Here is a 55,052-nt window from a genome sequence, read left to right on the forward strand (position 1 = left end):
TAGTTGCCCAGGACGTCGAGTCCGACGCCGAGGTAGCCCCGGTCGACGCCGGGCAGGAACGTCAGGTTCGGATCGTCGTCGGGGAGCTTCTGCGCGTAGCCGAGACTGCCGCCGAACGCGCCCGGGTGGGTGAGCGAGACATCGCCGTTGACCAGGAAGAACGCGATCCCGTCGGCCGGGGTGGCGGGCGTGGTGCTCCCGTACTGCCACTGGTCGAAGGTCACGTCCAGCCCGTTGCCGGCGGGCAGGGCCTGGTCGAACAGGACCGCGCCGTTGCGGTCGTTGCCCGCGTCGGTCACCCGCAGGTAGCCGAACGGCGAGGCGTCCAACGGCGGCACCGGCCCGACCTCGGCCTCCGGGCAGCCGCCGAGCGGACGGCCGTCCGGCCCGAGAGCCGCACTCGGCGCGCCCGTCAGACAGGCGGACCCGACCGCGACGAACCTCGAATCCGCAGTGGCCCCCGTGAAGTCCTCCTCCAACAGCGACGCGGGGCCTGGCGGGTGCGGAAGCCTGGGCCGTCAGGGAGGCGGTCAGGCCCGCGCCGATCAGCCCGAGGGTCGCGACGGCGCCGAAGAAACGGGCTGTGCGGGACCAGTGCCGCAACGGCCCGCGGGAATGTCTCGTCATGGTGGTGACTATGCGCAACCACGCCGCAGGCTTATCGGTTTGTCATATCCGTGGCTCCATCGAACCGCCCGACGGTGCGAACGCACTCCACCGCGCTCACACGCCCGCGGCAGCGGCGAGCTGCTTCTCCAGGTCCGCCGGCGTCCGGTAACAGGGCATCACCTGGGCGATGGAGGCGTTCACCTCCCGGCCCTCGCGGACGGCGCCGACGAACTCGCGGTCCTGGAGTTCGACGCCGCTCACCTCGCCCGAGCCTGCAGGTGTTCGCGCCGCCCCCTGATCCTCAAGGAGAACGCCGCCCGCGTCCTCGGCCGCTGACCGGCCCTTTCGCCACCCGCGGCCGCCGCAGAACCGAACGGGTGAATGTTTCCACACGACTGGTTGAAGCCGAACGCTCACGGCTGGTATTCGACATGGCCGTCACTACGCTCATGACCAATGTGCCGTGCGGCATGTGCCGGAAATCTTCACCCCAAAGGTTGGAAGGTGGCGAAATGACGACAGTCCAGGTCGAGAATTTCGACGTGAAACTTGAGGTATTGGTGGCGGCGGAACTGGACCGGGTCGGAATCGACCGGGTCTCGCTCGCGATCTCCCGGACCCTGGCCTCCGCGCTGGAGCGGATCCGGGGCGGCGAAGAGGTCGCGGACCTGCTGGGCCTGCCGGCCCCCGTCCCGGCGGAGATCTCCGTGCAGGTGGTGCCGGCGGCGGCAACCGCGGCTTCCGCGGACCACGCGCTGCCCGTCCGGGTGACCATCGGCGGCGGGCCGGAGCTGTCGCGCCAGCGCCTGGACGCGGTGGCGGACGCGCTGGCCGACGTGCTGTACGAGTCCGTGCAGTCGCTGGAGGTGCCGGAGGAAGTGGTCCGCGTGCTCGGCGCTCCCGGCCGCGCCATGAAATTCGATCTCCGATTCGGTACGGGGGCCGATCCTTTGACCGGCCCGTCGGGCATGACGCAGCAGTACTGCGAGGCGGGCTATTACAGCTGGAGCAAGGGCTGTAGCAGCTGGCCCTGGTAAAAGCCGCCCGACATCCGACATCTCATGCGCACGAAAAAAGCCGCACATACAAAAGGAGACGCCCGATGCCCACGCTCGATGCGCCCGTCCTCGGCCCGATTCGGGTCGCCGACCGGCGTCGAGGCCGATTTCTGCTCGTCAATGCGGAATCCGGCGCATGGGGAGTGACGAATCGCCCCGGGCTGCTGGAGGTGACGGCGCCGGACTGCGCCCCCTCCGTCGCGGAGTTCCGCGACCGGCTCCTGGGCGAGCGGGCGGCGGCCGCGCAGGAGGAGTCGGATGCGCTCTTCGTCATCTACAAGTTGACGGACGCCTGCAACTTCCGCTGCGTCTACTGCTACGACCGTTCCTTCGCCCGGCCGAAGGAGTCGGCGAAGCGCAACGCGTCCGTGCGGGCGGTGCTCGACGAGGCGCTGGCGACACGTTCGGGCCGCATCCACGTCCTGTGCCACGGCGGTGAGCCGCTCCAGGAGTTCGACGAGATCAGAGCGCTGGTCGAGGAGTACTCGGCGTACGGGCCCGAGCGTGTCCAGTTCACCGTGCAGACCAACGGCAGCCTCCTCACCGAGGAGATCGTCGCCTTCCTCAACTCCCACGGGGTCGGGCTGTCGGTCAGCGTCGACGGGGTCGACCGCGAGGCCAACGCCCTGCGGATCGTGGGCGGCAGGCCGGAGCCGTACGCGCTGCTGCGGCAGCGGATCGACGAGATCGAGGGGCTGTCGGCGGACCGGCTCGGGCTCCTGGTGACCGTCGGCAGCCACAACGTGGCGACCCTGCCCAAGGCGCTGGTGCGCGCCCAGCAGGACGGGTTCCGCAGTCTCTCGCTGTCGTTCATGCAGGAGGTGGGGCCGGGAGCCCGCGGGGCCGGCCCCCAGCAGCTGGTCCGGATGCTGGCCGCGGTGGTGCGGGACATCGTGGCGGGCGAGTTGAACGACCTCGCGGTCTGGACGCTGATCGAGTGGGTGCACCAGGTGACGGCCCGGCAGGCGGAGCTCACCTGCATGACGTCGCCGTGCGGCGCCGGGCGCAGCGTGGTCACGGTCCTGCCCAGCGGCGAGGTGGGTCCGTGCGACTCGATCTTCGACCTGGGGTACTACGCGCCCGATCCGGCGGCGTACTCCGCCCAGTTGGCTTCTCCGCAGACCCGGCTCGGCGCGCTGGTCAGGCGCCCGCGGCATCCGGTCGAACCGTGCCGCTCGTGCGACGTGGGCGCGCACTGCAACGGGACCTGCCCGGGGAGCGCCATCCTCCAGTCCGGTGACCCGCTGGTGCCCGCCGGTGAGGAGTGCGCCTTCCACTACGCCTGGATCATCGAGTTGATGTGGGCCCTGAGCGATCCCGATCTCGGCCCCGGGTTGTTGCGGTACTGCGCCGCGCACACCGAGCGCCGCCAGGCGCTGCGCGCGGAGATGGCCGGTGCTCCCGTCCCGGCGGCCGCCAGGCGGTCGTCATGACGACTGTTTCCTTCCCCCGGTTCCGGGTCACCGAGACTTCGACGGCGCCGCGGCTGAGCCTGGACGGGGCCGACGGCGCCGAGCGGGACCTCCCGTTCGCCCCGGACCTGCTGCACGCCGCGCACCGCCTCGCGCAGGGCCCCGGCGAGGACGCGGGCGGGCGGCCGGACTTCCGCGAGGCCGCGTTCGGCCAGCTGGCCCGGTTCGCCCTGTGCGACGAGGGCAGGCTCAGCCGCTTCCTCGACTACGACTCGCTGCTCGCTCCGGACACCCCGCCGGTCCGGCCGCGCGAGGTGTCGCTGATCGTCACCAAGCTCTGCAACCTCCGCTGCCTGCACTGCTACAACGACTCCGCGCTGCGCGATCCGAACGAACTCGACGAGAGCGAGAAGGTCGCGCTGGTCGACTACCTGGGGCGCTGGGGGGTGACGATCCTCAACCTGACCGGCGGCGAGCCGACGATCGACCCGGTCTTCCCGACGATCCTCGACCTCGCGCGCAGGTACGGCATGGGCGTGAAGATCTCGACCAACGCCTGGCACGTCTCCGACGCCCTCGCCGAGGCGATCCGCAACGGCACGGTGCTCCAGCTGTCCGTCAGCCTCGACGGTGTGGACGCCGGCACCCACGACCACCTCCGCCAGCGCCGGGGCAGCTTCGAGCGGGTCGTCAAGTCCCTGCGGATGCTCAGGGACTGCCGCCCGAAGACCCTGGTGCTCAACGTGGGCATCCACCGCGGCTCCCTCGCCCAGATGGACGACCTGGCGCGGCTGGCGGCGGAACTGGGCGTCGACGTGCTGGCGTACAAGCCGGTGACGTTCAGCGGCCGGCCCGGTGCGGACGCCCCCTTCGTCCTCGGACACGCGGAGCTGGCCGAGTTCGCGAGCGCCCGGGACCGGCTGCGCGTCGAGTACGCGGGCAGGCTGGTCATCGACGGCAAGCTCACCGGGGACGAGGTGCAGCCCGAGCTCCAGGAGGACCTGCACTGCCAGGCGGCGCAGACCGCCATGGTCATCAAGGCGGACGGGACGATGCTGCCGTGCGACACGCTGTCGGGTGTGCCGGCGGCGCCGAACTTCCGTCGGACGGCCCCGATGACGGCGTGGCTGCGCGACCCGGTGTTCAGCTGGTTCCGGACGCTCCGCGACAGCAGTTCCGGCGGTGGCTGCGGCACGTCCGGCTGCCCCGGCACGGCGGCGAGCAAGCAGCTGGCCGCCGAGGGCGGCCGCGTCGCCTTCGTCCCGCTGCGCAGCCTGGGCACGCGGTAGCCGCGGGATGCTGCTCGGAGGCGATGCGCAGCACACCAGGATCCTGGCGGCGGCCCGCGCGACGGCCGCCCGCCTGGGCCTGCCCGGGGTGGACGCCGTCGTGTCGGCGTACCTGGACTGTCTGGGCGTGCCGGGGGTCGGCGGCGCCGCGGTCGTCAGTGCCGTCAGCGGCAGCGCCGTCCCCGCCGAGATCTCCTTCACCGGCCGCCCCGGGCGGCGGCCGGCGCTGCGTCTGCTGTCCGAGCCGCTGGAGCCCGGCGGCGGGGCGGTCGGGCGCTGCCATCTCGGGGCCCGGTCGCTGGCGCGCCTGCTGGCGCGGTTCGGCTGCTACCGGGAGCCGGAGCGGGCGGCGCAGGCGGTGGCCGGGGCGTTTCCGCCCGGCGGGGAGCTGACCCGGCTGCGGTGGAACGCCGCGGTGTGGCTCGCCCTGCGCACGGACGGCGAGCGGGTCGGTGTCCGGGCGTACGTCAATCTGCACAACCGGCCGGCCGGGGATCGTTACGGCCGGGCGATCGGCATCCTCGACGACCTCGGCCTTCCGGCGGACGCCGCGGCCGTCCGGGAGCTCGCCGACCTGATGGGGCTGTGGGCGACGCCCATCGGGCTGTCCCTGGACTTCGCGGAGGGAGCGGTCCGTACCGCGCGGCTGCACTTCAACGTGCGGTCGGTGGCGTCCCGCAGGCTCGCGCTGCTGCTGGACCGCACGGACCGGTCGTCGCACACCGCGGACGTGGTCGGGTTCCTCCGCGGGTTCGGGCTCGAACCGGGCGGTCCGGCGGAGCCGTTGCTGCTCTCCGTCGGCCTGGACGGGGGCGCGGTGGGGTCGGTGAAGTGCGATGTGTCGGTGCACGGCCACGGGCGGTTCACCACCCCGGACCTGGACGCCCTGGAGCGCCGCTTCGGGGCCGTCCCGGGGCGGCGGGAGACCGCGGACCTGTTCGCCGATCCGGGTCTGCTGCGCTATGTCGGCCTGACGGTGGACGCCCGGCACGGGCCGTACCTCAACGTCTACTACAGCGCGCCGGTGCTGCCGGTTCCGCAGGCGCGTCCTCGGCGGTCCGCCGCGAGCCGTGGTCCCGGGGCCGAGGTGCTGCCGGCCGAGGCCCGTTCGACGGCGGGGGTCTGCGAAGGCCGGAGCCACGTCGGGGCGGAGCTGCTGGTGGCGGCCCTGTCCGGGAAGGCGTCCGCCTCCGCCCGGTCCTCGGCCGTCGTGCCGGTCCGGGGCGGGGGCCTGGCGTGGGCGGGCGGGCAGTGGTCCGGGCGCGCCGATCCGACGGCCACCCTCAGCGCGGTCGGCGGCCTCGCGGCGGTGCCGTCGGTGGAGGCGGATCGGGGCGCGACCCGGGACTTCCTCCGGTCCTGGCTCTTCGACTCCGACCTGCCGGCCTGCGCGGCCGGCTGCCAGTCGGTGCTGCCGCTGTACCTGGCGTCGCGGGCGGCGGTCCTGCGGCAGTGGGACGGCCCGGCGGCGGCGCGGCGTCTGCGCTCCGCGGTCCTCGACCGGCGCCGGGACGACGGCATGTGGGGGGCGGCGGGCCCGGAGGCGCTGGAGACCGGGCTCGCCGTCCTCGCCCTGGGCGCACTGGGCGGAGCCGCCGCGGGGCCCGCCGACGCCCGCCGGGTCGCCCGTGCGCTGGCGGAGATGCGCTACCCGGACGGCGCCTGGTGCTGGGCCCCGCTGGTCTGCGACGGCCACCGCACCTGGTTCGGCCACCGTGCGGCCACCACCGCCGTGGTGCTACGCGCCCTGGACCGCCTCCGTCCGGGCCGGCGCGGAGAGGCCTGAGTCGCACTCGTCGGTCAGGCGCAGCTCGAAGATCTGGCTGCGCGGCACGGACACGCTGCCGATCCTCTTCCACGACCGGTCGAAGACGAGGACGCCGCCGTTGCCGGGGTCGCCGTCGGTGTGCCGGTTCGGTCCGCGCCGCTCGGAGGCGCCGACCAGCCGGACGTCGTGCCCGACGGCCAGGCCGCGCAGGAAGTGGCGGGAGCGGTGGGCGACCGTGCCGTTCACCACGACCTCGCCGGCGTCGCTGCGCAGGTACACCTCCTCCTCCGTGCCGCCGGACCGGTACCGGCAGTAGTTGTGGCAGCTGGTGCCGCCCAGCCGGCGGATCGAGCGGACGGTGAACTCCCGGTCCACTGTGTAGAGTTCGCTGTCCCGACCGGTGCGCCGGCCGTCGTTGTGGGCGACCAGGTGGAGTGAATCGCCGGTGCCGAACACGGAGTTGAAGTGCGCGTAGTTCAGCGAGGCCCGACCGTCGCGCAGCGGCCCGGCGGGCAGCGCCCGGGCGGCGGTCCGGCACCAGAGGCGGGGCGTTCGCAGCCCGGTCGTCGGGTAGGCGAGCAGCCGGTTGTGGTGGGTGTCGGTCACCAGGAGGTCTCCTGCCACCACGTCGATCTGGTGGACGCCGAAGTCCAGGCCCCACAGTGCGGTGCGGACGCCGGGGTGGTCGAGGCCGAACCGGACGATGCGGCCGTGGCGGCCGGTCCGCTCGAAGGCGTACCAGGTGTCCGCGTCCCGGGTCAGTCCGTAGTACCAACTGCCGTCCAGGAGGCGCTCGGCGCGGCCGTCGCGCACCAGCAGGAGACCGGCCGCGCTGGTGCCGATGAGGAAGCCGTCGGGGACTTCGCCGCTGAGCCGGACGTCCTGGGCGGGCGGCCGGGCCGCGAGACCGCGCAGCGGCCAGCGGTCGCGCACGCAGCCGACGTGCTCCGCCATCGACCGTAGCCAGCGCATGGAACGCACCGATCCTCTCATCGTCCTGGTCCGCTGCGGAGCAGCGCGGTCAGGGCCATCGCCGTACTGAAGATCCGACGGGTCTCCGCGTACACCGGGCCGGCGGCGGCCGCCAGTTCGGGCCGCCAGGGTTCGGCGCAGCCGGCGGCGACGACGCGCAGCGCGGGGGTGCTCTGCCAGCTTCCGTCCGCGCGCTGGGTCCGCAGCAGGCGGGCGGCGAACCGGGGGCGGGAGTCCAGGCCGAGGAGGGCGGCCACGGAGCAGCCGAGCGCGGTCTCCAGGGGATCGGACGTCCGCAGGTGGGCGGCGACGCGCTCGCGCGCGGCCGGGGGCAGCCGGGTGAGCAGGTCGAGGTCGGCGAGGCAGAGCAGGGTGACGTAGGCGCCGTACACCGTCGTGCGCCACCAGAACGCCGGCCAGGGCGGGTTCAGCTCCAGTCCGGCCGTCATGGTCGCCAGGCCGGCGGCGACGGAGCTGTCCGCGGGGCCGCGGACGGCGGCCAGGGCCCGCACGGCCGCGGGATGGACGTCGTGGTGGACGCGCCCCCAGGAGTGGCCGGGCGGGGCGTCTCGGTAGGTGAGGAATTCGCCGGTCGGGGACTGGAATCCGGTGAGTGCGGCGAGTGTCGCCGGGGCCACGCCGCCGCCGTGGGCGTGCAGGAACAGCACCGCGTGCGCGGTCGAGTCGCAGTCCGGGTCGAGGGCCTCGTTCCAGGCCCAGCCGCCGGGGAGTTCGACGCTGCGCAGGTAGTCGGCGCACCGTTCCAGGGCGCCGGGGAGGTCGGCCGGCGGGTCGACGAGCCCCGGTGGCACGGATCCGAGCGCCAGGCCGACGACCGCGCTCAGCCACGCCCCGGACGCCCCGGCCGACACGGCGAGGTCCCACCAGCCGCCTCCGCCGCACTGCGCGTCGAGCAGGTACCGGGCCGCCCGGCGGACCGCTGCCGACCAGGACGGCGCGTTGCCGGCGAAGCGCACGGGGCCGACGGCAGGGCGGGGAGGCGCGGGCCTGGCCTCGACGGTGACCGAGGTCCGGGCGTCGGTGGTGACGGACAGGCGGAGGGCGTCCGGCGGCCCCTCCAGGAGGTCCTCGCACAGCCGGAGGCCGACCGGGTGGAGCCGGAGGGCGTGCAGCAGGCGGTCGAGGGCGCCGAAGTCGGCCGGATCGCCCGTCGGGGGGCACTCGACGGCGGCGGTGAGCACGAACGGGCCGCCGGCCGCGGACGGGAGCTCGACCTCGTACGACACCCGGCGGAAGCGGGAGACGAAGTCGTCGAGCCGGTCCGCGGCCCAGCGGGTGCCGGTGTGCGCCGTCAGATCTTGGAGCGAGGCGCCGGCGAGGTGGAGCGCGGCCCGGTGGGCTCGGCCGGAGCCGAAGCGGACGGACATGCCCAGGAGTCGGCGGGAGTCGGCGGGCGCCGCCAGCAGGCGCGACAGGGCTTCGGTGTCCCGGTGTCCGCACCGGCGGGCGACCTGCTCGGCGAGGCGGTGCCCGGCCGGGGTGTCCCAGCGGGCGTGGCGGGTCGTCAGGCGCAGCGAGGCCCGTGCGTGCGCGGTGAAGCCGACTGCGACGGAGACCAGGGGCGCGGCGGAACCCGGCGCTTCGGCGGGGAGCAGCCGTTCGAGGACCGAGTCGTAGCACGACCACGGCGTGGCGAGGCCGCAGATCCGGTCGAGACGGCGGGTGAGCCCGGCCAGCGCGGAGGCCGCCGAGGCGTCGGCGGTCCGGTGGCGGCCGGCGAGTTCCACCTGTGGGGCGACGAGGCCGAGCGTCCCGGCCCGGTCGAGGGTGCTGAACGAGAGGCGCGGAGCCGAGAACGCACGGCTCCGCGCTCTGCTGGGCGGTGCCCCGGTGGGGACCTCACGGGTCAGCGCCTCGCGGCACGCCAGGAGCTGGAGTCCGACCGGGCCGGAATCCAGTCTGCGGAGGTACTCCGCAAGGGGGTCGTCGAGCGTCGGACCGGCCGCGTGGCCGCGGTGGGACCCGGTCATCGACGCGGCTACTTCTTGCGGCTCTCGACGGCGTGCACGTGCAGCCGAACAGGGGTGTCCGAGGGCAGGCCGAGGGTCTGGGCGAGGGTGTGCCGCTGGTCCGTGTATCCCTCGTCCCGCAGCAGCGCCTCACCGATCTGCTTGGTGATGAGGCCGACATTCTCTTTGATGATCGGGTGCGACTCGTCAAGCACGACTTGAATTGTCAGCTTGAATTCCTTTTCCTTGCCAGTCATCGGGATCTCCAAACGGAAGTGGAAAGCGCGGTGGCTCGACGATTGCACCGCGACGCCCCGGCCGTCAACCGATGGATTGCCGGATCGGCCCGGCTGAACCCGAATGGCTCACCCTGCGCCGCCGCGCCCGGGCGCAGGTGGGCCGGGGTGTCGCACCCGGTTCGATTCGTCGGCGCACGAATGGCACTGCCCCGGTCGCCCGTTCTCCGTGTTGCAGCTCCCTGGGCCGGAGGATGTACTCGTGCCCGGGTGCCCACAACGGGCCCAGGAGAGGATTCCAGCAATGACCGAGAAATCGACCGGTTCGGGCCGGTGGAAGTGTATCGACGACGTTTCGGACGATATCCGCGCCGAGCCGTGGAGCATGTACTGGCGCGAATGGAAGAGCGAGAGCGAGGAGTTCGGCCGTTTCCTGCGCGAGCCCGTCAAGGTGCTGGCGGACGAGGTCCCGGGCGTCGAGCGGGACTGGACCGTGACGTCGACGATCGCCAACCACCACGTGGGGATCGGGGCCAGCCCGATCTGCATCGTCGCCGTGTCCGTGCCGGAGGAGCGCCGGGTCTACCTGTGGATGTACAAGCACGCGCCGCAGTGACAGCCCCGGGGGGCGCCGGGTTCACAGCCGCAGCAGGTGGATGAAGAACGTGCCCGCGCGGTCCTCGATCAGGTGGACGGGCACGCAGCCGGCCTCCTCGTACACCGCCACCCAGCCCGCCCGGTCGCCCGGGGGGACGCCCTGGCCGGAGATCACCTGGACGACGTCGTGCAGGGCGTGCATCCGCGGCCAGGGCGGTTCGCGGCGGCCGACCTGGCCGTAGTAGTCCGCGACGAGCAGCGCGCGGCCCGGGAACAGCTCCCGCAGGGCGCGGAGCCAGGCCACCGCGGCCGCCTTGCCGTCCGCGAAGAACTCGTTCAGCAGGCTGGTCGCGGAGATCGCCCCGATCCGCTCCCGGAGCTCGGCCGGGAGCGTCCGCGCCAGCCGGGTGCAGTCGCCGTGGAGCACCGTCACCCGGGCGGCCAGGCCCGCTTCGGTGAGGCTGCGGCGGGCCCGTTCGCACATGGCGGCGTTGGCGTCGAGGCCCCAGCCGGTGAAGTCCGGGCTGCGTTCGGCGAGGTCCCGCAGCAGGGTGCCCGTCCCGCAGCCGAGGTCGAGCAGCCGGTCGAGGCCGAGCCGGTCGGCGAACTCGGCCAACAGCCCCAGGGCCGGGGAGCGGTCGAGCGCGGCGAACGCGGCGGCGTGCCGGGCCCGGTCGACGGCGTCCGGGGCCGGCCGCGGGTCGCGCAGAAGGGCGCGCAGCTGCCGGGCGTTCGGGCCGTAGGCGCCGATGTACTGGTCGAGCAGGCCGCGGGCCTGCGCGTCGTACCGCGCCGTGGCCCGGTAGCCGTCCGGGGTGTGTTCCAGCAGGTCGGTGCGGGCGGCGGTGTAGTCGAGCAGCGTGCGCAGCCAGGCCGGGTCGAGCCCCGTCCGGCCGGCCACCTGCTCGGCGGGCCCGGGGTGCTCCAGCGCGGCGAGCACGCCCTCCTCGTGCAGCGCGGCCACCGCGTGGGCCAGGTGGAAGCCCTCGACCAGGTCGAGGGCCGACAGTCGCTCAGCCATGGACGCCCGCCTCGACCGGGCGGCCGGCGGGAACGAGGAGGCCGGCGTCGGCGAGCCGCCGCAGGTGGTCCTCGTCCGGCTCCCAGCCGCCGGTGAGCTCGCCGATGGCGGCGCGGACCGTCTGCTGCGTGCTCGGGGTCCGGAACAGGCTGAGGACGGCGTGGGTGGCCGGGTCGATCGCGTAGTCGCGGCAGCCGGATCCGGCGGCGAGCAGGACGCGGCAGCCGAGCTCGCCGGCCTCCCGCTCGGTGAGCGGCGGGGCGTCGGCCGGCAGGGCGCGGATGCGGTCGAGCAGCGCCGCGCAGTCGTGGATGCCGTCGAGCAGGACGGCGCCCGGCGCCAGCGCGTACCTCGGTCCGCCGTCCTCGGCGCGGGCGGCCGGCGGTCCGGGCAGCGGCCGGGCGGCCCGCAGGCCGCGCGCGTAGCGGACGAGCGAGTGCGCGTGGTGCCGCTCGCCGAGCGCGTGGTCGACGAAGGCGCGGACGAATCCGGTGTCCACCGGGCCGTCCCACCCGGTCTCCTCCCGCCACCCGCGGGCCCGGGCGGCGAACACGCTCAGCCGCCCGTCGAAGTGCCGCAGCAGGTAGCGGGCGACGGTGTGCCCGAGCTCGGTGAGGGCCTGGTGCAGGTCGACGGCGAAGACGTGGTGGCCGCGCGGCATCGCGCCCGGGTAGTAGTGGTAGGTGGGGAAGAGGTCCGGGTGTTCGCGGACCCGGGTCTCGTCCTGCGGGTCGAGCAGCCAGCCGTTGAACTCGGTGCGGTAGCCGTCGTACCGCAGGGTGTCGCCGCGCGCCGCGTACTGGGCGGTGCCCGGTTCGGGCAGCAGGACGTGCAGTTGGGTGGTGCAGGCCCGGCGGGGGCGGCGCAGGCAGTCGCCGAGGAGGTCGAGGGTGGCGTCCTGGTCGGCGGGTTCCTCCTCGGGGTGGCCGGTGATGAAGGAGACGGTGGCGGCGATGCCGAGGCGTTCGGTGCGGTCGAGCGCCGCGTCGAGGAGGCCGAGGTCGAGCCGCTTCTTGATGACGTGCTGCAGGCGCGGCGAGCCGGTCTCGATGCCGAAGTAGAGAGAAACGCAGCCGGCTTCGGCCATCCGCTCCAGCAGTTCGGCGTCCACGCAGTCCACCCGGGCGGAGACCCGCCAGGTGTAGCCGCGGCCGCGCACGGCGTCGCAGAAGTCCACGACCTTGCGGCGGTTGACCGTGAAGAGGTCGTGCTCCAGCTTGAAGTCCCTTGCACCGTAACGGTCGTGGAGCCGGTCGAGGTCGGTGACCAGTCGGCCGGGCGTCTTCAGCCGGTAGGAGCGCTGGAAGAAGGTGGCGGTCGAGCAGAAGGTGCAGCTGAACGGGCAGCCCCGGCCGGCTTCCACCCTCAGGTAGTCGAGCGGGAGTTCGTCGACCGGGTACAGGTCGTAGGCGGGCTCGGGGAGGGTGTCGAGGTCGGAGACCAGCGGGCGGCCCTCGGTGGAGCGCAGCTCGGCGGCGAACGGCGCGGTCCGCCAGGAGATGCCGGGGACGTGCTCGAAGCCGCGCCGCGGCAGGCTCTCCAGGACGGCCGGGAGGGTCTCCTCGGCCTCGTGGCGCACGACGACGTCGAAGCAGGGGAAGCGTTCCAGGATCTGCCGGTGCAGCATGGTCGCGTGCGGCCCGCCCAGCAGGACGGGCAGCTCGGGCGCAGTGCGTTTGAGCTGTTCGGCGACCCGCAGCGCGAAGATGAAGCTGCAGCCGAGCGTGGTGAAGCCGATCGCGTCCGGCCGGTCGGCGAGCAGGGCGTCGGCGGCGCGCCGGTACAGGGTGGCGTCGTAGTCGAGTCGGCCGGTGCGGACGAGGCGTTTGGGGTCGTACACGGTGACGTCGTGGCCGGCCCGGCGGGCGACCGCGGCGAGCGAGATCAGCCCGAGGTGGGGGTGGACGTCGAGGGCTCCGAGGTCGTGGTGGCCGGGCAGGACCATGTTGTCGGCGAGGGTCAGCCGCACCGGTGCTCTCCGATCGGGGACGGGGCCGCACCGCCGAGGGTCAGCAGGTGCAGGTCGGTGAATTCCTGGAGTGCGACGGCCAGTTGGTCGGCGTCGCAGGGTTCGCCGGTGGCGGCGGTCAGTCGGCGGGCGAGGCCGCCGACGGTGGTGCGGCCGTCGACCAGCGCGAGCAGGTGCGCGGCGAGCGGCGTGACCTCGGTGACGCGGACCTGCCGGGTGGGTTCGTCGCGCCAGTACAGCAGGGTGGGGCGGTCCGGGCGCGGCGGGCGTCCGGTGGCGAGGCCGCCGGATTCGATCAACTCGGCCAGCGCGCGGGGGTGGTGGCGCGCCGTGCGGATCGCCTGCGCGCCGGTCCGCCGCGGGACGGCGCCGCGGTGCGGCGCGGAGGGGGCGGCGGCGGGCCCGCCCTCGGCGTGACGGAGGCGTTCGACGGTGAGTTCGTGGCCCAGGGCGTCCCGGATCACCGCGTGCACCGGGTCGTCGTCGACGAGCCACCCGTCCAGGAAGTCGGCGAAGGCGGTCAGCCGGCCGCGCAGGTCCGGGCCGGCGGTTCGGGACAGCCGGGCGAAGTGGGGCGCGTAGGCGGCGAAGGCCTCGATTTCGAGGTCGGCCTCGGCGAGCGCCCGCAGGGTGAGGGGGAGGATCCGGCGCAGCGGGTTCTGGCGCACCATGGTGACGAAGCCGGCGAAGCGGCGCAGCGCGGCCAGGTCGATGGCGTCGATGACCGCCGCGTCCTGTTCCGTCCCGCCGCCGCCGTTCCGGGCCGTCCAGCTGTCGATGAGGCCGGGGTCGGCGAGGCCTGCGGCGATGTGGGCGTGGACCCGGGGGCCGGTGAGCGGGCCGGTGCGCTCGCTCATGTGCCCACCAGGTCGCGCACGCGTCGCAACTGCTGTTGCAGCGGGCCGAGTTCGGGGAGGTGCGGGGCCCAGTTGTACTCGAAGGTCACCGCCCGGGGCCGGGACCGGCGCAGGGCCTGGGCCAGCAGGTCGAAGACGGGTTCGGGGGCGGGCTGCGCGTGGTCGTCCCAGGCCGTCCCGGACTGGGACTTCAGGCCGGAGAGGTGCACCTCCACCACCCGCTCCAGCGGGAGCCGTTCCAGTTCGCGGGAGGCGTCGAAGCCGAGGTTGATCGCCGAGATCAGGAAGTGCGTGAGGTCGAGCAGCAGGTCCAGCCGGTCGTTGCGGTCGCACAGCCGTGCGGTGAACTCGACCAGTGACATGGTGCTGCCCGGCACCGGGAAGTACTGGGGCGGGTTCTCCAGGATGATCGGCACGGGGTAGCGGTCCTGGAGCGGCTTCAGGTTGTCGAGGACCTGCTCCAGGCTCTGCTCGCTCAACTGCGGGCAGACCGTGTAGGTCAGGGACGTGGGGTCGGCGGCCGCCCCGCGGCCTGCGGCGTCCGGCTCCGTGGCCTCGGCCCTGATGTAGGCGAGGTGTTCGCCGATCCAGGGGGTGCGGGTGCGCTGCCGCCAGTGCTCGACGGCGGCCAGGGTGCTCTCCTCCGGCGGGACGAAGCCGCCGACCGACATGCTCGCGCAGTGCAGGACGAGCGGGATGTGCTGCTGGATGTCGGCGGTGGCGGGGGCGTGCCGCAACTGCTCGAACGGGATCTCCACGTAGTCGAGGGCGCCGGGCAGCCGCTCGACGAGCTCCGAGACGTACGGGCTGTGGGCCATCCCGACGGCGGTTTCGGTGCGGCCCGGGTCGAAGTACTCCACTCGTCTCCTCAGCTCTCCTGCTGTCGGCCGGCGGCCTCCCCGGACACCCGCCGGGGAGGCCGTCGGCATCACGGTCAGTCCCAGAGGTAGCCGTCCTCGGCACGGATGTTGCCGCCGAGGATGTCGATGCTGGCGTTGTGCGCGGTCATCTTGAGATTGCCGTTGCGCAGGCAGGCCGCGATGGCCTCCTTCTTCTCGTCGGTGAGCTCGAAGCCGAGCTCGACCTTCGGAGAGCGGAGTTCGATGCGGTGTTCCGCCGCGACTCCCCGCACCGTCGGACCGCGCGCCGAGGACGGCTCGCCGCCGTTCTTCTGACTCATACAGATCACCCCTTTCGGGTAGGAACCTCACTGGATGACCCATATGCCCGCAAATCCGGACGTATTGTCAAGGACCGGGCACAGATGGCGAGTTAGCGTCGCTCGGATGGGCCGACGGCGGCGGGCCGGGCGGATCAGGGCAGTCGGACCAGCGCGCGCAGCGGCCCGCCGACCCGCCCGCCCGCGGCGGGGCCGCGGCCGGGCTCGTGGACCAGCACGCGCACCTCGCCCGCGGGGACGAGCGTCGCGCGCAGCCGCCAGTCGATCTCCTGGTCTCCGGCCAGGGTCAGGTCCCAGCGGCGGAGGATCGCCGCCAGGGTGCCGGTCAGCGCCTCCATGGCCGGCCTGCGGCCCAGGCAGGAGCGGGCCCCGGCGCCGAACGGCAGGTACTCGAAGGCCGAGGGGCGCGCCGATCGCCAGCGGCCGGGGTCGAAGCCCGCGGCCCGGGCCTCGCCCGCGAAGGCCCGGTGGGAGGCGAACGGGGAGATCAGCAGCTCGCACCGCCGCGGCAGCGGGCGTCCGCCGAGGACGGTGGCCCGGGTGGTCACCCGCACCATGACGGCGTTCGGCGGCAGCACGCGAAGGCTCTCCCGCACGACCGCGTCCAGCAGGCCCGGGGCATCCCCCGCCGAGCGCAGCCGCGTGCACAACTGCGCTCGTGCGGCGGGCAGTTGGGTCAGCAGCAGCACGGTCCAGACCAGTGTCGCGGCGAGCGGCTCGCTGCCGGCGAGGAAGAGCGCGCTGCCGTGGGCGGCGAGTTCGTCCTCCGGCAGCGGGCGCCCGGCCTGGTCGCGGACGCGGCTCAACCGGGCCAGCAGGCCGTCGTCGTCGCCCGAGGTGCGGTGGTGGTGGATCCGCGCCCGGAGGCCCTGGTGCAACTCTTCGCCGGCGGCGCCGAGTTCGGTGTACAGCCGGGCCCGGAGTCCGCCGTCCGACGCGCCGGTTGCCGCGTACTGGCGGCGCAGGGCGAACACCCGGTGGCAGGCGTCGCCGAGGACGGGGGCCGCTCCCCCGGCGCCGAACAGCAGGCGGGCGACGATCGCCCGGGCCAGCCGGTTCATCTCCGCCACCAGGCCGATGGCCTCGCCCGGCCGCCAACTCCCGGCCACGGCCTCGGCTTCGGGGCAGCGCCCGGCCGACCGGAGGGAGAACAGCGGTCCGAACGCCCGGCGGCGGTGGCGGTGGACGGCGCCGCTCATGCTGAACACCCCCGAGCTCAGCGCGCCGATCACCGGCGGCAGTCCGTCCCGCTCGGCCATGGTGGCCGGCGGGCCGAACGTCGAGGAGTCCAGCAGGACTTGGCGCACGACATCGGCGCCGAAGGCCGCGACGCACCCCGCGGTGCCGAGGTTCCGGGAGAACACCGGCACCCCGTCCGTCAGCACCGCCGGATCGCCCTGCGACTGCCGGGCCGCCAGCAGCGTCGCCAGCGGATCGGCGAGCAGCGCCCCGAACTGGCCCGCGCCGACGGGTCGGCCGCTGTGGTGGGAGAGCACGCGCCCAGCTTGGCAGCCGCCGGTGGCGCACGCTGCGGCAACGCGCCGTGGGCGGCCGCCACGACCCCGGGTCGCGAACTCGCGCAGCGGTGACGGCCGGCGGTCGGGCCTGGCATATCCTCTGGCACAGGCAAGCAGTAGGGCGATCGGGCGGTGATCCAGTGGCGGCAGTCGACCATCGGCGTGCCCGGACGGCCGTCGTCGGCGGCCCGGGCGGCGCGGTGAGGTGCCGGTGAAGCGCGGGGGTGTGGCGCGGATGCCGGTGGTGCGGGTCTGGGTCGTCCGCGAGCGCCGGAGGCTGGTGCGGGCCTCCTTCCGGCCGTCGCTCGCGGCCGAGCGGCGGGACGTGCCGCTGCCGACGGACGCCGAACTGCTGGAGTTCCTCAGCAGTTTGGCGGCCGGCCGGACCAGGGAGGCCGTGCATATGGTCGGGACGCCGCAGGGCCTGGCCTTCTGCCGCAGGGGCACCGAGGGCTCGGTGCCGGTGTCGGGCTCGGTGGCGGCCTACGCGGAGACCTTCCACGCGATGGTGCGCAGGGCGAACCGGAAGCTCGCCAAGGCGGCCGCCCCGGCGGACGCCGAGGCGGTGCGGGCCCGGGCCATGCGGATCGGCAACGACCGCAACGCCGCGATCGGGCGCGAACCGGTCCGGCCGCCGCTGCCGGGGACGTCCAGCGTCGACGCGGTCTCCGGCGGCCTCCCCGGCCAGGGGCGCCGGTCCGGCTGAACGCGCGGCGCGTCGGCCGGCGCTCAGGCCTCGGCGGCGGCCGCCTCGGCCCTGCGGGTCGCCGCGCGGGACATGGCCCCGAGGACGCCGCGCAGGTCGGTGCGGAGGCTCTCGTCGGTGACCCGGCCGTCCTTGATCCGGGTGCCGGCGGAGGGGATGGACATCGATTCGGGCAGGACGTCGGCGTCCATCATGCGCAGGGTCTCGGTGGTCCAGGCCCGGGCCCGGGCGCCGCCGCGGGGGGACGGGGAGGCGGTGACGACGGCGACGGGCTTGCCGACCAGTTGGCCGCCGCCGACGATCCATTCGAGGGCGTTCTTGAGGACGCCCGACATGCCGGCGGCGTACTCGGGGGGTGGTGATCAGCACCGCGTCCGCGGCGGCGAGTCGGGCGCGGAAGGCGAGGACGGGGGCGGGCGGCCCGGCCAGCTCGACCTCGTGTTCGAAGTAGGGCAGCGCCGCCAGGTCCTCGATCAGGGTCATCGAGCAGCCGGGCTCGCAGAGTTCGGCGGCGGCGCGGGCGACCGCGCGGTTGAGGGAGCCCGGGCGCAGGCTCCCGACGATCGCGACGAACCTCATGACGAACCCCCGACTCCGGTGCGGACGACGCCCATGGTGACGCGTGACGGGGTCCGCCGCAGCGGAGCGGTTCAGGTGGCCAGGAACCGCTCGTGGAACACCTGGCAGCCCGGGGCGGCCCGCCGGACCGCGTCGACCATCGGCGGGGGGCCGCAGACGTACAGGTCGGGGGCGGGTCCGGTGTGCTCGGACAGCGCCGCCGCGAGCAGGTCGGCGGGGGTGCCGACCGGGCCGGTCCAGCCGGCGTCCGGCTCGCGCACGCAGCACTCGTGGGCGAAGCCGGGGAGTTCGGCGGCGACCGCCTTGAGCTCCTCGGCCCCGAACAGCTCCGCGGGCGTGTTGGCCCCGAGGAACAGCCGGACCGGCTGCGGGTCCTGCCACTCCGCCATCTGCCGGGCCATCGCCAGCAGCGGGGCCAGGCCGGTGCCGCCGCCCAGCAGCCAGCGCGGGCGCAGGCCGGTCTCGTGCAGGCCGAACGCGCCCTGCGGTCCGTGCACGGTGAGCGGGTCGCCGGGCCGGGCGTGTGCGGCGAGCGGGCCGGAGAACGCGCCGTCGGGCCGCAGCCGGAGGTAGAACTCCATCCGCCCTTCCCAGTTGCCGGTGTTGGCGAGCGAGTAGGCGCGGCGGACGCCGCTGCCCGGCCATTCGAGTTCGACGAACTGCCCGGCGTCGAACTGGCAGTCGGGGCTGTCGGTGAGGGCGACGACGAGGTGCAGGATGCCGTCGGCGACGGCGGTGAGCGAGACCACCTCCCCGGCGCGCTGCGGCACCCCGCCGTACAGGATCCGCGACTGCGGGTACGGCAGCGCGGCGGCCAGCGGCCCGCAGGGCACGGTGCGGCACAGCAGCACGCCGCCGTCCGCCGCTTCGTCCGGGCCCAGCGCCTGCGGGCTGTGCAGCCCGAGCTCGTAGCGGCCGGAGGTGACGGTGGCGTGGCACGACCCGCAGGTGCCCTGCCGGCAGGAGGCGGGCAGCGCGGCCCCGGCCTCCGCGGCGGCCTCCAGGACGGTGCTGCCGGGCGGGCAGCACACCTCCAGCCGCTTGCCGTCGGTGGTGGTCAGCACCACCTGGTGGCCGCTCACCGCCCGGCCGCTTCGAGGGCGGCGGCGAGGTCGGCGGCCGGGTCGCCGATCACCCGCAGGTCGAAGCGCCGCACCAGCGCGTCGACCAGGTCGGGGGTGAGGAAGGCGGGCAGCGTCGGCCCGAGGTGGATGTCGCGGATGCCGAGCGCGAGCAGCGCCAGCAGCACGGCGACGGCCTTCTGCTCCGTCCAGGACAGCACCAGCGTCAGCGGCAGGTCGTTGACCTCGCACTCGAACGCCTCGGCCAGGGCGGCGGCGATCCGGATCGCGGAGTGGGTGTCGTTGCACTGGCCGAGGTCGAGCAGCCGCGGGATGCCGTCGATGTCGCCGAACCGGTGCCCGTTGAAGCGGTACTTGGCGCAGCCGAGGGTGAGCACCACGGAGTCGGCGGGCGCGCCGGTGGCGAACTCGGTGTAGTAGTCGCGTCCGGGCGTGGGGCCGTCGCAGCCGCCGACCAGGAAGAAGTGCCGGATGGCGCCGCTGCGGACGGCGGCGGTGACGCGGTCGGCGACGGCGAGCACGGCGTCGGCGCCGAAGCCGACGGTGAGCAGCTGTTCGGGGGCGGCCGCGGCCTCGGGGGTGAATCCGGGCAGGGCGCGGGCGGCCTGCAGGACGGGGGTGAAGTCGCCCTGGGCGAGGTGGCGGACGCCCGGCCAGCCGACGGGGCCGGTGGTGAAGATCCGGCGGCGGTAGCTGATGTGCGGTTCGACGATGCAGTTGGAGGTCATCAGGATCGGGCCGGGGAACGCCGCGAACTCGCGCTGCTGGTCCTGCCAGGCGCCGCCCCAGTTGCCGACCAGGTGCGGGTGCGCCTTGAGCAGCGGGTAGGCGTGGGCGGGCAGCATCTCGCCGTGGGTGTAGACGTTGACGCCCTGGCCGGCGGTCTGCTCCAGCAGCTTCTCCAGGTCGTGCAGGTCGTGGCCGCTGACCAGGATCGCCTTGCCGGCGACCGGTGTGGTGCGGACGGCGGTGGGCTGCTGGGCGCCGTACGCGCCGGTGTTGGCGGCGTCCAGCAGCTCCATCGCCTTCAGGTTGAGCCGGCCGAGGCCGACCGCGCGTTCCAGCAGGTCGGCGGCGTCGGTGGGCTCGCCGGCGAGGTGGGCGAGGGCGTTCTCGACGCCGGCGAGGACCTCGGCGCTCTCCTTGCCGAGGACGTGCGCGTGGTGGGCGTACGCGCAGATGCCCTTGAGCGCGTACAGGTGCAGCGAGCGCAGGCCGACCACGTCGGGGCCGACCAGGGCCAGGCCGGCGTCCACCCGGACGTCGGCGGCCTGCCGGGCCAGCTCGTCGGGGTCGTCGGCGGGCTGCCAGGCGGCGGGGCCGGTGAGGTCGCGCGGCTCGTGCCCGGCGGCGCGGGCGGCCTCCCGGTAGCGGTTGCGGGCCCGGTCGCGGTGGGCGACGGCCTGCTGGAGGAGGGCGCCGAAACGGGACGGGTTGAAGTTGACGTTGGTGAGCGTGGTGAAGACGGAGAACAGCAGGAACCGGGCGGCGTCGTCGTCCGGGGCGCCGAGCGCGCGCGCCTCGGCGGCGTACTGGGCGACGCCCTTGGCCGCGTGGATCAGCAGGTCCTGCAGGTCGGAGGTGGCGGCGTCCTTGCCGCAGTTGCCGATCGCGCCGGCGCAGCCGGGCACCGTGCCGGTGCGGTCGGTCTGCTCGCACTGGTAACAGAACATGCGGTCCTCCTGGACTCGTCCACGCCCCGGGGCCGATGGGACCCCACGCACGGGCGTTCCTCCACGCTAGGGAGCCGCCGGCGGCGGCCGCTGGTCCCGGACGTCCCGCCGCCCGGGGCCGTCGGTCCCGTTCGACGGGGCCGCGGCCGGGCCGCAAGTCCCTTGCCGGGGCTGCCGGTTCGGCGGGTGTTCGTTACCGCTGGATGAACAGCGTTGTGCCCGGTCTCGGCGCGGGGTTACGGTGCGGGCGGAGCCGGTGGCGGAGGAGGTGGCGGCGGTGCGGTTCGAGTGCGTGCGCGCGGCCCTCCGCGGGCGGGTGTTGGCCGCCCGGCTGCACGTCGACCTGCTGCGGGTGTGTGCCGCGCTCTGTCCGGCGTCCCCGTTCGCCGTCTGATCCCGACGCTCTCGCCCCCTCTCCCCCGAACAGGAGCGGTTTCGCCATGCCCGATTCCACGTCCCTGCACCTGGCCGTCGCCCTGGACGGCGCCGGCTGGCACCCCGCCGCGTGGCGGGAGCCGGAGGCCCGGCCGGAGGAGCTGTTCACCGCCCGGTACTGGGCGGATCTGGCCGCCGAGGCCGAGCACGGGCTGCTCGACCTGCTGACCTTCGAGGACGGTCTGAGCCTGCAGTCCGAGCAGCCGTTCGCGCCGGACGCCCGCACCGACCGGGTGCGCGGGCGGCTGGACTCGGTGCTGGTCGCGGCCCGGATCGCCCCGCTGACCGGGCACATCGGGCTGCTGCCGACGGCGGTCGTCTCGCACACCGAGCCGTTCCACCTCTCCAAGGCGGTGGCCACCCTGGACTTCGTGAGCGGCGGCCGGGCGGGTCTGCGGGTGCGGGTCTCCGGACGCCCGGACGAGGCCGCGCACTTCGGCCGCCGCGCGGGCGCCGATCTGCGGCAACCGGCCGTAGTGGCCGAGGAGTTGGCGGAGGCCGCGGACTACGTGGAGGTGCTGCGCCGGCTCTGGGACAGCTGGGAGGACGACGCGGAGATCCGCGACGCCGCCACCGGCCGGTTCGTCGACCGGGACAAGCTGCACTACATCGACTTCGAGGGGCCGAGGTTCCGGGTACGCGGCCCGTCCATCACGCCGCGCCCGCCGCAGGGCCAGCCGCTGGTCGCGGCCCTGGCGCACGGCCCGGAGACCTTCCGGCTGGCGGGCGGGTCGGCCGACCTGGCGTTCATCACGCCGACCGACGGGGAGGCGGCCAGGGCCGCGTCCGCCGCGATCGCCGGGGCCGCGCGGAGCACGGGCGCCGACCGGCCGGTGCGCGTCTTCGCCGACCTGGTGGTGTTCCTGGACGACCGCCCGGGCGCGGCCGCCGACCGCCTCGCCCGGCTGGACGAACTGGCGGGCGCCGAGTACCGCTCGGACGCCCGGGTCTTCGCCGGTACGCCGACCGAACTCGCCGATCTGATTGAGGAGTTGACGGAAGGCGGCCCGAGCGGCGTCCGGTTGCGCCCGGGTGCGCTGCCGTACGACCTGGAGCGGATCACCCGGGCGCTGGTGCCGGAGCTCCAGCGGCGCGGCCGGTTCCGCACCGCCTACGGGGCGTCCACCCTGCGCGGCCTGCTCGGCCTGCCGCGTCCCGCCAACCGCTACGCGACCGCCTCCGCCTGACCACCCGGAAGGACCCTGATGACCAGCACCGGAAAGCCCGTCAAGCAGATCCACCTGGCCGCGCACTTCCCGGGCGTCAACAACACCACGGTGTGGAGCGACCCGGCGGCCGGCAGCCAGATCGAGTTCGCGTCCTTCGCCCATTTCGCGCGGACCGCCGAGCGCGCCAAGTTCGACTTCCTGTTCCTCGCGGAGGGCCTGCGGCTGCGCGAGCAGAACGGGCGGATCTACGAGCTGGACGTGGTCGGCCGGCCGGACACCTTCACCGTGCTGGCGGCCCTCGCGGCCGTCACCGACCGGCTGGGCCTGGCCGGCACCATCAACTCGACGTTCAACGAACCGTACGAGGTGGCACGGCAGTTCGCCTCGCTGGACCACCTGTCGGCGGGCCGCTCGGCGTGGAACGTGGTGACCTCCTGGGACGCGTTCACCGGCGAGAACTTCCGGCGCGGCGGCTTCCTGCGCGAGGAGGACCGGTACACCCGGGCCCGGCAGTTCCTGGAGGCGGCCTGGCAGCTGTTCGACTCCTGGCGCGGCAACGAGGTGCTCGCCGACCGCGCCTCCGGGCAGTTCCTGGGCGACCCGGACGCGGGCCGGTTCGCCCACCGCTCCTCGGAGTTCGACATCGCGGGGCGCTTCGACGTGCCGCGCGCCCCGCAGGGCCGGCCGGTGATCTTCCAGGCGGGCGACTCCGACCAGGGCCGCGAGTTCGCCGCCGCCTCCGCCGACGCGATCTTCTCCCGGCACGGCACGCTCGTCGCCGGCCAGGCGTTCTACGCGGACGTGAAGGGCCGGCTCGCCAAGTACGGGCGGCGGCCGGAGGAGTTGAAGATCCTCCCGGCGGTGACGTTCGCGCTCGGCGACACCGACGCGGAGGCGCACGAGCGGGCCGCGCTGATCCGCCGTCAGCAGGTCAGCGGGCAGAGCGCGATCCGACTGCTGGAGCAGGTCTGGAACCGCGACCTGTCCGACCTCGACCCGGACGGCCCGCTGCCGGTGCAGGACCCGGTGGTCGGCGAGCACCACGTCGCGCAGGGCCGCGCCTCGGTCCGGATGACCCGCGACCCGCTGGCCGTCGCCCGCGAGTGGCGGCAGATCGCCGAGGCCAAGCGCCTGTCGGTGCGCGAGCTGATCATCGAGGTGACGGGCCGCCAGTCGTTCATCGGCACCCCGGCCCGGGTCGCCGAGGAGATGAACCGTTTCGTCCAGCAGGACGCGAGCGACGGCTTCATCCTCGCCCCGCATCTCACCCCCACCGGCCTGGACGAGTTCGCCGACCGGGTCGTGCCGCTGCTCCAGGAGCGCGGCGTCTTCCGCACCGAGTACCGGGGGACCACCCTGCGCGACCATCTCGACCTGCCCGAACGCCGGGCGGCGGGGGCGTCCACGCCGCGTTGATCCGTTGTTGATCGGCGGGGGCCACCATGGCGGACGTGCCGGTCCCGGGGGTGGGTTCGAAGGGTGATCGGCCGTCAGTTTCGGCGCGGCCCGGGGGCCGCCGGGATCACGGGTGGAATCGATCATGCGCATCCGACAGCTGTCCGCCGCCGCCGTGGTGGCGGCCCTGGGCGTCTCCCTCACCGCGTGCGCCGAGGAGCGGCCCACCGCGCCGCTCGCCCCGGCCGCCCCGGTGGCGCCCGTCGCCGCGGAACTCCCCGTCTCCCCCGTCCTGGAGAGCACGCCCTCCGCGCCCGCGGCGGCCGGGACGCGCCGGTGCACCGCGGCCGACCTGCGGGCGACAGTGGCGGCGGCCCCCGTGGCGGCCGTCCCGGACGGGCCGGCGACGGCGCGGATCGAGCTGGCCAACCGGAGCTCGGCGACCTGCACCATGCAGGGCTTCCCGGGCGTCGACCTGGTCGGCGACGCGGCGACCTGGAGCCTGCCCCGCTCCCGCACGGCGCAGCCTCGACCGGTGACCCTGGTGCCCGGCGGCAGCGCCTACGTGCTGATCGACTACCTGCCGTACCGGGGGCGCGGGCAGCGCGGCCAGAGCGAGTTCAAGGTCAGCACGATGGTGCTGACCCCGCCGGACGACACCGGCCGGCTCACCGTCCACTGGGAGGGCGCCAACCCGCAGGACCGCCGCGCCGCCGACCGGCCGGGCACCCAGGTCCGACCGATCACCGCCACCCGCTGAGCCCCGTTCCCGGTCAGGGCGCGGACGGGGCCTGCGGGTCGGGGCGCAGCGCGCCGAGGATGGGCAGCATGGTGACGGGCGCGAGCTTGATCACGGTGCCGGTGTGCGGGGCGTGGACGACGGTGCCGCCGCCCAGGTAGAGCGAGACGTGGTCGGCGTCGTCGTGGTAGATCACCAGGTCGCCGGGGCGCAGGTCGCGCAGCGGGATCCGCCGGAGTCCGGCCCACTGCTCCTCGCTGGTGCGCGGGATGGCGACTCCGGCGGACTGCCAGGCCTGTTGGGTGAGGCCGGAGCAGTCGTAGGCGTCGGGGCCGGTGCCGCCCCACAGGTAGGGCTTGCCGAGCTGGTCGAGGGCGTAGGCGATGGCCTGCCGGCCGGCTTCGGAGGCGCTGCCGCCGGGGCCGAACGCGCCGGCGGCGAGCATCTCCTCGCGGGCCTTGTCGGCGCGCTCGCTCTCCAGTTGCTCCAGCAGGTCGAGCTGGTCGGCGGGGGTGGAGTCGAGCAGGCGTGCGGTGCGGTCGGCGGCGGTGCGGGCGCGGTCCAGGGCCCGTTGGGCGTCCTTGGCGGCGGTGGCCGCCGACTCCTCGGCCCGCCGGGCCTGGTCGGCGGCGAGCACCAGGCGGGCCCGGGCCTCGCGCAGTTCGTTCAGCACCTCGGCGGCGGTGCGGGTCTGTTCGGACGCCCGCTGCTGGCGTCCGAGGTACTCCTCCGGGCTGCCGGAGAGTAACAGCCGGGCGAGCGGCCCGAGGGAGCCGAGCGGGCCGCTGCGGTACAGCTCGCCGACCAGTCGGGCGGCCTGCGACTCGGCCTCGCCGACGCGTTGCCGTTCGCGTTCGGCTCCGGCCTCGGCCTGCTCCGACTCCTGCTTCTTCCGGGCGAGTTGGGCATCGGCGGCGATCGAGTGCTGCTCGGCCGCCTCGGCGCTGTGCCGGGCGTCGGCGAGGTCGCGGCCGAACTCCTCGAGTGCGCTGCCCGCCGTGGCGCTCTCCGGCGGCGGCGGTGGGTCGGCGGCGGCGGGTCCGGCGGCGGCGAGCAGCAGCGCGGCGGCGAGGGCGCGTGCCGCCGTCCGCCAGGACCGAAGGGTGCCACGGGCCATCGGAGTCCACCGTCCTCGTCCGTCCGGGCCGGGTGCGCCGCCCGGCTGTTCGAAACCCCCGCCACTGTGGCACCCGTCCCCGTGGCTGCCCCGCATCCCCGTCCCGCACGGCCCGCCCCTCACCCGCCCGGCCCAACACCGCCGGTCGGCCGCCCGGCCGGGTCCGGGGGCGAGGTGGCGCTTACGGTGGGTGGATGACCGTTCGTCGGCGTCTCGGGCACCTGGGGGCGGCGGGCGCGTTCGCCGTGTGCATGGCGGGGACGACGTTGCCGACGCCGCTGTACGGGCTGTACCAGGAGCAGATCGGGTTCTCCGAGCTGATGGTGACGGTGGTGTTCGCCGTCTACGCGTTCGGGGTGATCGGGGTGCTGCTGCTGGTCGGCGACGTGTCGGACGCGGTGGGACGGCGCCCGGTGCTGCTGTGCGGTCTCGGGTGCGCGGCGGCGGCCGCCGTCGCGTTCCTGGCCGAGCAGGGGCTGCCGCTGCTGTTCCTGGGCCGGCTGCTGTCCGGGTTCTCGGCGGGGCTGTTCACCGGCACCGCCACCGCGTACGTGCTGGAACTCGCGCCGCCCGGACGGCGGGCGCGCGCCGCCTTCGTCGCCACCGCCGCGAACATGGGCGGGCTCGGCCTCGGGCCGCTGCTGTCCGGGCTGCTCGCCGAGTACACCGACCACCCGCTGACGCTGCCGTACCTGGTCCACCTGGGGCTGCTGGCCGTCTCCTTCGCCGTCCTGCGGTCGCTGCCCGAGACGGTCGCCGGGGCCCGGCCGCTGCGCACCGCCCGGCCGCGCCGCCCGCGGCTGCCGGCCGGGGTGCGGGGCGTGTTCGTGCCGGCCGGGATCGCCGCGTTCGCCGGTTTCTCGCTGCTCGGCGTCTTCACCTCCGTCAGCCCGGCGTTCCTGGCGCAGAGCCTGGACGTGCGCAATCACGCGGCGGTCGGCGGCGTGGTGTGCCTGGCGTTCTTCGCCTCCACCGGCGGGCAGCTGCTGGTGCCGCGGCTGGGCGCGGCCCGGGCGATCCCGCTGGGGTGCCTGGTGCTGATCGCCGGCCTCGGACTGCTCGCCCTCTCGCTCGCCACCGGCACCCTGGCCCCGCTGGTGCTGGCTGCGCTGGTCGGCGGCACGGGGCAGGGCCTGGGCCTGCGCGGCGCGGTCGGCGAGGTCGCCGCGGCGGCGCCGCCCGGGGCGCGCGGCGGCGTGCTGTCGGCGCTGTTCGTGGTGGCCTACTTCGGCATCTCCGTGCCGGTGATCGGCATCGGCGTGCTGTCCGGCCCGCTCGGGCTCACCCGGGCCGGGATGGTCTTCGCGGCCTGCATGGCGCTGCTCGCCGCCGCGTCCGGCGGGTACCTGCTGCGCCGCCCGTCCTGAGCAACGGCCGGCGGGCGGACCGGGCGGGCGCGGCGGCCGGCGGGCGGCCCGGGCGGGCGCGGCGGGGGTTCAGGCGGCCCGGGCGGGCGCGGCGGGGGTTCAGGCGGCCCGGCCGAAGCCGCCGGGCGCGGCAGTGACGGACTGCGGGAAGGCGAAGACGCCGTCGGGGTCGTAGCGGCGGGCGGCCATCTGCAGGCGCGGCAGGTTGTCGCCCCAGTAGGCGCGGCCCCAGTCCGGCAGGGTGGCGTCGATGTAGTTGACGTACGCGCCGGTGGCGCCGAGCCGGGCGAGGCCGTCGCGCACCGAGTCGACGGCCGCCTTGACGCGGGCCTCGGTGTCGGGGGTGGCGCCCGCGTAGACCTGGGCGCTGGCGAGCGAGTGCCGGTGCGGGAAGGCGGTGGCGGTGGGGGCGAGGTCGGCGACGGCGCCGCCGAGGGAGTCGAGCAGCAGGTCGACGCCGCTGTGACCGGTCATCAGCTCGGTGACCTCGGCGGGGTCGATCGGGTGGGCTCCGAGCATCCGGGAGACGGCGACGAACCCGGTGCGGGTGAGCCGGCCGCCCTCCCAGGTGGGGTGGCACTGGGCGAGGGTGTCCCTGGCGCAGCCGGCCATGTACTTCATCGCCGCCAGGTAGTCCTTGGCGGCGACGGTGCGGCTGCCGGGTGTCGTCCCGGCGGCCTTCACCAGCCGGTCGACCTGCTGGTTCGCGCCGTCCGGGCCGCCGACCCAGCAGCCGACGACCCGGCAGCTCGGCGGGCTGCCGCCGGCGATCTGGCAGCTGGCCCACAGTTCGTCGGGCGCGGCGGCCACCCACTGCTGCCACGCGCCGAGCACCTGCGGCACCGACCCGGCGGGGAAGCCCAGCGAGATGACGGTCAGGCCGGGCGCGGGCGCGGTGTCGAAGGCGAAGCGGGTGACGACGCCGAAGTTTCCGCCTCCGCCGCCGCGCAGCGCCCAGTACAGGTCGGCGTCGTCCCCGGGCGAGGCGGTGTGCAGCGCGGAGTCGGCGGTGACGACCTGCGCGGCGGCGAGCCGGTCGCAGGTCAGGCCGTACTTGCGGGCCAGCACGCCGATGCCGCCGCCCAGCGTGAGCCCGCCGACGCCGACCGTCGGGCAGCTCCCGGCGGGCAGCAGCCGTCCGGCGGCCGCCAGGGCCGCGTACACCTCGATCAGCCGGGCGCCGGCGCCGACCCGGGCGGTGCCCCGGTCGTCGACCGTGACGTCGGCCATGCCGCGCAGGTCGATCACCAGGCCGCCGGCGGGGATGCTGTAGCCGAGGTAGCTGTGGCCGCCGCTGCGGGCCGCGATCGGGATGCCGTGGCCGCGGGCCACGTCCAGGCAGGCGCGGACGTCGTCCGGGGAGAGGCACTTGGCGACGGCGGCGGGCAGTTGACCGTCGTTCAGCTCGTTGAACCCGAGCCGCGCCGTGCCGTAGCCGGCGTCGGGCGGCAGCACCAGCCGGTCGCCCAGGCGTCGGCGCAGCGCCTGCCAGTCGGGCGGCGCCGCGCGCCATCCGCGCGGCCGGGCCGGGAACGCGCCCACCGCCCCCGCGCTCCCCGCTCCCGCGGCCACTCCCGCGACCGCGGCCGCTGCGGCGGTCAGGAACCGCCGACGATCCATTCCCATGGCGCACCTCTCCGCCCGCGCCCCGTCGGCCCGGGCCTCCTGTGCGCCGATCGTCGCCCGCCGCCGCCCGGCCCGGCCCGCCGCGCTGCACCCATCGGCCCATCGGCTCATCAACTCATCGGCTCATCGGCTCATCGGCCCGGCAGCGGGCCCGTCAGCCCGGCAGCGGCCCCAGGTGCTCGGCGACCCGCTGCCGCAGCAGCAGGTACTCCGCCCAGCGGCGCGGCGTCGGCCCCGGCGGGCGCTCGACCGTGCGCGGCGCCGTCACCTCCTGTCCGTCCCGGAACTGTTCGAGCGTCAGGTCCAGCTCCGTCCCACTGGGCAGCCGGTTCCACCAGTGGAATCCGCGCCGCTGCCCGCCGTGGTGCACCTCGCCGACCATCAGCACGCCGCCGAAGAGGTCGTGCACCAGCAGCGCCGTGATGTCGCAGTGGCCCCACGCGGGGTTGTCCGGGTGCCAGCCGCCGCGCTCCAGGTCGTCCGGCGAACAGGTGTCGGCGGCCCAACTGGCGCGCAGCGCCCGGTCGATGTCGCGCAGGTTCCACGGGGTCATCCCGGCAGCATGGCAGCCGCCGCCGACAGCACCCGCCCGGGGCCGGTCAGGTGGTTCCGGCGGTGACGGACTCGATCCGGCCGTCGGGGAACTCGACGTAGCCGTGGGCGAGGACCGGCTGGTTCATGCCGAAGACCATGGCGGTCCAGAACGGGGGCGTCTTGCCCTCCAGGGACTGGCAGTCGGCGGGGAAGCAGGCCTTGTCGGTCTGGCTGACGATCTCGGCGCGCCCGCGCCAGCCCGCCGGGAGGTGCAGGGTCGCCCAGTTGGTGCCGCACCTGGGGGCGTACCAGTTGACGAGCTTCCCGACCACCTGGCCCTGGTACTCGATCGAGGTGATGTGCCCCTGCTGCGCGCCCTGGCCCCAACAGGGCGTCTGCTCGGGGTCCTGGTGCGCGCAGCCGTAGCCGACGGCGTCTCCCCCGCAGGCCTCGGACGGGAGCGGGTCGCTGCCGGGCGGGAACCCGGTGGCGAGCGTGCCGCGGCCGTCGGTGCGGTCGGGGGCGAGCAGCAGCGTCAGGGTCGCGGTGAGCGCGCTGGACAGCAGCACGGCGAGCAGCAGCGGCCACCACCGGGTGCGGTACACGGTGACGGTCTCGGGCTCCGGCGGCGGGCCGGGCGCCTGCTCGGACGCCTCCTGCACCTCGGACGCTTCCTCGGCCGCTTCCCCGGCCGCGTCCCACCAGCCGCGCCAGCGGTCGACGTCCCTGCGGCCGCACGCCTGGACGAACGCCGCGACGACGTCCCAGGACGGCAGGCGCCGGCCGTTCTCGGCGAGCGAGAGGGTGCTGTGCGAGTAGCCGGAGACGGCGGCGAGTTGACGCAGCGTCAGGCCGGATTCGCGGCGGGCCTCGCGCAGGCGTTCGGCGAAGCGCGCGACGGCGCCGCCGTTCCCGTCCAGTGGAGTCTGCCTGCGCGCCATGCCGCACCCCCGGGGTCGTGGCCCTGCCAACGCTGTCCGATTGTTCAGCGTTGTTCGGCGCTGTCAAGGCCCACGCGGGCGCGGTGGAGGGCCTGTTCGGCCGTGTCCGGACCCCGGGTCCGGGGCCTTGGCGGGCCCGGCGGGCGCTGCTGCACTCCTCGTATCGACGCGGCGAACGTCGCGGCGGAGCAGAGGAGTTGACATGCGAGTGAGGAAAGCGGCGGCCGCCCTGGCCGCGACGGCGGCCCTGCTGGCCGGCGGGCTGGTGACCGGGGCCGGACCGGCGCAGGCGCAGGTGCAGGCTCAGGCGCAGGCGCAGGCGCAGGCAGCGACGGCGGCGGCGCCGTGCGGCGGGATCGGGGAGCCGATCGACGGACAGCCCGGCCGGACCTGGAACGGCTGCGTCTACGCGACCGACGGCCTGTACTTCCGGTGGCACAACGGCGGCGGCACGGTCAGCTGGTCCGACCCGCTGGGCATCGCCCTGCCCTACCGCACCAAGGTGTGGATCTACTGCTGGCTGCCGGGCCCGCAGGTGACGGGCGGCTACGGCCCCACCACGCTGTGGGACGCGGTCGGCTATTACCAGCGGCCGGGCGGGCCGGTGGAGTGGTTCGCCTCGGCCGACCACTCGATGGCCACCGACGCGTGGATCTACACCGGCACCGACCAGCCCATCGGCGAGGCCTGCCACTGGTCGTAGCCCGGGCACCGGCGGACCCTCCGCGCAGGCGCGGGGAGGGTCCGCCGGCCGAGCCCGGCGGGAGGGATCCGGTGTCAGGCCTGCCGGGTGATCAGCAGCACCGTGTACACCCCGCACTGCGAGCCGTTGACCTGCCCGCTCACCACCCAGCCGGCCGGGACGGGCGACGGCCCGCAGACCACCAGGCTGGTCTGGGTGGTGACCTTCAGCAGGGTGTACACGGTGTAGACCCCGCACTGCCCGGAGCCGCTGCCCGCCTGGGTGATCACCCACCCGGCCGGGACGGGCGACTGGCCGCAGACCACCAAGCCGGTCTGCGTGGTGACCTTCACCAGCGTGTTGACGTTGTACGTGCCGCACGCCGAGCCGCTGCTCTGCACCCCGGTGATCACCCAGCCGGCCGGGACGGCGGACTGTCCGCAGGCCTGGATCGACGCCTGGTCGGCGAGCTTGACGAGCGAGTACACCTGGTAGCTGCCGCAGCTGGAACTGTTCTGCATCGCGGTGATCACCCAGCCGTCCGGGACCCGCGAGTTCGCGCACACCTGGAGCGCGGTCTGGTTGGTCACCAGCAGCACGGTGAAGGTGCCGTACGCGCCGCAGGCGGGCGAGTTGGGCTGGATCGCGGTGACCACCCAGCCGGGCTGGATCGCGGACTGGCCGCAGTCCTGGAGCGTGGTCTGGGTGGTGACCTTCAGCAGCGAGTACAGCGGGTAGTTGCCGCAGCCGGCGCCGTTCTGGGAGCTGGTGATCACCCAGCCGTCCTGGATCGGCGAGATCGCGCAGGCCTGGTAGGAGGTCGCGGACGGGGGGATCAGCGTGACGGTGTACGTGCCGTACGTGCCGCACGCGGCGGAGACGGTCTCGATCGCGGTGATCACGAAGCCGGGCAGGATCGCCGACTGCGCGCAGTCCTTCAGCGTGGTCTGGGTGGTGACCTTCAGCAGCGAGTACAGCGGGTAGCTGCCGCAGGTCGGGCCGTTCTGCATCGCGGTGATCACCCAGCGGTCGGGGATCGGCGAGTTCGAGCAGGCCTGGACGGTGGTGGCGTCGCCCAGTTCGGTGATGGTGAACAGCCCGTAGCCGCCGCACCCGGCCCAGTTCTCACTGACGATCACCCAGCCGGCGGGTACCGGCGTGTAGCCGCAGATCGTCGTCGTCGCCCCCTGCACCGCCCCGGGGGCGGCCTCGACGGTCACCGTCCCCTGGGCCGCCTGCGCGCTGGGCGTCGCCGCGAGCGAGAACGCGCCCAGCAGCACGGCGGCCACCGCGGCCCATCCGGCCACTAACCTCCGCAGTCCGATCATCATGTGCGCCCCTTCTGTTCGGTGTCCGGCGCGGCGAGCCTGACAGACCGTCGGGCCCGTGAACAGACCGCCCCGGAAGGGGGTCGGTGTGCCTGCCGAATGCGTTTCGGAATTCCCCGGAATTCGCCGCTCCGAAATGCGGGGACACACCTTTGCGGGGCTCGTCAATATTTACTTCCCCGGATTCGCTCTGCATAGTGGTGCGTCGAATCGAGCGAGGGGGCTCTTCTTTGTCGCAGATCCACGGCAGCGCCGCACAGCAGGTGGAGTTGGAGCGGGTGCAGGTGTCGGCCATCGGCGAATTGTTCGACGAACGGCTCGCCGGGGCGCGGGCGCAGTTGGGGCGGGTGCTGGCGTCGGCGCCGGGCAGTGCGGGCGAGGTGTACGAGCGCGAGCTGGCGGCCGGGCGGTGGGCGGGCGAGGTGCGCCGGCTGGAGGGCGCGGAGGGCGGGCTGGTGTTCGGCCGGATCGACCGCGCGGACGGGACGGTGCTGCGGATCGGGCGGCTGGGCCTGCACCGCGACGGCGACGAGCTGCCGTTGCTGGTCGACTGGCGGGCGGAGGCGGCGCGGGCGTTCTACGAGGCCACGCCGGTGCACCCGTTGGGGCTGCGGCGGCGCCGTCACCTGAGCCTGACGGGCCGCACGGTGGTCGCGGTGAGCGACGAGCTGCTGGACGGCTCGGAGCCGGCCGCCGGGGACGTGGTCGGTGACGGCCCGTTGGCGGCGGCGCTGCGCGAGCGGCGCACCGGCCGGATGGGGGCGGCGGTGGCGACGCTCCAGGCGGAGCAGGACGCGATCGTCCGCTCCGCGCACCGGGGGGTGACGGTGGTGCAGGGCGGGCCGGGCACCGGGAAGACGGTGGTGGCGCTGCACCGTGCCGCGTACGTGCTGTACGCGTTCCCGAAGGCGGCCGAGCGCGGGGTGCTGGTGCTGGGGCCGAACGCGCGTTTCCTGGACTACGTCTCGCAGGTGCTGCCGTCGCTGGGCGAGAACGACGTCGTCCTGGCGACCTGCGAGGAGTTGGCGGGTGTCCGGCCGGGCGCGGTGGACGGGTTCGACGCGGCGCGGCTGAAGGGCGGCGTCGAACTGGCCGGTGCGCTGGCCGCCGCGGTGCGGGAGCGGCAGGCGCCGGACGGGGAGTTCGCGGTGCGGGTCGGGTCGGAGCAGGTCCGGCTTGCGGCGGCGGAGGTCGCCGAGGCGCGGGCGGCGGCGCGGGCGAGCGGGCTGCCGCACAACGCGGCGCGCGGGCTGTTCCTGGAGCTGCTGGTGGACGCGCTGACGGACGCGCTGGCCCGGGGCACGGCCGAGGCCCTGGAGCGGATCGACGCGGAGGTGGCCGAGCTCACCGGCATCGACCTGGACCGGATGGCGGCCCGGGATCTGCGCCGGCTCGGGGTGGACGACGAACTGCCGGACAGCAGTGCGGAGTTCGACGCCGACGCGGTCCGGGCGGCGCTGCTGGAGGACGCGCACCTGGACCGGGCCGTCGAGCAGGTCTGGCCCCGGCTGACGCCGGGCGCGCTGGTCGAGGCGCTGCTGGCCGACGCCGGCGCGCTGGCCGCGCACCTGCCGTCGCTCACCGGCGCGCAGCGGGCGTCGCTGCTGCGCGCCCCGGGCGCGCCGTGGAGCGCGGCCGACGTGCCGCTGCTGGACGAGGCGGCGTGCCTGGTCGACGGGCCGCCCGAGCGGGTCTTCGGGCATGTGGTCGTGGACGAGGCACAGGAGTTGACGGCCATGCAGTGGCGGATGGTGGTGCGCCGCTGCCCGGGCCGTTCGATGACGCTGGTCGGGGACTTCGCGCAGGCGGGCCCGGCGGCGACCGCGCGGGGCTGGGACGAGGCGCTGGCCCCGCACCTCGCCGGGCGCTTCGACCTGCGGACGCTGACCGTCAGCTACCGCACCACGCGGGAGATCCTGGCCGCCACCGGGGAGTTGCTGCGCCGGATCGCGCCGGAGCAGCCGCCGGTCCGGTCGATCCGCGGCGGCGAGTCGCCTCGCACCGTCGTGGCGCCGCCGCAGGAGCTGGCGGGCGCGCTGCTGCGCGAGTTGCGCGCGCAGGCCGCCGCGCATCCGGGCGAACTGCTGGGCGTGGTCTGCGCGGACGGCCGGGTGGCGGAGCTGGCGGCGGCGGGCGTCGAGGAGTGGGCGCGGCTGGTCCCGGCGTCCGAGGCGCGCGGCCTGGAGTTCGACGAGGCGGTGGTGGTGGATCCGGAGGGGATCGTCGCGGCCCGGCCGGCCGGCGAGCGGGACCTGTACGTGGCGCTGACCCGCGCCACCAAGCGGCTGTGCACCCTCACTGTCGGCGGCCCGGGGGCGTAGCGGGCCGCCCACCTGCGGCCGGTCCGGGGCCACCAGGCAGAATCGGCGTCATGCGTACCCTTCTCGTCATCGGCATCGGCGCGGGCGATCCCGACCACCTCACTCTGGAGGCGGTCAAGGCGATCGGCCGCACCGATGCGTTCCTGCTGCTGGACAAGCCCGAGGAGCGGCAGGACCTGATCCGGCTGCGGCGGCACATGATCGCCGAGCACGGGCGGCCCGGGCACCGGGTGGTGGAGCTGATCGACCCGGCGCGGGACCGTTCGACGGCGGCCTACCGGGAGGCCGTCGAGGAGTGGCGGGAACGCCGGGCCGACCTGGTCGAGCAGGCGGTGATCGACGAGGTGGCGGACGGGCAGACCGGTGCGCTGCTGGTCTGGGGCGACCCCGCGCTGTACGACAGTGTGATCGCCGTGCTGGACCGGATCCTGGCGCGCGGCCGCACCGCGTTCGAGTACAGCGTGATCCCGGGCATCAGCAGCATCTCGGTGCTGGCGGCCCGTCACCGCACCACCCTCACCCGCACCGCGCGCCCGGTGCGGATCACCACCGGGCGCCGACTGGCCGCCGAGGGCTTCGGCCCGGGCTCGGAGGACGCGGTGGTGATGCTGGACGGGCAGGCCGCGTTCACCAAGATCGACCCGGCGGGCGTGCACATCCACTACGGCGCCTACCTGGGCACCGAGGACGAGATCCTGGCCGCCGGGCCGCTCGCCGAACAGGCCGACCGCATCGCGGAGTTGCGCGAGCGGGCGCGCGAGCGCAAGGGCTGGATCATGGACAGCTACCTGCTGCGCCGCACCGAGGACTGACCGTCCGGCCGGCCCCGGCGTCCGCCGTCGGGGCCGGCCGCACGCGCGTCACGAGATCCGCCGTCGGGGCCGCACGCGCGTCACGAGAGCGGCGGCCGGACGTTCTCCCGGTACGCCTTCGCCGGGTCCTGCGGGTTCATCGTGACGTTCCCGCGCGGCGTGAAGTCGCAGACCACGAACGTGTCGGACCAGTAGTACCCCGCGCTGTCCGGCCCGCCGTCCCGCAGCCCGCCCACCCGGGCGCAGCCGATCCTGGTGCTGGCCCGCCACACCAGCTGGGTGAAGTTCCCGGTCTCCCGGGAGAACCCGGGCTTGGCGTAGTCGTACTGCGCGCTGCCCTCGTACCAGGAGTCCACGGCGTTCCGGCAGTTGTCCGGCGTGTAGCGGCTGTGCTGCGACACGCCGGTGCTCCAGCTCAGCGTCTCGCCGTAGCCGCGGGCCAGGCCGTCCTGGTTGAAGCCGTCGGGCCGGGACACCTGCTGCGCCCGGGACTTGGCGTAGTCGACGACCGCCGGGTCGACGGTGAGCGGCGGCGCCTGGTGCCTGGCGCGGTACCCGTTGACGGCCGCGAGGCAGTCGTCCTGGAACGCACCGTCGGTCCGGTCCGTGAACGCCGGTGCGGCCGCGGCGGGCGGCACCGCCCCCGTCATGGCCATCACCGCCGCCGCCACGACCACGGCCGCCCGGCGAATCCGAAGTGCAGTCAAGGTGGTTCTCCCTCTCGCGCTGTGCCTGCACCCCCCTCAACGCGCCCCGCCCCGCGCAGGGCACGGCCCGCCGGCGGGCCGTCGGAGCGGCGGCCGGGCGTCACCCCCGCCGCCGTCACCCGTCCGGGTGGACGCGCGGGTCGTCGGAACCTCCGCACCGGCGTGCCGCTCGTAGCCTCGTCAATCTGACGGCGCATCAGAATTGCGGGACGCCAGTGCTGTTGCCGGTCCGGCGCGTCTGCGCGTTGCGGGGCGCGCAACACCCCCGCGATCCGGCATGCTGCTGTCCACCCCGGCGCAGCGGCGGCCGGGGTTGGCGCGACCGGACCGTGGTGTCCGGCGGGTACGGGTGGAGGATTCGGGTGCGGCGTACATGGCGACCCGGTGGAACGACGAGTGGTCGACGGGGGTGCGGAGCGTGACGGCGGGGCCTGTCCGGGACGGCGGGCTCCAGCCGCTCGACCGTGAACTGAACAGGGAGTGCCGGGAGTTCGCCGAGACCCTGCGGGGGCTGTTCCTGGAGCTGGGCATCTCGGTGCGCCGGTACGCGACCCGCTGCTACCTCAACCCGGGCACGCTGTCCCGGTACTTGGCGGGATCGCGGATCGCGCCGTGGCCGTTCGTCGAGGAGTTGCTGCACCACCTGGACGAGGACTGCGGGGTGCGGCTGGACGCGGCGGCCATGGACCGGCTGCGGGCCCGGCACCGGGCGGCGCTGCGCACGGCGGCGTCGATCTGCCGGGCGGTGCAGCAGTTGGAGGAGCAGTTGCAGGCGGCCGACCGGGAGGCGCGGCGGGCGGGGGCGCGCGAGGAGCAGTTGGACCACGCGCTGGACGACACCCGGCAGTCGATCGCCGATCTGGACGCCCGGCTGGTGCGGTTGGAGCACCGTCCGCCGCCCGCGACGCCCGAGCAGCGGCCGCAGCCGGCCGATCGGGGTCCGCTGCTGGAGGAGCGGGACGCGCTGGCCCGCGAGGTGGACCGGCTGACCGAGGAGCTGGCCAGGGCGCGGGACCGGGCGGTGTGCGCGGAGACCCGCTGCGACCTGTTCGAGCGTCAACTCGCCCTGGTGGAGCAGCAGCAGGGCCTGGCGGAGCTCCCGTCGGCGGCGGCGCCGACGGCCCGGGCGCCGCAGGAGGGGCCGCCGCCGAAGGTGCTGCTGGTGGACGACCGGCCGGACAACCTGATGGTGCTGGAGGAGGTCCTCGGCCCGCACGGGCACCGGCTGGTGCGGGCCGCGTCGGGCCCGGACGCGCTGCGGGCGCTGCTGGAGCCGGACGAGTTCGCGGTGATCCTGCTGGATGTGCAGATGCCCGGGATGGACGGCTACGAGACCGCCGCGCACATCAAGCGGCGGGCCCGGACCCGGGACATCCCGATCATCTTCGTCACCGCGATCGGCACCGACCCGGACCATTCGATGCGCGGCTACGCGGCGGGCGCGGTCGACTTCATCCCGAAGCCGGTCGATCCGTGGGCGCTGCGCGCCAAGGTCGCCGTCCACGTCGAGCTGCACCGGGAGCGGCGCAGGCACGCCACGCTGCCCGCGCCGACCCGGCACGCGATCGCCGGCGCGTCGGCCAACCCGGCTGCGGGCAGGGCGAGTTCGGCGGGTGCGCGTCAGTGACCGGCCGGGCCGTCGGGCACCCAGTTGCCGTGCAGGCCGAGCGGCACCCGCACGGGCAGGTGGATGCGGGCGACGGGCTCGCCGGTGAAGTCCTGCGCGGCGAGGATCACCAGGTCGGCGGCGCCGCGTTCGGGGTCGTGGGCGTAGGCCATCAGGTAGCCGTCGTCCTCGGCGGCGGGTGATTCGGCGGGGACGAACACGGCTTCGCCGACGGCCCCGAACCGGCCGAACTCGTGGGCCTCGACGGTGCCGCGCAGCAGGTCGTGCTTGAGCAGGGCGCTGCTGAACCCCTCGTCGGGGCGCGGGTCGTCGGGGCCGGTGGGCGCGGCGTACAGTTCGGCCGCGACGGCGTACCCGTAGCGGTGCGGGCGGCCGGCCCGGCGGGGGTCGACCCGGGGGAACTCCTGGGTGCGGTCGTCCAGGCGTTCCTCGCGGAGGGTGCCCGCGGCCAGGTCGATGCGCCAGCGGTCCAGGGTGGGGCGGCTGCGGCCGAAGTCGCGGATGTCGAAGCCCTCGGGGTGGCGGACCACGTCGACGACCAGTTCGGCGCCGTCCTCGTACGCGTTGAGGGTGTGCCCGACCAGGCACGGCGCGACCTCGAACCAGCGCACCGGCCCGCCGGCGCGCGGCATGACGCCGACCCGGGCCGGGTGGGTGTCGTCCCAGCCGAACGGCACGCCGGTGGGCAGCTGGGCGGGGCTGAACAGGACGGGCGCGTCGTAGAGGACGACGTGGTGCTCGGTCAGCGCGAAGTCGTGCATGTACGGGTTGCCGGGGGTGTGGATCAGCGTGCTGCGGCGGACGGCGCCGGTGGCGTCCATGACGATGTGCTGGACGTGCTCGACGCCGTACCGGAAGGCGAGCGAGTGCAGTTCGCGGGTGTGCGGGTCGAAGACGGAGTGCGCGTTGGCGCTGTAGCCCTCGAGGGTGGCGCCGAGGTCGCAGGGGCCCAGGGTGTCGAGTTCGTAGCCGAGTTCGTAGGGGCGCAGGCCGCCCTCGATCAGCGCGTAGGTGCGGCCGGCCAGCGCGGCGACCTGGACGTTCGGGGCGAAGTCGAGGCGCGGGTCGGCGGGCGTGCCCCGGCGCGGCTCGCCGAGGCGGTCGGCGACGGCGGCGGAGCGCACCCAGCGGTTGCGGTACCACTCGGCGCGGCCGTCGCGGATCCGGACGCCGTGCACCATGCCCGGGCCGAGCGTCCAGATGTGCGCGGCGGGGTCCTCGACGCCGAGCGCGTTGGGGCCGTTGCGCAGGTAGCGGCCGTTCAGGTGGGCGGGGATGCGGCCGGTGACGGGCAGGTCGTGGGCGGTGGTCTCTTCGGTGACGGGGGCGAAGCTGCCCGTCAGGTAGCGGTTGACCGTCGTCATGCGGGGCTTCCTTGTCCGTTCGGGTCGGCGAGGAACGCCCGGCCCACGGCCGTCAGCAGGGCGTCGAAGCGTCGGGCGGCGCTCTCCGGCGGGAAGTGGCCGGCGAGTTCCAGGCTGACCGCGCCGTGGGCGGCCGCCCAGAGGAGTTTGGAGATCTCGTGCGCGTCGCCGGGCGCGAAGACGCCCGCGTCGATGCAGGCCCGGACGGCGGCCACGGAGGCGTCGAAGGCGTGGTCGGCGGCGGCGAGCGCCTCGGGTCCGGGCCGGTAGCCGGGCACCGCCTGCTCGAACATCACCCGGTAGTAGGCGGGTTCGGCGAGGGCGTGCGCGCGGTAGGCCGCGCCGAGGGCGTTCAGGGCGCTCAACGGGTCGGCGGCGGGCGGGACGTGCTGCTGGGCGCGGCGCAGGCGGGCGAAGCCCTCGCGGTAGAGGGCGTCGGCCAGGCCCTCCTTGCCGCCGAACATGGTGTACAGGACCTTGGTCGAGGCGCCGATGCCGGCGGCGATCCGGCGCATGGTCAGCGCGGCGGGGCCCTCGGTGACCAGCAGGTCGATGGCGTGGTCGAGGATCGCGGTCCGCACGGCGCTCTGGCCTGCGCGTTGGGCGTCCTGGTAGGGCGTGCTCGGCGGCGCGCCCGTGGACGGTTTCGGTGTGCTCGGCTCGTTCACGGGTAACACTGTAGCCCATGGGTAACAGCGTTACCCACCTTGTCCGACAATCCGTCGCACCGTCAGCGTGCCGTTACCGCACGGCAGTTCTGGGTGGCGACCTGCTGGTGACTTACTGGTAGGAAACTTTCCTTTCAACTAATCTCGGGAGTCATCCTGCTCGAAGGGAAGCCCCCCCATGACGACCGAGACCACCCCCGCGAACCTGTTCGAGGACACCCAGGAGGCGTTCCTCGCACCGGACTCGACGGAGCGGCCGGCGGCCGGGGCGCGCCTGGTGGTGCTGATGGTGGTCGTGGTCACGATGCTCGGCGGCGCCCTCGGGTTCGCGCTGCACACCTGCCATCGCGACGGCCCGCACCGGATCGTCCGCGCCGACGCCACCTTCACCCTCGACGAGCCGGGCCTGTACTACCGCGACGCCGCCTCCGGGCGGATCGCCCGCACCCCGCACCCCGTGGGCGGGACGGCGATCGTCGGCGGCCCGTCCTGCGAGCGCTTCTACGCGGCGGGCGACCGGGCGCTGTGCCTGCGCACCAAGCCCGGCCGGCCCGCCTGCACCGAGGCGGTGGTCTACGACCGGCACTTCCACCGGCTGCAGACCCTCGTGCTGCCCGGCCTGCCGAGCCGCGCCCGGGTCTCCCCGTCCGGCCACGTGCTGTCCTGGACGACCTTCGCGGCCGGCCGCTCGTACGCCGCCGCGGGCTTCGCCACCCGCACCTCGATCCTCGACCTGCGCACCGGCTCCGTGGTCAAGTCGCTGGAGGCCATTCCACTGACCATCGACGGCCTGCACCCGCATGCCGCCGACGTCAACTACTGGAGCGTCACCTTCGCCTCCGACGACAACCGCTTCTACGCCACCGTCTCCACCGGCGGCCACACCCACCTGGTGCAGGGCGACCTGCGGGCCTGGTCGGCGCACGCCCTGCGGGAGAACGTCGAGTGCCCGTCGCTGTCGCCCGACGGCACCCGGATCGCCTTCAAGAAGCGGGTCTCACCCGGCCCCGCCGACCCGTGGCGGCTCTACGTCCTCGACCTCGCCGACCTGCGCGAACACCCCGTCGCCGAGGCCCGCTCGGTGGACGACCAGGCGGTCTGGCTGGACGCCGCGACGCTCGGCTACGCGCTGCCCGCGCAGGACGGCGGCCACGCCACCGACCTGTGGTCCGTCCCCGCCGACGGCACCGGCCGACCGCACCTACTGGCCACCGGCGCCTCCTCACCCGTCACCCTCACCCGCGCCTGACGCGCCGCCGCCGACGGCGCCTCTCAGCGCACCTCCAAGTTCGCCGTCATCCCGATCCCCCTCGCTCCCGCCTGGCGGGCCCTCGCCCCGGCATCCGCGCACACCGCACCCCTCGCCGACGCCTGCGCCGCACGGCGCCTCTCAGCGCACCTCCAGGTTCGCCATCATCCCCATGTCCTCGTGCTCCGCGTTGTGGCAGTGGAACAGGTACCGGCCCCGGTAGCCGTCGAAGCGGGTGATGATCTCGGCGGCCTCGCCCGGTCGCAGCGAGACGGTGTCCTTCAGCCCGGCGTCGTGCGGCAGCGGGGCGCGGCCGCCCCGGGTGAGCACGCGGAAGCCCACCAGGTGCAGGTGGACGGGGTGGTGGACGTCCGCGATCAGCCGCCACACCTCCAGGTCGCCGAGCCGCACGGCCACGTCCTCGCGGGCCGGGTCGAACGGTCGGCCGCCGATCAGCCAGCCCCTCCCCTCCCCCATCCGTCCGGCCCGGAACGCGAACTCCCTTGTGCGGACGGCGTCTTCGCGCCGCCACTCGGGCAGGTCGGTGGCCAGCGCGGTCGGCGCCGGGGTGTCCTCGCGCTGCGCCCGCACCACCCGGAACGCCATCACCTCGCGGGTCCGGCCGCTGCCCAGGCGGTTCAGCAGCCGCACCGTGCCGCCCACCCGCACCGCGCCGAAGTCGACCAGCAGGTCGTACCGTTCGGCCGGCGCGAGCGGCAGCCGGCGGTGGCCCACCGGCGCTGCCAGCAGGCCCTGATCGGCGCCGATCTGGGTCAACTCCAGGCTACGGCCGTCCTGGTCGACCGCCTCCAGCTCGTAGTGCCGGGCGTTGGACGCGTTCAGCACCCGCAGCCGGTGCCGCACCGCCGCCACCTCGTGCACCGGCCACGGCGCGCCGTTGACCAGGATCACATCGCCCAGCACCCCCGCCATGTACGGCTCCTGGACGCCCGGCCGGTCGCGCAGCGCCGGGTCGAGCGACGGGTAGCGCAGGCTCCCGTCGGCGGCGAACGCCCGGTCGGTGATCACCAGCGGCAACTCCCGCTCTCCGCCCGGCAGTTCGAGCGCGCTCTCGGCGTCGTCGCGGATCACGTGCAGTCCGGCCAGGCCGCGCCAGATCGCGGGCGCGGTGTAGTCCATCCGGTGGTCGTGGTACCAGAGCATGGTGGCGCGCTGCTCGTTGGGGAAGGCGTACTCGCGCACCACCCGGCTCTGCACGGCGCGCGGGTCCGCCATCGCCGCCCCACCGCCGCCGTGGTCGTGGTGGCCGCCGCCGGCCGTCCAACTCCCGGGCAGGACAAGGTCGGTGGGGTAGCCGTCGTGCTCGGCGGGGGTGCGTCCGCCGTGCAGGTGGACCACGGTCGGCACGGGCAGTTCGTTGCGGTGGGTGATCACCGTGGGGCGGCCGCGCCGGGCCTCGACCGTCGGGCCGGGGAAGCCGCCGCCGTACGTCCACACGGGAGTGCGCACGCCGGGCAGGATCTCGGCGACCGCCTCGCGCTGGGTGATCTCGTACCGGTCGACGCCGCCGGCGGTGGAGACCGGCGCCAGCACCTGCGGCCTCGGCAGCGGCACCCGGAACGCCGGCGGCAGCCCGATCGCGCTGCGCAGCAGGGCGCCGGTGCCGGCCGGGCGGTGGGCGAGCGCGGCGGCGGAGGCCAGACCGCCCGCCGTCAGCGCGCCGAACGCGCCGCCGATCGCGAGGAACTGCCGCCTGCTGACGGCGAATCGGCGCTCAGTCACGGCCCGCCTCCGGGGCCCGGCCGGGCAGCGGGGTGCGCAGCAGGCCGACGGTCAGGACGGTCAGCGCGGCGATGGTGAGCACGCCGAGCGGCAGGTGCAGCCAGAGCGCGCCGTCGAGTCCGGCGAAGTACTGGACGGTCTCGGCGACCACCACCGCGGCGGTGCCGATCAGCGGCCAGCTCGGCCGGCTGCGGAAGCGCAGCACCATCGCGGCGATCAGTTGCAGGTAGCCGAGGCTGGTGACGGCGTTCGCCCCGGCCAGGTGCCAGCCGAGCCCGTCGTAGGAGCCGCTGAGGTAGACGCCGGCGAACACGGGCTGCCCGTACACGGCCACCGTGTGCGCGGCGGCCAGGACGCGCAACACCTTCCCGGCGGGGCCGGTACGGCCTTCCGGGCCGGTACTGCCCTCGGCCGGGCCGGTGCGGTCGGCGGCTTCGGGGACGGCTGGCACGGCCATGGCGGGGACTCCCTCAATCCTGGTGCGGCGAACGGAACTTGTCGCCGCTACGACGCTATGCCCCGACTGCTATCGCGTCTAAGATCAATATTGCTATGGGGTTATGCCGCTCCGGGCATGGCCGCCGACGGGGGAGCGCGATCATGGATCTGCACGCACTGACCCAGTTCCTGGTGGTGGCGCGGCTGGAGCACCTGAGCCGCGCCGCCGAGGAACTCCGGGTCGCCCAGCCCTCGTTGAGCCGCACCATCGCCCGCCTGGAGGACGAACTCGGCACCCCGCTGTTCGACCGCGGCGGGCGGCTGCGCCTGAACGAGGCCGGCCGGCTGTTCCGCGGCTACGCGGAGCGCTGCCTCGGCGAGCTGGAGGCCGGCCGCCGGGCCGTCGCGGAGGCGGCGGGCGACGGCTTCGGGACGGTCCGGCTGGCGTCCGAGACCTTCCTGACCTTCACCGCCCCGCTCGCCGCGTACAAACGCGCCCACCCCGCCGCCGAGATCGACCTGCGGCAGCTGCCGGCCGACCTGATGGCGCGCCAACTGCGCGCCCACGAGGTCGATCTGTGCGTCGCCTCCCAGCCGGTCCGCACCGAGGGCCTGCACAGCGCCCAACTCCTGGACGAGCCGGTCTCGTTGGCGGTCTCCCGCGAGCACCCGCTGGCCGGCCGCGACGCGGTGGCCCTCGCCGACCTGGCCCCGCTCCCGTTCATCACCGCCCGCCCGGGCCACTGGAACCGCCGCCTGCTCGACCACCTCTTCACCACCCTCGGCCACCCGCCCCGGATCGTCTGCGAGAGCGACGAACTCGCCGCCATCGCCGACCTGATCACCGCCGACCTCGGTGTCGGCCTGATCCCCGCCGTCGGCCGCCGGACCGCCGCCCGGCTGCCCCTCGCCCTCCTCCCCGTCGACTCTCCCGCCTGCCGCCGCACCCTCACCCTCCACTGGTCCAGTACCGCCCGCCTCTCGCCGGCTGCCGCGCTGATGCAGTCCGTACTGCTCAACTGGCCCTGGCAGACGGCTGATTGACACCGGCCCGCAGCGCCGCGCACAAGCCTGCCCCCCGTTCCGCTACACGTGTTGCGCAATCGCCGCCCCCTCATCTACTCTTCCCTTCATTACGAAACACGCGTAGCGAAATAGGGGGCGGAGGCATGGCCAGGCCGCGGGACACCGGCGTCGACGCCAAGGTGCTGGAGGCGGCGCGGGCGCTGCTGCGGGAGCGCGGGTACGCGGGCTTCGCGGTGGACGAGGCCGCCGCCCGGGCCGAGGTCGCCAGGACCACCGTGTACCGGCGGTGGCCCAGCAAGGACCACCTGGTGGTGGCCGCCTTCGCCACCATGTTCGAGACCGCGCCGATCCGGGAGACCGGGGACGTCCGGGCCGATCTGACCGGCACGCTGACCGCGATCGCGGCCGGCCTGCGGCAGCCCGGAACCCGCGCGCTGGTGGCCGAGTTGATCGCCGCCGGCACCCGCCACCCGGAGCTCGGCGAGGCTCTGCGCGGCCTGTGGGCGCAGCGTCGCGCGGTGGCCGCCGACCTGCTCGACCGGGCGGCCGCCCGGGGCGGGCTCCCGGTGGGCGCGGACCCGGCGCTGATCCTCGATCAACTGGTCGGCCCGCTCTACTACCGGTTGCTGATCAGCGGCGACCCGGTGGACGCCCGCTACGCCCGGGCCCTGGTGGACGCCACCTTGGCCCGGCACCTCACACACTGATCCGAATCGTCCAGGGGGAGACCGTCATGAGCCTGTTCGCCTGCGAGGTCCGCGCCGAGGCCGAGTTCCGGGGTACCCCGGAGGCCGTCTGGCAGCTGCTGACCGACCACGCCCGCTATCCGCAGTGGCACCCGGTGGTGGTCCGGGTCGAGGGCGAACTCGCCGTCGGCGCGCGCCAGACCGAGGTGGTGCGCACCGCGTCCGGCCGCGAGCTGACCTTCCGCCCGGTGCTCACCGTCGTCGCCCCCGGCCGTGAACTCACCCGCGCCGGACGCCTCCTGGTGCCCGGGCTGCTCGACAACACGCACTCGTACCTGATCACCGACCTGGGCGACGGCCGGGTCCGGGTGGTGCAGCGCGAGCGTTTCACCGGCCTGCTGGCGCTGTTCCTGCGCGGCCGCACGGCCCGCGACACCGAGGCCCGGTTCACCACCGCGCTCGCCAACCTCGCAGGCCGGGCCGCGTTCGCGGGGTAGCGTGGCACGGTGAACGACACGGAGATCGACGACGACGGCATGGTGCGGGTGCGCGGGGCGCGGGTGCACAACCTGCGGGACGTCGCGGTGGCGGTGCCGCGCGGGGCAGTGGTGGCGTTCACGGGGGTGTCGGGGTCGGGGAAGTCCTCGCTGGCGTTCGGCACGCTGTTCGCCGAGGCGCAGCACCGGTACCTGGAGTCGGTCTCGCCGTACGCGCGGCGGCTGTTGCGGCAGGTGGAGGCGCCGCTGGTGGACTCGGTGACGGGGATGCCGCCGGCGGTCGCGTTGGAGCAGCGCCGGTCGGTGCCGTCCTCGCGGTCCTCGGTGGGCACCATCTCGACCATGTCGAACTTGCTGCGGATGCTGCTGTCGCGGTGCGGCGACTATCCGGCGGGCGCGTCGCGGCTGGATTCGGACGCGTTCTCGCCGAACACGCCGGCGGGCGCGTGCCCGGAGTGCCACGGGCAGGGTGTGCTGCACCGGGTGACGGAGGCGTCGCTGGTTCCCGATCCGTCGCTGTCGATCCGCGAGGGCGCGGTGGCGTCCTGGCCGGGCGCGTGGCAGGGCAAGAACCTGCGGGACATCCTGGGCGCGCTGGGCCACGACCTGGACCGGCCGTGGCGGGAGCTCCCGGCCGAGCTGCGCGAGTGGATCCTGTTCACGGACGAGCAGCCGGTGGTGACCGTCCACCCGGAGCGCGAGCCCGGCCGGATCCAGCGCCCGTACCAGGGCAAGTACAGCAGTGCCCGCCGACTGGTGCTGAAGGCGTTCTCCGAGTCCCGCAGCGAGGCGACCCGCGCCAAGGCCGCGGCGTTCCTGGAGCAGGCGCCGTGCCCGGTGTGCCACGGCCACCGGCTGCGCCCGGAGGCGCTGGCGGTGACGTTCGCGGGCCTGCCGATCACCGACCTGGCCGCGCTGCCGGCCGACCGGCTCGCCGAGCTGCTGCGCCCGTTCACCGGCGGCGACGGCCCGGCCGGCCTGCTCACCGCCGATCTCGCCGACCGGCTGGCGGCGCTGCGCCGCCTCGGCCTGGGCTACCTCTCGCTCGACCGCGCCGCCCCCACGCTGTCCACCGGCGAGCTGCAACGCCTGCGCCTGGCAACGCAGTTGCGCTCGGGCCTGTTCGGGGTGGTGTACGTCCTGGACGAGCCTTCGGCGGGTCTGCACCCGGCGGACACCGAGGCGCTGCGCGAGGTCCTCGCCGAGCTGCGCGCGGCCGGGAACACGGTGTTCGTGGTGGAGCACGACATGGCGGTGGTGCGCGGCGCGGACTGGCTGGTGGACGTCGGCCCGGGCGCGGGCGCGGGCGGCGGCCGGGTGCTGTACAGCGGGCCGGTGGACGGCCTGCGGTCGGTGCCGGACTCCGCGACCCGCCGTTTCCTGTTCGCTCCCCCGCCGCCGCCCGCGTCCCGGGGCCGCACCCCGTCGGGCGTGCTGCGGCTGCGCGGCGTCACCCGGCACAACCTGCGCGGCGTGGACGTGGACGTGCCGCTCGGCGTCCTGACGGCGGTGACGGGCGTCTCGGGCGCGGGCAAGTCGACGCTGCTCGGCGCGGCGGCCGAGGCGGCGGCCGGGGCGTCCGTCGAGCGGGTGGTGACGGTCGACCAGACGCCGCTGGGCCGCACCCCGCGCTCCAACCTGGCCACCTACACCGGCCTGTTGGACACCGTCCGCAAGCTGTTCGCCGCCACCGACGAGGCCCGCCGGCGCGGCTACGACGCCGGGCGGTTCTCCTTCAACGTCGCCTCCGGGCGCTGCCCGACCTGCGAGGGGGCGGGCGCGATCGAGGTCGAGCTGCTGTTCCTGCCGACCGCGTGGAACCCGTGCCCCGACTGCCGGGGCAGCCGCTACAACCCGCGGACGCTGGAGATCACCTACCGCGGCGCGACCATCGCCGACGTGCTCGGCCTCACCGTGGACGCCGCCGCGCCGTTCTTCGCCGACGTGCCGGCCGCCGCGCGGATCCTGACCGTCCTCCAGCAGGTCGGCCTCGGCTACCTGCGGCTCGGTCAGCCCGCGCCCGAGCTGTCCGGTGGCGAGGCCCAACGCGTCAAGCTGGCAGCCGAGTTGCACGCGGCGCGGCGCCGGCACACGCTGTACCTCCTCGACGAGCCGACCACCGGGCTGCACCCCGCCGACAGCGAGGTCCTCACCGCCCAGCTGCACCGTCTGGTCGACACCGGCGCGACCGTCCTGCTCGCCGAGCACCACCTTCCGCTGATCGCCACCGCCGACCACCTCATCGACCTCGGCCCGGCCGGCGGCACCGAGGGCGGCCGCGTCCTCGCCACCGGCGCCCCGGCGGTGGTCGCGGGCACCGCGGGCAGCCCGACGGCGCCGTACCTCGCGGCGTACCTGGGCTCGGTTTGACGCAACCGCCCCACCGCGGCGCGGCGGACGCTCTAGGCTCGGCCCTCGGGGGAGATCCGAGCCGTGGGGGATGAATTGTCCGACCGTCATGACATCGAACTGGCCGACGCCATCGAGGCGATCCGGCTGGAACTGCTGAACGCCTCCGAACGCGGGCGCGGCCAGGCGATCCAGTTCGAAGTCGGCCCCGTCACCCTGGACTTCACCGTGGAGCTCAAGCGCGACGCCCGCGCCAAGGGCGGCATCAAGGCCTGGGTGCTGTCCGCCGACGCGGAGGCGGGCGCGGCCCTCACCCGCACCCACAAGGTGTCGGTGACGCTGACGCCCAGGAACGCGGAGACCGGCGGCAGCGTCGACATCTCCAGCACCGACCTGGGCAGCCGGGACGGATTCTGACCGTGCCGTTCCTCCCCCACCACGTGGCGGCGGTCCGGGGCGCCACCCAGGGCAGCGGCGTCCTGCTCGGCCCCCGGCTGATCCTCACGGCGGCGCACGTCACCCGGTCGGCGCCGGAGGCGGCGGTGCTGGGCGGCAACGGGTGGACGGGGTGCACCGTCGTCTGGTCCCTGACCTCGCTCGACGCCGCCCTGCTGCTGGCCGAACACGACCTGACGCCCGCCGACCGCTTCGAGCCGTTGCCGTGGGGCGCGGTCGACGCCCTCGACCCGGTCTCCGGCTGCCACCTGACGGGCTTCCCGCAGGCCGGACGCGACCGGGCGGACCGCCTCGACACCGTCCAGGTGCGCGTCACGCTGACCCCGGCCGCCGGGCAGCGGAGCGGCCGCCCGGTGCTGGTCGTCCAGGACCACCCGCCGCGCTCGCGGCGCGACACCGACTCGCCCTGGTCGGGCCTGTCCGGGGCGGCCGCCGTGTTCCGCGACCGCCTGCTCGGCATCGCCGTCCAGGACCGGGACCCCGCCGCCTGGGGGCACTCCCGCCTCGACCTGGTCCCGATGACGGCGCTGCTCGCCAACCCCGACTTCTGCGCCGCGCTCGTCGAGCACCTCGGCGAACTCCCGTACCTGCAAGGCATTTCCGCCACCGAGATCGCCGACCGCGCCTTCGAGGCCGACTACGCGAAAGCCGTCGAGGCCGACTACGGCCGGATCCGCGTCTTCGGCCTCCGCCAGGCCGCCGGCCACGGCCGTCGCGGCTGGGACCTCACCACCTCCTACCTGAGCCTGGAGATCCGCTCCACCGAGGCCGCCGCCGGCCCCGACCGCGGCCCTCAGCGCGCCGAGCGCGTCCTCGCGCACCGCCGCCGGGTGCTGATCCGCGGCGAGGCCGGCTCCGGCAAGACCACCCTGGTGCAGTGGCTGGCCGTCGGCGCCACCAACGGCACCCTCGGCGAGGAGCTCGCCGAGTTCAACCACCGCGTCCCGCTCGTCCTCCAGCTCCGCAAACTGCACCGCAAGGGCGTCATGCAGCCCCGCCCCGAGGAGTTCCTCTCCCTCGACGACCGCATGTGCGCCGACCGCCAACCACCCGGCTGGGCCCACCGCCTGCTCACCACCGGACGCGCCCTGCTGCTGGTCGACGGCCTCGACGAGGTGCCGAACGAGCAGCGCGACGAGACCCTGGCCTGGCTGGAGCGCCTCCTCGACCACTACCCCGACACCCTCACCGTGGCCACCGTCCGCCCGTCCGCCGTCCCCCGGGACTGGCTGGCCCACCTGGGCTTCGACGAACTGCTGCTGTGCCCGATGAACAGCCAGGACCGCCGCGACTTCATCGAACGCTGGCACCGCGCCGCGCTCCGCGAACTCCTCGACACCGCGCACGGTGACGACGCCCAGGAGCAGCGCTGGCGCCGCGAGACCGAGCAGGACCAGGCCGACCTGCTCCGCGCCCTCGACTCGGTGCCGGAACTCTCCCTGCTCACCGACAGCCCGCTGCTCTGCGCGATGATCTGCGCCCTGAACCGAGAGTCGGACGGCGCGCTGCCCCGGCACCGCATGGCGCTGTACCGCGACGCGATGGCGATGATGCTGGTCAAACGCGACGAGGGCCGGCGGGTGCAGGGCGCGGAACTGCTCCGGGCCTCCGAGGAGGAGCAACTGGCGATGCTCCGGCGGATCGCCCACTGGCTGGTGCGCAACAACCAGTCCGAGGGCCACCGCCGCGACGCGCTCGACCAACTCACCAAGGCCCTGGCCCACTTGCCCGCCGTCGCCCGCCACACCGACGCCGCGCAGGCCTGGGTGCACCTCCTCAACCGCACCGGCCTGCTCACCGAGACCGGGCCCGACACTTTTCAGTTCATCCACCGCACCTTCCAGGACTACCTGGCCGCGATGGAGTTCCGCGAGGAACGCGACTTCGGCCTGCTGGCCGGCCACGCCGCCGACGAACAGTGGGGCGACGTCATCCGCATGACCGTCGGCCACTGCGGGCCCCGCGAACGCGCCGAACTCCTCACCGCGATCCTCGCCGCCGCGGACGCCGCCCCCGCCGACCTCAAGCCCGCCATCCACCTCCTCGCCGCCACCTGCCTGCCGAGCGCCCCCGAACTCGACGGCGAGGTGCGCGCGGCGGTGCTGGCGGGGCTGCGCGAGCACCTGCCTGCGCTGGTATGCGAGGCGAACCGGGCGGACGTACTGCTGCTGGCTGCGGTCGGTGAGGAACTGGTGCCGCTTCTAAGGGAGTTCGCCGAGCTCGAACCGGCGCGGGTGGCCGAAGCAGGCTACCGGGTCCCGGACGTCCTCGGCCTCATCGGCGGGGCCGACGCGCTCACGCTGCTGGTGACCCTGGCCGAGGACGAGCGCCTGGTAGCGCAGGTGGTGAGCCAATGGCGACACTTCGAGACCGGAGCGTTCGCCCACCAAGTGGTAGACCGGGTCGATCTCTCCACTGTCCTTGTCGCGATCCTATGGCCCGCACATATCGATGCGTTGGCCGACCATCCAACCCTTCGCAACGCCTGGATCGGTGGTCCGGCAATGCCCGTCGATCCAAAGCGGTGGGGCCAACTGGCCTACCAGCTCCAATCCTTGACCCTTTCGTCGCTACCGGGGCTGCGGGACGTCTCCTTCCTGCGGCAGTGGCCGCACCTTCGCAGCCTCGGCCTCTACCAGTGCCCGAATCTGGTCGACCTGACTCCCTTGCGGGGTATGCCACTTGACTTCCTCGCCATTCGATCCGTCAGGGCTGAACAGAGATTCGACGAACTGTGGGCGATGGTGCGGAGCCTGCGAAAACTGCGGGCCCTCACCCTGCTGACACCGGACCCCGCCGCACTGCTGGAACAAGAACCGCTGCCCGGCATTGAGTGCTTGGAACTGATCAACGTCGCCACCAACTACCCGCTCGTCCACCTCTGCTCGGCGTTCCCCAATCTTGATCGGCTGGACCTCGTGGTCACCAGCGACTGCACCTCACTCGACCTGACGCAGCTCCCCCGCCATCTCCAACTAACTCTCACCATCCCGGCCTCAGCCACCGAGCCGCGCCTGATCGGCCGGAACCGGTTCGCGCCCGACCGCCTCACCGTCCGCCTTTTCAGGTAGCGTCCGTCCGCAGCAGCGAGTAGATCACCTGGTCGTGCCACCGCCCGCCCCGCCACTGCGCGGAGCGCAGCACGCCCTCCCTGGTGAACCCGGCCTTCTCCAGGGCGCGTTGCTCGGCGAGGTTCGCGAAGTCGGTCCAGGCCTGGAGCCGTTCGGCGCGGGTGTGCGCGAACAGGTAGTCGGCGAGCAGCTGTTGGGCCCGCGTGCCGATGCCGCGGCCCTGCGCGGACGGGAGCAGGCCGATGCCGAGCGACCAGCAGGCGGACGTCTCGGGACGGCCCCAACTGGCGGCGAACCACTCCACCCGGCCCACCGTCCGACCGGCCTCCGCGACGGCGAGGACGCCGCTGTCGGCCCCCAGCAGCCCGTTCTCCGCGAAGCGGCGCCGGATGCCGTCCGCCGAGCGGTAGCCGAACCACTGGTAGGGGCCGACGCCCTCCGGGCCGGCGAGCTCGCGCTCGAAGAGGTCGACGTCCTCTGCGGTGAGGGGGCGCAGCGTGATCTCGTCCGGCATGGTGGGCGACTCCTGATCGTCTCGACTCGGAGCGTCACCCTATGACGGGCCCCATCAGCGCTTTCCGCCGGGCCGACAGGTCGACGGAGCGCCCGCGCCGGTCAGTTCTGGTTCTCGGCGCGGAACATCCAGCTGTGCTTCTCGAGTGCGGCGGTGACCGCGATCAGCAGGTCCTGGGTGACGGGGTCCGCCGCCTCGGTCTTCTCGATCCGCTTCCGCATCCGCCCGATCACGGCGCCGAACGCCTCGACCAGGTGGGCGACCGCCGCGTCGTCGGAGGTCCAGCCGGCCGGGAACTCGGGCAGGCCGCTGGTCTTCGCCACCGTGCCGGCCCGCCCGTCCGGGCTGACGCCGATCGCGGCGGCCCGCTCGGCCACCTGGTCGGAGAACTCGCGGGCCGTCGCCACCACCTCGTCGAGGTGCAGGTGGACGGAGCGGAACCGGGGTCCGTAGAGGTTCCAGTGCGCCTGCTTCGCCACCAGGGACAGGTCCACCAGGTCGACGAGGGCGCCCTGCAGTGCGTCCCCGGCCGTGTCGCGGTCGCGGTCCGCCAGGGGGCTGTGGGTGAGGTCCATGGGAGGGTCCTTTCCGCCTCGGGGGAGATGGCCGGTGAACGTCCGGCCGCCCTCCGGCTGCCCCCTGCGGCGGACCGGAAACCCGCGACCCCGGGCAGTGACGGCCCTGCGGCAGGCCGTCACGGCAGCGGGTCGGTGCGGGTGGGTGGCGTCAGCGCCGTCGCGAGCCGGTCGACGCCGAATCCGCTGATCAGCAGGCGTTCCTTGCGGTTCCCGGTGAGCTGCTGGGTCCAGTCGACGAACCCGCCGTCCGCGACCTCCAGTCGTCGGCCGTCGACGGTGACGTGGATCTTGAAGCACAGCTCGGTGTAGTAGCCGCGCCCGCTCGTCCGGCCGGGATCGTCGACGACGTCGAGGCCCGGGGTTCCGGCCAGCTCTGTCCGCACGCGCGCCAGGATCGGCGCGGCGGCCTCGTCGAGGCGGGTGAGGCGGATCTCCGTCCGCTGCACGTCGGCACGTGCCGTCGCCCGGGCGGCGAACCGCAGGTGCTCGACCAGGTGTTGCTGTTCGAAGGTCCGGCTGCCGGTGTCCCGGCCGGCGGTCACCAGGGCGAACAGCTGGAAGTGGGCGAGCATGCCGGGGGCGTCGAAGTGCTGGGCGCGCACCACGCGTTGACTCGCTGCGAGCCGGACCGGCACGGCCGAGCGCGGGTCGGCGGCCAGCGCCTCGGATCTGCGCCGGGCCGCCTCCAGCGCCAGGGCGTTGGTCGGGTCGGCGGCGACCTCGCTGCCCCGGACGGTGGCGACGACCTTGCGCGGGTCGACGGTCGCGACCGCCGTGTGCGCGGCCAGCGGCACGAGCGGGGCCAGGGTGAGCAGCTCGAAGTCGTCGGGCAGCGCCGAGAGCAGCAGGTCCTCGACTCGTCGCAGCTGCGCGAAGCCCGTCGGGGCCGGGGCCACGAACCGGTCGGTGCGGTAGCGCCGCATCACCTCGGCCGGGGTGAGCCGGTCGGCGCGCCGCCGGAAGACCTCCAGCAGCAGCGTGGTCAGGTCCGCCCCGGTCAGGCCCTCGGCCAGCAGCTCCAGCGCTTCCGGCCCGCCCGGCCGGGCGAGCACCCGGCGCAGCGCCGGCCCGGTCGGATTCTCGTCGCGTGTCATGGCGGACCAGTATCGTCCGCCCGGCGACGCGGGGCTCACAGGTTTTCCGCGCACCGGGGCGGTCGCGCGAAGCGCCTTGCCGAGGCCCGGCGCTCGTCGTCCGCCCCCCACGTCCCCGCCCCGCCCACGCCCACGCCCCCCGTCCCGCGCCGAGCAGCGTTCCGCCCGCCATCGGCCGGTCGGCGCGGTGGCGGGCGGAGGGTGCGGTGCGGTGCGGGCTTCGGCGGCGGGCCGTCAACGTCCGGGCTGGGCGACGGCGCGCTCCACGGGTTCGCCGTGGACGAGCCGGCCGGGCGGCGGCAGTGCCGGGTAGACCTTGTCGACGGGGCGCAGCGCGACGTGCGAGTCGTCGTCCTGGTGCGCGGGCAGGCCGCCGGTGGCGGGGGTGCCGCCGGGCGTCGCGGCGTCGACCGGCTGCGGGACGCCGCCGGGCGTCGCGGCGTCGACCGGCTGCGGGACGCCGCCGGGGGTGGCGGTGTCGGCGGGCAGCGGGACGCCGCCGGGGGTGACGACGTCGCCGCGCCCGAAGAAGTCGCCGGGCGTGAGGCCGCCGACGGTGCCGAGCGGGTCGGCGGCGGTGGTGTCGGCGGGCGTCGCGCCCGGCTCGGCGGCCGTGGCGGTGACGGGGGCGGACTCGGCGGGCCGGACCGGTGCGCCGAGGGCGGCGGCGGAGGGCGCGACGAGCAGGGTGATGGCGGCGGCGGCGACCAGCGCGGCGCCTCGGGAGTGCGGTGCCATGGGGGTTCCTCGTGGTCCCGGCCGGGCGGCGCGCACTGCGGCGGCGGACCCGGCTGCGGTGATCGGTTTGCCCGGATTATTAACCGTTCGCCCCGTCGTTCGCGCGGCCTCGCTCCGCATTCCATACCGACGGACCACAGGCCGCTCCGCCCCCGCTCGGGCTTCCGTCCCTCCCCGCTCCCCCCGTCCGTAGCGTCCGCCCCCGGCGATGTCCGGTGCCGACGGCTGAATACGGTGGGGGCCCGGTCGATCGAGAGGACGCGAAGACGTGGATGTGTACGAGGCCGTGGACAGTCGCCGGGCGGTGCGGGCGTTCAGCGACGAGCCCGTGCCCAAGGAGGTGCTCGAACGGGTGCTGACGGCGGCGACGCGGGCTCCGTCCAGCGGGAACCTCCAGCCCTGGCAGCTGTACGTCGTCACCGGCGAGCCCCTGGCCGAACTCAAGCGGACCGCGACCGCCAGGGCGCTGGCGGGAGACCCGGGCGACGGGCGCGAGTACCCGATGTACCCGGAGGGGCTGGCCTCGCCGTACCTGGACCGCTTCGCCGCTGCCGCCGCCCAGCGGTACGAGGCGCTGGGGATCGAGCGCGACGACCCGGACCGGCCCAGGAAGATCGCTGCGTTGAACGCGGAGGCGTTCGGGGCGCCGGCCGTCCTGTTCTGCTACCTCGACCGGACGATGGGGCCCGGGCAGTGGGCCGACGCGGGGATGTACCTGCAGACGGTCATGCTGCTGCTGAGGGCCGAGGGGCTGCACAGCTGCCCCCAGGTGATGTGGACCGTGTACCGGGAGACCGTCAGCCGGGCGGTGGGGGCCGATGACGGACTCGTGCTGTTCTGCGGCGTCTCCGTGGGGTTCGAGCAGGAGGGCGTGCCGCGACTGCGCACCGGGCGGGCGGACCTGGCGGAGACGGTGCGCTTCATCGGGGGGTGACGTCGGCCGGCCTCACCCTTCCCCAGGTGCCGCCCGGCCCTCGGCGACGGCGCGCAGCCACCCGGCGATCTCCGCCGCGCCCGGCTGTCCCGCGCTCACCGGCGGGCCGCCGAAGCCTCGGCCGCGTCCGCCGCGTCCTGGGCGGCCAGCACCTCGTCGCCGTGCTCGAACGCCCAGGCCCCGAAGGCGTCGATGGGGGCCAGCAGGGTGCCGCCGAGAGCGGTCAACTCGTATTCAACGCCGGGGTGTTGGGGCTGACGGGCGACCAGGCCGGAGTGTTGCAGGCGGCGCAGCGTCTCGGTGAGCACCTTGGAGCTGATGCCGCCGATGCGTTCCCGGAGTTCGACGTGGC

Annotated in this window: 50 protein-coding genes and 3 pseudogenes (1 of these 53 running past the window's edge); 23 read left to right on the top strand and 30 right to left on the bottom strand. The window is 74.6% G+C overall.

The genetic code is table 11. The features are described from left to right. A pseudogene (locus tag ACWEMJ_RS16220) lies at positions 1–338 on the bottom strand (hypothetical protein); the annotation flags it as partial. A gap of 385 nt (positions 339–723) precedes the next feature. Next, the gene (locus tag ACWEMJ_RS16225) at positions 724–870 is read right to left on the bottom strand and encodes a hypothetical protein (RefSeq protein WP_452137688.1); all 147 of its coding nucleotides are present in this window, start codon (positions 868–870) and stop codon (positions 724–726) included. Between the two features lie 251 nt (positions 871–1,121). On the opposite strand from ACWEMJ_RS16225, the gene ACWEMJ_RS16230 reads away from it, so the two are divergent. The 4 genes from ACWEMJ_RS16230 (at position 1,122) to ACWEMJ_RS16245 (ending at position 6,154) form a co-directional block, all read left to right on the top strand. Next, entirely contained in the window at positions 1,122–1,646 is a 525-nt protein-coding gene (locus ACWEMJ_RS16230) for a hypothetical protein (protein WP_452137689.1), read from the top strand. A 164-nt stretch (positions 1,647–1,810) separates the two neighbouring features. Beyond that, complete coding sequence (locus ACWEMJ_RS16235; RefSeq protein WP_452137690.1) at positions 1,811–3,100, top strand: radical SAM protein; 1,290 nt, start codon at positions 1,811–1,813, stop codon at positions 3,098–3,100. Next, positions 3,097–4,368: a radical SAM protein gene (locus ACWEMJ_RS16240; RefSeq protein WP_452137691.1), complete on the top strand. Its 1,272-nt coding sequence runs from the start codon at positions 3,097–3,099 to the stop codon at positions 4,366–4,368. The genes ACWEMJ_RS16235 and ACWEMJ_RS16240 overlap by 4 nt, the downstream gene beginning before the upstream one ends. A gap of 7 nt (positions 4,369–4,375) precedes the next feature. Then, the gene (locus ACWEMJ_RS16245) at positions 4,376–6,154 is read left to right on the top strand and encodes a hypothetical protein (protein ID WP_452137692.1); all 1,779 of its coding nucleotides are present in this window, start codon (positions 4,376–4,378) and stop codon (positions 6,152–6,154) included. On the opposite strand, the gene ACWEMJ_RS16250 is transcribed toward ACWEMJ_RS16245, so the two are convergent. From ACWEMJ_RS16250 to ACWEMJ_RS16260, 3 genes are read right to left on the bottom strand one after another with little or no spacing between them, the layout of a single operon-like run. Then, positions 6,107–7,108, bottom strand: a complete 1,002-nt coding sequence (locus ACWEMJ_RS16250; protein WP_452137693.1) for a hypothetical protein — start codon at positions 7,106–7,108, stop codon at positions 6,107–6,109. The two genes, ACWEMJ_RS16245 and ACWEMJ_RS16250, sit on opposite strands and share 48 nt — an antisense overlap. A gap of 17 nt (positions 7,109–7,125) precedes the next feature. Next, entirely contained in the window at positions 7,126–9,099 is a 1,974-nt protein-coding gene (locus ACWEMJ_RS16255) for a hypothetical protein (protein WP_452137694.1), read from the bottom strand. Between the two features lie 8 nt (positions 9,100–9,107). After that, positions 9,108–9,293, bottom strand: coding sequence for a hypothetical protein (locus tag ACWEMJ_RS16260; protein WP_452137695.1), 186 nt, complete (start codon positions 9,291–9,293; stop codon positions 9,108–9,110). A 325-nt stretch (positions 9,294–9,618) separates the two neighbouring features. On the opposite strand from ACWEMJ_RS16260, the gene ACWEMJ_RS16265 reads away from it, so the two are divergent. After that, positions 9,619–9,930 (top strand): hypothetical protein, encoded by a 312-nt coding sequence (locus tag ACWEMJ_RS16265; protein ID WP_452137696.1) that lies wholly within the window; start codon positions 9,619–9,621, stop codon positions 9,928–9,930. 21 nt (positions 9,931–9,951) lie between these two features. Here the strand turns inward: ACWEMJ_RS16265 and apyS are convergent, their stop codons facing one another. From apyS to ACWEMJ_RS16295, 6 genes are all read right to left on the bottom strand, one after another. Continuing rightward, the gene (gene apyS / locus ACWEMJ_RS16270) at positions 9,952–10,932 is read right to left on the bottom strand and encodes a RiPP biosynthesis methyltransferase ApyS (protein WP_452137697.1); all 981 of its coding nucleotides are present in this window, start codon (positions 10,930–10,932) and stop codon (positions 9,952–9,954) included. Further along, positions 10,925–12,901, bottom strand: coding sequence for a RiPP biosynthesis radical SAM protein ApyD (gene apyD / locus ACWEMJ_RS16275; RefSeq protein ID WP_452137698.1), 1,977 nt, complete (start codon positions 12,899–12,901; stop codon positions 10,925–10,927). Before apyD ends, apyS begins: the two co-directional genes overlap by 8 nt. Then, positions 12,892–13,758, bottom strand: a complete 867-nt coding sequence (apyI, locus tag ACWEMJ_RS16280; RefSeq protein WP_452137699.1) for a RiPP maturation protein ApyI — start codon at positions 13,756–13,758, stop codon at positions 12,892–12,894. The genes apyD and apyI overlap by 10 nt, the downstream gene beginning before the upstream one ends. Beyond that, positions 13,755–14,618 (bottom strand): multinuclear non-heme iron-dependent oxidative enzyme ApyH, encoded by an 864-nt coding sequence (gene apyH, locus ACWEMJ_RS16285; protein WP_452137700.1) that lies wholly within the window; start codon positions 14,616–14,618, stop codon positions 13,755–13,757. Before apyH ends, apyI begins: the two co-directional genes overlap by 4 nt. Before the next feature lie 74 nt (positions 14,619–14,692). Beyond that, on the bottom strand, positions 14,693–14,938 hold the full coding sequence (apyA, locus tag ACWEMJ_RS16290; protein WP_452137701.1) for an aminopyruvatide family RiPP: 246 nt from the start codon (positions 14,936–14,938) through the stop codon (positions 14,693–14,695). A gap of 134 nt (positions 14,939–15,072) precedes the next feature. After that, positions 15,073–16,434, bottom strand: coding sequence for a cytochrome P450 (locus ACWEMJ_RS16295; protein WP_452137702.1), 1,362 nt, complete (start codon positions 16,432–16,434; stop codon positions 15,073–15,075). A gap of 232 nt (positions 16,435–16,666) precedes the next feature. Here ACWEMJ_RS16295 and ACWEMJ_RS16300 point away from each other — a divergent pair, with 232 nt between their 5' ends. Further along, positions 16,667–17,161: a hypothetical protein gene (locus ACWEMJ_RS16300; RefSeq protein WP_452137703.1), complete on the top strand. Its 495-nt coding sequence runs from the start codon at positions 16,667–16,669 to the stop codon at positions 17,159–17,161. A gap of 23 nt (positions 17,162–17,184) precedes the next feature. Here the strand turns inward: ACWEMJ_RS16300 and ACWEMJ_RS16305 are convergent, their stop codons facing one another. From ACWEMJ_RS16305 to hcp, 4 genes and pseudogenes are all read right to left on the bottom strand, one after another. Further along, positions 17,185–17,496 (bottom strand): NADPH-dependent FMN reductase, encoded by a 312-nt coding sequence (locus ACWEMJ_RS16305; protein ID WP_452137704.1) that lies wholly within the window; start codon positions 17,494–17,496, stop codon positions 17,185–17,187. 76 nt (positions 17,497–17,572) lie between these two features. Beyond that, a pseudogene (locus ACWEMJ_RS16310) lies at positions 17,573–17,740 on the bottom strand (NADPH-dependent FMN reductase); the annotation flags it as partial. A gap of 71 nt (positions 17,741–17,811) precedes the next feature. Continuing rightward, complete coding sequence (locus ACWEMJ_RS16315; RefSeq protein WP_452137705.1) at positions 17,812–18,822, bottom strand: 2Fe-2S iron-sulfur cluster-binding protein; 1,011 nt, start codon at positions 18,820–18,822, stop codon at positions 17,812–17,814. After that, positions 18,819–20,495, bottom strand: coding sequence for a hydroxylamine reductase (gene hcp, locus ACWEMJ_RS16320; protein WP_452137706.1), 1,677 nt, complete (start codon positions 20,493–20,495; stop codon positions 18,819–18,821). Before hcp ends, ACWEMJ_RS16315 begins: the two co-directional genes overlap by 4 nt. Positions 20,496–20,751: 256 nt before the next feature. Here hcp and ACWEMJ_RS16325 point away from each other — a divergent pair, with 256 nt between their 5' ends. The 4 genes from ACWEMJ_RS16325 (at position 20,752) to ACWEMJ_RS16340 (ending at position 24,254) form a co-directional block, all read left to right on the top strand. Next, entirely contained in the window at positions 20,752–20,889 is a 138-nt protein-coding gene (locus tag ACWEMJ_RS16325) for a hypothetical protein (protein ID WP_452137707.1), read from the top strand. Positions 20,890–20,935: 46 nt separating this feature from the next. After that, positions 20,936–22,117 carry an LLM class flavin-dependent oxidoreductase gene (locus ACWEMJ_RS16330; protein ID WP_452137708.1) on the top strand — a complete coding sequence of 394 codons (1,182 nt, stop codon included), beginning with the start codon at positions 20,936–20,938 and terminating at the stop codon, positions 22,115–22,117. A gap of 18 nt (positions 22,118–22,135) precedes the next feature. After that, positions 22,136–23,515: an NtaA/DmoA family FMN-dependent monooxygenase gene (locus tag ACWEMJ_RS16335; protein ID WP_452137709.1), complete on the top strand. Its 1,380-nt coding sequence runs from the start codon at positions 22,136–22,138 to the stop codon at positions 23,513–23,515. Between the two features lie 124 nt (positions 23,516–23,639). Continuing rightward, a complete protein-coding gene (locus ACWEMJ_RS16340; protein ID WP_452137710.1) occupies positions 23,640–24,254 on the top strand; it encodes a DUF4232 domain-containing protein in 615 nt (204 codons plus the stop codon). Between the two features lie 13 nt (positions 24,255–24,267). Here ACWEMJ_RS16340 and ACWEMJ_RS16345 read toward each other — a convergent pair whose 3' ends face one another. Continuing rightward, entirely contained in the window at positions 24,268–25,350 is a 1,083-nt protein-coding gene (locus ACWEMJ_RS16345; RefSeq protein WP_452137711.1) for an NlpC/P60 family protein, read from the bottom strand. Between the two features lie 194 nt (positions 25,351–25,544). Between ACWEMJ_RS16345 and ACWEMJ_RS16350 the strand changes: the two genes are divergently transcribed. Then, positions 25,545–26,717: an MFS transporter gene (locus ACWEMJ_RS16350; protein ID WP_452137712.1), complete on the top strand. Its 1,173-nt coding sequence runs from the start codon at positions 25,545–25,547 to the stop codon at positions 26,715–26,717. 99 nt (positions 26,718–26,816) lie between these two features. Here ACWEMJ_RS16350 and ACWEMJ_RS16355 read toward each other — a convergent pair whose 3' ends face one another. The 3 genes from ACWEMJ_RS16355 to ACWEMJ_RS16365 all read right to left on the bottom strand — a co-directional run bounded on the left by ACWEMJ_RS16355 (position 26,817) and on the right by ACWEMJ_RS16365 (position 29,818). Further along, positions 26,817–28,343 (bottom strand): FAD-binding oxidoreductase, encoded by a 1,527-nt coding sequence (locus ACWEMJ_RS16355; protein ID WP_452137713.1) that lies wholly within the window; start codon positions 28,341–28,343, stop codon positions 26,817–26,819. A 154-nt stretch (positions 28,344–28,497) separates the two neighbouring features. Next, a complete protein-coding gene (locus ACWEMJ_RS16360; protein ID WP_452137714.1) occupies positions 28,498–28,896 on the bottom strand; it encodes a YunG family protein in 399 nt (132 codons plus the stop codon). A 46-nt stretch (positions 28,897–28,942) separates the two neighbouring features. Then, a complete protein-coding gene (locus ACWEMJ_RS16365) occupies positions 28,943–29,818 on the bottom strand; it encodes a helix-turn-helix domain-containing protein (RefSeq protein WP_452137715.1) in 876 nt (291 codons plus the stop codon). Positions 29,819–30,020: 202 nt separating this feature from the next. Between ACWEMJ_RS16365 and ACWEMJ_RS16370 the strand changes: the two genes are divergently transcribed. Next, on the top strand, positions 30,021–30,521 hold the full coding sequence (locus ACWEMJ_RS16370; protein ID WP_452137716.1) for a hypothetical protein: 501 nt from the start codon (positions 30,021–30,023) through the stop codon (positions 30,519–30,521). A gap of 74 nt (positions 30,522–30,595) precedes the next feature. Here the strand turns inward: ACWEMJ_RS16370 and ACWEMJ_RS16375 are convergent, their stop codons facing one another. Beyond that, positions 30,596–31,831 (bottom strand): hypothetical protein, encoded by a 1,236-nt coding sequence (locus ACWEMJ_RS16375; RefSeq protein ID WP_452137717.1) that lies wholly within the window; start codon positions 31,829–31,831, stop codon positions 30,596–30,598. A 227-nt stretch (positions 31,832–32,058) separates the two neighbouring features. On the opposite strand from ACWEMJ_RS16375, the gene ACWEMJ_RS16380 reads away from it, so the two are divergent. Together ACWEMJ_RS16380 and cobF are read left to right on the top strand one after the other, a co-directional pair. Next, positions 32,059–34,149, top strand: coding sequence for a HelD family protein (locus ACWEMJ_RS16380; protein ID WP_452137718.1), 2,091 nt, complete (start codon positions 32,059–32,061; stop codon positions 34,147–34,149). Positions 34,150–34,199: 50 nt separating this feature from the next. After that, positions 34,200–34,961: a precorrin-6A synthase (deacetylating) gene (gene cobF / locus ACWEMJ_RS16385; protein ID WP_452137719.1), complete on the top strand. Its 762-nt coding sequence runs from the start codon at positions 34,200–34,202 to the stop codon at positions 34,959–34,961. An 80-nt stretch (positions 34,962–35,041) separates the two neighbouring features. On the opposite strand, the gene ACWEMJ_RS16390 is transcribed toward cobF, so the two are convergent. Beyond that, the gene (locus ACWEMJ_RS16390) at positions 35,042–35,668 is read right to left on the bottom strand and encodes a CAP family protein (protein WP_452137720.1); all 627 of its coding nucleotides are present in this window, start codon (positions 35,666–35,668) and stop codon (positions 35,042–35,044) included. A 1,186-nt stretch (positions 35,669–36,854) separates the two neighbouring features. Between ACWEMJ_RS16390 and ACWEMJ_RS16395 the strand changes: the two are divergent. Beyond that, a pseudogene (locus ACWEMJ_RS16395) lies at positions 36,855–37,182 on the top strand (response regulator); the annotation flags it as partial. Between the two features lie 106 nt (positions 37,183–37,288). Here the strand turns inward: ACWEMJ_RS16395 and ACWEMJ_RS16400 are convergent. Next, positions 37,289–38,659 (bottom strand): carotenoid oxygenase family protein, encoded by a 1,371-nt coding sequence (locus ACWEMJ_RS16400; RefSeq protein ID WP_452137721.1) that lies wholly within the window; start codon positions 38,657–38,659, stop codon positions 37,289–37,291. Continuing rightward, on the bottom strand, positions 38,656–39,327 hold the full coding sequence (locus ACWEMJ_RS16405) for a TetR/AcrR family transcriptional regulator (protein ID WP_452137722.1): 672 nt from the start codon (positions 39,325–39,327) through the stop codon (positions 38,656–38,658). The genes ACWEMJ_RS16400 and ACWEMJ_RS16405 overlap by 4 nt, the downstream gene beginning before the upstream one ends. Before the next feature lie 178 nt (positions 39,328–39,505). Between ACWEMJ_RS16405 and ACWEMJ_RS16410 the strand changes: the two genes are divergently transcribed. Then, positions 39,506–40,576, top strand: a complete 1,071-nt coding sequence (locus ACWEMJ_RS16410) for a hypothetical protein (RefSeq protein ID WP_452137723.1) — start codon at positions 39,506–39,508, stop codon at positions 40,574–40,576. Positions 40,577–40,717: 141 nt separating this feature from the next. Here the strand turns inward: ACWEMJ_RS16410 and ACWEMJ_RS16415 are convergent, their stop codons facing one another. Further along, entirely contained in the window at positions 40,718–42,319 is a 1,602-nt protein-coding gene (locus ACWEMJ_RS16415; RefSeq protein ID WP_452137724.1) for a multicopper oxidase family protein, read from the bottom strand. Next, positions 42,312–42,776, bottom strand: coding sequence for a hypothetical protein (locus tag ACWEMJ_RS16420; protein ID WP_452137725.1), 465 nt, complete (start codon positions 42,774–42,776; stop codon positions 42,312–42,314). Before ACWEMJ_RS16420 ends, ACWEMJ_RS16415 begins: the two co-directional genes overlap by 8 nt. Before the next feature lie 143 nt (positions 42,777–42,919). On the opposite strand from ACWEMJ_RS16420, the gene ACWEMJ_RS16425 reads away from it, so the two are divergent. From ACWEMJ_RS16425 to ACWEMJ_RS16450, 6 genes are all read left to right on the top strand, one after another. Then, complete coding sequence (locus ACWEMJ_RS16425; protein ID WP_452137726.1) at positions 42,920–43,801, top strand: LysR family transcriptional regulator; 882 nt, start codon at positions 42,920–42,922, stop codon at positions 43,799–43,801. Between the two features lie 125 nt (positions 43,802–43,926). Continuing rightward, the gene (locus ACWEMJ_RS16430) at positions 43,927–44,490 is read left to right on the top strand and encodes a TetR/AcrR family transcriptional regulator C-terminal ligand-binding domain-containing protein (RefSeq protein ID WP_452137727.1); all 564 of its coding nucleotides are present in this window, start codon (positions 43,927–43,929) and stop codon (positions 44,488–44,490) included. A gap of 26 nt (positions 44,491–44,516) precedes the next feature. After that, positions 44,517–44,966 (top strand): SRPBCC family protein, encoded by a 450-nt coding sequence (locus ACWEMJ_RS16435; RefSeq protein ID WP_452137728.1) that lies wholly within the window; start codon positions 44,517–44,519, stop codon positions 44,964–44,966. 39 nt (positions 44,967–45,005) lie between these two features. Continuing rightward, entirely contained in the window at positions 45,006–47,336 is a 2,331-nt protein-coding gene (locus tag ACWEMJ_RS16440) for an ATP-binding cassette domain-containing protein (protein WP_452137747.1), read from the top strand. A 75-nt stretch (positions 47,337–47,411) separates the two neighbouring features. Further along, positions 47,412–47,732 (top strand): trypco2 family protein, encoded by a 321-nt coding sequence (locus ACWEMJ_RS16445; protein WP_452137729.1) that lies wholly within the window; start codon positions 47,412–47,414, stop codon positions 47,730–47,732. Between the two features lie 2 nt (positions 47,733–47,734). Then, positions 47,735–50,842: an NACHT domain-containing protein gene (locus ACWEMJ_RS16450; protein WP_452137730.1), complete on the top strand. Its 3,108-nt coding sequence runs from the start codon at positions 47,735–47,737 to the stop codon at positions 50,840–50,842. Here ACWEMJ_RS16450 and ACWEMJ_RS16455 read toward each other — a convergent pair. The 4 genes from ACWEMJ_RS16455 to ACWEMJ_RS16470 all read right to left on the bottom strand — a co-directional run bounded on the left by ACWEMJ_RS16455 (position 50,835) and on the right by ACWEMJ_RS16470 (position 53,766). After that, positions 50,835–51,356, bottom strand: coding sequence for a GNAT family N-acetyltransferase (locus tag ACWEMJ_RS16455; RefSeq protein ID WP_452137731.1), 522 nt, complete (start codon positions 51,354–51,356; stop codon positions 50,835–50,837). The genes ACWEMJ_RS16450 and ACWEMJ_RS16455 overlap by 8 nt on opposite strands. Positions 51,357–51,457: 101 nt before the next feature. Beyond that, the gene (locus tag ACWEMJ_RS16460) at positions 51,458–51,931 is read right to left on the bottom strand and encodes a Dps family protein (RefSeq protein WP_452137732.1); all 474 of its coding nucleotides are present in this window, start codon (positions 51,929–51,931) and stop codon (positions 51,458–51,460) included. Positions 51,932–52,050: 119 nt separating this feature from the next. Continuing rightward, complete coding sequence (locus ACWEMJ_RS16465) at positions 52,051–53,028, bottom strand: hypothetical protein (RefSeq protein ID WP_452137733.1); 978 nt, start codon at positions 53,026–53,028, stop codon at positions 52,051–52,053. 234 nt (positions 53,029–53,262) lie between these two features. Then, positions 53,263–53,766, bottom strand: coding sequence for a hypothetical protein (locus ACWEMJ_RS16470; protein ID WP_452137734.1), 504 nt, complete (start codon positions 53,764–53,766; stop codon positions 53,263–53,265). 268 nt (positions 53,767–54,034) lie between these two features. On the opposite strand from ACWEMJ_RS16470, the gene ACWEMJ_RS16475 reads away from it, so the two are divergent. Continuing rightward, the gene (locus tag ACWEMJ_RS16475) at positions 54,035–54,700 is read left to right on the top strand and encodes a nitroreductase (RefSeq protein WP_452137735.1); all 666 of its coding nucleotides are present in this window, start codon (positions 54,035–54,037) and stop codon (positions 54,698–54,700) included. A 95-nt stretch (positions 54,701–54,795) separates the two neighbouring features. On the opposite strand, the gene ACWEMJ_RS16480 is transcribed toward ACWEMJ_RS16475, so the two are convergent. After that, on the bottom strand, positions 54,796–55,052 hold the 3' portion of the coding sequence (locus ACWEMJ_RS16480) for a winged helix-turn-helix transcriptional regulator (RefSeq protein WP_452137736.1). The gene runs 109 nt beyond the window's last position; the window shows 257 of its 366 coding nt (coding positions 110–366); its start codon lies off the right edge, out of view; it ends in the stop codon at positions 54,796–54,798.

This window comes from Kitasatospora sp. NPDC004531 (assembly GCF_053602195.1).

What these genes read in the sequence shown, in the direction of transcription:
- ACWEMJ_RS16230 (WP_452137689.1), top strand. Translation starts at nt 1,122, where the DNA reads ATGACGACAGTCCAGGTCGAGAATTTCGACGTGAAACTTGAGGTATTG.
- ACWEMJ_RS16430 (WP_452137727.1), top strand. Translation starts at nt 43,927, where the DNA reads ATGGCCAGGCCGCGGGACACCGGCGTCGACGCCAAGGTGCTGGAGGCG.
- ACWEMJ_RS16375 (WP_452137717.1), bottom strand. Translation starts at nt 31,831, where the DNA reads ATGATGATCGGACTGCGGAGGTTAGTGGCCGGATGGGCCGCGGTGGCC.
- ACWEMJ_RS16345 (WP_452137711.1), bottom strand. Translation starts at nt 25,350, where the DNA reads ATGGCCCGTGGCACCCTTCGGTCCTGGCGGACGGCGGCACGCGCCCTC.
- hcp (WP_452137706.1), bottom strand. Translation starts at nt 20,495, where the DNA reads ATGTTCTGTTACCAGTGCGAGCAGACCGACCGCACCGGCACGGTGCCC.
- ACWEMJ_RS16355 (WP_452137713.1), bottom strand. Translation starts at nt 28,343, where the DNA reads ATGGGAATGGATCGTCGGCGGTTCCTGACCGCCGCAGCGGCCGCGGTC.
- ACWEMJ_RS16255 (WP_452137694.1), bottom strand. Translation starts at nt 9,099, where the DNA reads ATGACCGGGTCCCACCGCGGCCACGCGGCCGGTCCGACGCTCGACGAC.
- ACWEMJ_RS16370 (WP_452137716.1), top strand. Translation starts at nt 30,021, where the DNA reads ATGCGAGTGAGGAAAGCGGCGGCCGCCCTGGCCGCGACGGCGGCCCTG.
- ACWEMJ_RS16400 (WP_452137721.1), bottom strand. Translation starts at nt 38,659, where the DNA reads ATGACGACGGTCAACCGCTACCTGACGGGCAGCTTCGCCCCCGTCACC.
- ACWEMJ_RS16265 (WP_452137696.1), top strand. Translation starts at nt 9,619, where the DNA reads ATGACCGAGAAATCGACCGGTTCGGGCCGGTGGAAGTGTATCGACGAC.
- ACWEMJ_RS16360 (WP_452137714.1), bottom strand. Translation starts at nt 28,896, where the DNA reads ATGACCCCGTGGAACCTGCGCGACATCGACCGGGCGCTGCGCGCCAGT.
- ACWEMJ_RS16250 (WP_452137693.1), bottom strand. Translation starts at nt 7,108, where the DNA reads ATGCGCTGGCTACGGTCGATGGCGGAGCACGTCGGCTGCGTGCGCGAC.
- cobF (WP_452137719.1), top strand. Translation starts at nt 34,200, where the DNA reads ATGCGTACCCTTCTCGTCATCGGCATCGGCGCGGGCGATCCCGACCAC.
- ACWEMJ_RS16305 (WP_452137704.1), bottom strand. Translation starts at nt 17,496, where the DNA reads ATGTCGGGCGTCCTCAAGAACGCCCTCGAATGGATCGTCGGCGGCGGC.
- ACWEMJ_RS16330 (WP_452137708.1), top strand. Translation starts at nt 20,936, where the DNA reads ATGCCCGATTCCACGTCCCTGCACCTGGCCGTCGCCCTGGACGGCGCC.
- ACWEMJ_RS16440 (WP_452137747.1), top strand. Translation starts at nt 45,006, where the DNA reads ATGGTGCGGGTGCGCGGGGCGCGGGTGCACAACCTGCGGGACGTCGCG.
- ACWEMJ_RS16350 (WP_452137712.1), top strand. Translation starts at nt 25,545, where the DNA reads ATGACCGTTCGTCGGCGTCTCGGGCACCTGGGGGCGGCGGGCGCGTTC.
- ACWEMJ_RS16470 (WP_452137734.1), bottom strand. Translation starts at nt 53,766, where the DNA reads ATGGCACCGCACTCCCGAGGCGCCGCGCTGGTCGCCGCCGCCGCCATC.
- ACWEMJ_RS16245 (WP_452137692.1), top strand. Translation starts at nt 4,376, where the DNA reads ATGCTGCTCGGAGGCGATGCGCAGCACACCAGGATCCTGGCGGCGGCC.
- ACWEMJ_RS16425 (WP_452137726.1), top strand. Translation starts at nt 42,920, where the DNA reads ATGGATCTGCACGCACTGACCCAGTTCCTGGTGGTGGCGCGGCTGGAG.
- ACWEMJ_RS16455 (WP_452137731.1), bottom strand. Translation starts at nt 51,356, where the DNA reads ATGCCGGACGAGATCACGCTGCGCCCCCTCACCGCAGAGGACGTCGAC.
- apyS (WP_452137697.1), bottom strand. Translation starts at nt 10,932, where the DNA reads ATGGCTGAGCGACTGTCGGCCCTCGACCTGGTCGAGGGCTTCCACCTG.
- ACWEMJ_RS16435 (WP_452137728.1), top strand. Translation starts at nt 44,517, where the DNA reads ATGAGCCTGTTCGCCTGCGAGGTCCGCGCCGAGGCCGAGTTCCGGGGT.
- ACWEMJ_RS16335 (WP_452137709.1), top strand. Translation starts at nt 22,136, where the DNA reads ATGACCAGCACCGGAAAGCCCGTCAAGCAGATCCACCTGGCCGCGCAC.
- ACWEMJ_RS16465 (WP_452137733.1), bottom strand. Translation starts at nt 53,028, where the DNA reads ATGACACGCGACGAGAATCCGACCGGGCCGGCGCTGCGCCGGGTGCTC.
- apyI (WP_452137699.1), bottom strand. Translation starts at nt 13,758, where the DNA reads ATGAGCGAGCGCACCGGCCCGCTCACCGGCCCCCGGGTCCACGCCCAC.
- ACWEMJ_RS16340 (WP_452137710.1), top strand. Translation starts at nt 23,640, where the DNA reads ATGCGCATCCGACAGCTGTCCGCCGCCGCCGTGGTGGCGGCCCTGGGC.
- ACWEMJ_RS16460 (WP_452137732.1), bottom strand. Translation starts at nt 51,931, where the DNA reads ATGGACCTCACCCACAGCCCCCTGGCGGACCGCGACCGCGACACGGCC.
- ACWEMJ_RS16240 (WP_452137691.1), top strand. Translation starts at nt 3,097, where the DNA reads ATGACGACTGTTTCCTTCCCCCGGTTCCGGGTCACCGAGACTTCGACG.
- ACWEMJ_RS16420 (WP_452137725.1), bottom strand. Translation starts at nt 42,776, where the DNA reads ATGGCCGTGCCAGCCGTCCCCGAAGCCGCCGACCGCACCGGCCCGGCC.
- apyA (WP_452137701.1), bottom strand. Translation starts at nt 14,938, where the DNA reads ATGAGTCAGAAGAACGGCGGCGAGCCGTCCTCGGCGCGCGGTCCGACG.
- ACWEMJ_RS16410 (WP_452137723.1), top strand. Translation starts at nt 39,506, where the DNA reads ATGACGACCGAGACCACCCCCGCGAACCTGTTCGAGGACACCCAGGAG.
- ACWEMJ_RS16365 (WP_452137715.1), bottom strand. Translation starts at nt 29,818, where the DNA reads ATGGCGCGCAGGCAGACTCCACTGGACGGGAACGGCGGCGCCGTCGCG.